Here is a 47,467-nt window from a genome sequence, read left to right on the forward strand (position 1 = left end):
GGCTCACATAGCTTCGATAATACACAAGAAGAAGGAGGACCATATCTTCAAGAGAAAGCTTAAAATCTCGCCCTGGTCTTTTATAGGCTCCCAACACCTCTCTATCCCATAAAGGTGCCACTTCTTTTATTATTTTTTCAAATTGATGAGGGGTTACTCCGAACAATCTTAAAAAAACTGTTGGACTTTTCTTTACTTTCTCGTATCTTAAGGACATGGGAACCTACCTTGCTGGGTTTGTGTTCCCTACCTTTTCTCAAATTTCTCCAAAAATTCAATGTCTTATCTCTTTTCAAGACTTACGCAGCAGATCTAATAATTGGTAAAATAAAGACGGAACCAAAAGTAGCAACATAGTTTCGAGTTAATTGATGACCATTGGAAGGCGTTGATTGGTTTATGGTTTTACCATCAGTATATATTATACCTGCGGCTCCAAACAAACTTACCCAATCTTGGAGTTTATAAGAAGCATAGGGTTGTAAGACGGCAGAATTGCTCACTGTTTGTCCTGGAGGGGTTAAGAAAGATTTTGAATTTGAATGGGCGCCCGAAAAAGTTAGACCGACTGTCCAATCTCCATAAAGGGTGTCAACTCCGATGCTTGGAGAATATGAGCGGCTTGATCCATAACCTTCAGAAGAAGTATCTTTTGTTTTTCCATATCCAAAAGAAGACCATATGTTTGATGTTGGAAGTTCTTCTTTTTTTTGAGTTGGGGCACTTTTGGTGATGTCGTTATGAAGATGATTTCTAAGATTTGATCTATAATCTAGATAAGTAGCGAGATGGTTTTGAAAAGACCTTGAAGCAGTGTCCCCGTTTAAAAGGGAGGTTCCAAGCAAGAATCCTAAAAAAGAAAAGAAATGGAAAAGATTTTTTTTCATGATTTTCCTATGAGATTAAAACAAACTTAAATTTAACTGCATATTACATCAGAGCCACTGGAATAACAATTTTGTGAAGGCGTTGTTGCTTGAATCGGGGTTTGAACGGGGCTTTGATCGGTGCTTTGAACGGCACTTTGAACGGCTGTATTTGAAACAACAGCTACAGCGACGTCGGGTGCTATGTTTGAAATAGACACGGTATCTCTCATAATTTCTGCTGGATCAATTGGTGAAGAGGTTGACTCTCCAGTGGGACCTGTTGGAGCTGTTGGACTATTTGAAATATTGCTTATAGGAGGATTAGAGGTTGAAGTAGTAATAGAAGATATATTAAGGGTTTGGCTGTGGGATAAGGTATTACTCAATTGATTATGGCTTATAAGCCCTCCTCCTACTGAAACAAGAGGGGAACGAATAATTGAAGGTGCAATGGTGCTTTCTAGAATGGGAGAATCTATAGACAGCGAAAGGGCAGGCTCTAGAATTCCGATTGTCCCTAAAAAGAAGGAAGAGGAAATAAGAAGAAGGCGTAAGCTATTTTTTTGGATTACATGAATTTTTTCCCATCTTTGATTATTTTTTAGTGTGTATTTTAATTTTTATGATAACGACCTTTCTTGAGCGACAATGCGTCTTCATATTTTTTTAGAAAGACTTTTTAGACGAATGAATTAACTTAATATATATAAAATTAAAGTCTATTTAACAATAGATTATAGTTTTTAAAATCTCCTATTTTTTCACACCCTTTATTTTCTGACTTTTTTACATATAAAGAATCATTTTTTAAGTTCAAAAATATTTCTTAACCTTTTTGAGAGATCAAGAAAAATCAAATCTTGGTTTTTTCTTAAAGCTCAAGAATTATTGAAGATCTTCAAGAGGCCAACGAGGACGCGGAGAAAAATCTAAAGCATTTTGTTTTCCTTGTTTTAATCTTTCTATTCCAGCCCAAGCAACCATTGCGCCATTATCCGTGCAAAGTTTAAGGGGAGGAACTTTTAAAGGAAGATGATGTTCATATGCAAGCGTTTCAAGTTTCTTTTTAAGATAGAGATTTGATGCAACGCCTCCTGCGACAACAAAAGAAAAAGAAGGCTTAAATGTTTTGCAAAGATTAAAAGCATTTTGGCATCGATCCATTAAAACTTCTCCTACAGCTTTTTGGAAAGAGGCGGCCATATCATTTTTATCTTGAAGTGTTAAAGGATGAGGAAGTGTTTCAACTTTTTTGAGAACGGCTGTTTTAAGCCCTGAAAATGAGAAGTTACAGTGAGATGTTCGTAAAAGAGGCTTGGGAAGCTCGAAACGGTTCGAATCTCCAAGTTCTGCACTTTTTTCAAGGGCTGGTCCCCCAGGATACCCAAGATCTAAAAGCTTTGCAATCTTATCAAAAGCTTCTCCCGCAGCATCATCAAGAGATGTCCCTAGCAGCTTATAACGTCCAACACCTTCTGTCCAAAGAAATTGGGTATGACCTCCCGAGATAAGGAGAAGAAGATAAGGAAAAGAAATTTCTTCGATCATTCTTATTGTAAGAGCATGCGCCTCGAGGTGATTAATGGCGAGGAAAGGCTTGTTGAGTGCAGCAGAAAGGGCTTTTGCATAAAGAACGCCAACCAGGACGCCTCCCATAAGACCAGGCCCCCCTGTCACAGCAATAGCGCTTATGTCCTGAAGTGAAAGATTTGCCTCTTGGAGAGCTTCTTTTAACAAAAGAGGGAGTCTTTCAAGGTGTGCTCTCGCGGCAAGTTCCGGAACAACGCCTCCAAATGACATGTGATCTTTTCGTTGTGTATAGACTTGATTGCTTAAAATTTGTCGATTCTCTGAAACAATGGCAATAGATGTTTCATCACAACTGGTTTCAATTCCGAGTATTCTTAAAGGTAAAGAGATCATGACATGCTTGATTAAAAATAGTTATTGACAGGAAAAAGAGACCTGATTTATATTAGCACTCATACAAGCAAAGTGCTAATACATTTCATATTACACTTAATTTATACAGTTTAACAAGAACAGAAAGGATTTTCATAATGAAGTTCAGACCACTTCATGATCGTGTTATGATCCGTCGCTTAGAAAGTGAAGAGAAAACTAAAGGCGGGATTATTATCCCTGATACTGCAAAAGAAAAGCCAATGGAAGGCGAAGTTGTTGCCGTAGGTCCTGGTGGAAGAGGCGATGATGGAAAATTAATTGCGCTTGACGTTAAAGTTAAGGATCGGGTTGTTTTTGGCAAATGGTCCGGAACTGAGATTAAGGTTGATGGCGAAGATTATCTAATTATGAAAGAAAGTGACATTATGGGCATTTTAACAGCCTAAGTTTTTTTAAGGTGTTAAAATTGTATTAATTTAAAAGGAGAATTAATAAATGGCTGCAAAACGCGTAAAATTTGGTGCGGAAGCGCGCGAGAAAATGTTAAGAGGCGTGGATATTTTGGCTGATGCGGTAAAGGTAACGTTAGGACCAAAGGGACGCAATGTTATTCTAGATAAGTCCTATGGCGCTCCACGCATTACAAAAGACGGTGTCTCTGTTGCAAAAGAAATTGAGCTTTCAGATAAGTTTGAGAACATGGGTGCTCAAATGCTTCGTGAAGTTGCAACCAAGACATCTGATATTGCGGGAGATGGAACAACAACAGCAACTGTTTTAGCTCAAGCCATTGTTCGAGAAGGTATTAAGGCTGTTGCGGCTGGTATGAATCCGATGGACCTTAAGCGTGGTATCGATATGGCGGTGGAAGCTGTTGTCGAAAATGTTAAGAAACGCTCAAAGCCTGTCGCAACCAACTCTGAAATTGAACAAGTTGGAACTATATCTGCAAATGGTGAATCTGACATTGGTCAAATGATTGCACGTGCTATGGAGAAAGTCGGAAATGAAGGTGTTATAACGGTTGAAGAGGCTAAATCTCTTGAAACAGAACTTGAAGTTGTTGAAGGAATGCAGTTTGACCGTGGATATCTTTCACCTTACTTCATTACCAATCCAGAGAAAATGACCTGTGAACTCGATAATCCTTATATTCTTATTTATGAAAAGAAATTAGGAGGTCTTCAACCGCTTCTTCCAGTTCTTGAAGGCATTGTTCAATCTGGACGCCCTTTGCTCATTATTGCAGAAGATGTTGAAGGCGAAGCTTTGGCAACTTTGGTTGTTAACAAGCTTCGAGGCGGCTTAAAAGTTTCAGCTGTTAAAGCGCCTGGATTTGGAGATCGCAGAAAAGCGATGCTTGAAGACATTGCTATTTTAACGGGTGGTCAATTGGTTTCTGAAGATCTTGGAATCAAGCTTGAAAATGTCACGTTAAACATGCTTGGAACTGCAAAGCGCGTATTCATAACAAAGGATGAAACAACCATCATTGATGGCTCTGGATCTGCTCAAGAAATTGAGGCACGTTGCTCTCAAATTCGTCAACAAGTTGAGGATACTTCTTCTGATTATGACCGTGAAAAGCTTCAAGAGCGCCTTGCAAAGCTCGCTGGGGGTGTTGCTATCATTCGTGTAGGTGGTGTGACTGAAATCGAAGTGAAGGAACGCAAGGATCGTGTAGAAGATGCAATGCATGCAACACGTGCCGCTGTAAAGGAAGGTATTGTTGCAGGCGGTGGTGTGGCTCTTCTTTATTCAGAAAGTTCGCTTTCTGCTCTTAAGCCTTTCAATGATGATCAACGTGTTGGAATTGATATTGTCCGTCGGGCACTTCAGTCCCCCATTCGACAAATTGCTATGAATGCGGGTGTTGATGGGTCTATTGTTGTTGGAAAATTGATTGACCAAAAAGATCCTAACTTTGGGTATGATGCTCAAACAAACCAATATGGAGATATGTTGAAGTTTGGTATTATTGATCCAACCAAAGTTGTCAGAACAGCGCTTCAAGACGCAGCATCGGTTGCAGGTCTTTTAATTACAACCGAAGCGATGGTTGGTGAAGAACCTGAGCAAAAATCTGCAATGCCTGGTGGTATGGGCGGCGGTATGGGCGGTATGGGCGGTATGGGGGGTATGGGGGGTATGGATTTTTAATCTAACCCATTATCTATTCAGACTCCATGTCTATCAAAGTAAAAAGGGGCCAATTTGGCCCCTTTTTAATGGTTCAAACTTTAAAAACTTTAACGTGAAATCCAGCCCCCTCCAAGAACCTGACTGTTTTTATAAAAAACACAAGCTTGTCCTGCAGATATGCCAAATTCAGGGGTTTCAAAAGTAATTTGAGCTGTTTTCTCTCCAAGATTCAGAAAAGCGGTGGCAGGCAAGGGCTCTTGAGAAGAACGCACCTTAACATGACATGAAATTGAAGTATCTGCAGGAGACTGACTTAGCCAATTAACATCATTTAAATAAATTTCTTTTTTTGCTAAAGAAGATTGTGGTCCCACAATAACTTGATGTTTTTCAGGGTTTAATCGAATGACATAAAGAGGTTCACCATTATTAGGGTTTGAAGACAGGTTAAGGCCTTTCCTCTGTCCTATTGTAAAATTGATAATTCCTGAATGCTTTCCAAGAACATGCCCAGCCTCATCAAGAATTTCACCACTTTCTAAAGCACCAGGGCGTAGTTTTTCAACAACTTGAGCATAATTTCCATTGGGTACAAAGCAAATATCTTGGCTATCTGGTTTATCAGCTACATTCAGGCCAAGACGATACGCATGAAGCCGAGTTTCTTCTTTCGTCATATGCCCTAAGGGAAATCTTAAATAATCAAGCTGATCGGTGGTTGTTGCAAACAAAAAATAGCTTTGATCTTTTTTTGAATTTTGAGCACGGTGAAGCTCAGGCCCGTGCTGGCCAAGACGTCTTTCTACATAATGACCTGTTGCAAGAGCATGGCCCCCCAAATCTTTGGCAACTTTAAAAAGATCTCTGAATTTGACGCGTTGATTGCATCTTACACAGGGAATGGGGGTTTCGCCCCTAAGATAACTGTCAGCAAAATCTTCAATGACAGATTCTTTAAAAACACTTTCATAATCAAGAACATAATGAGGAAATCCAAATTTTTCTGCAACCAAAGAAGCATCATAAATGTCTTGCCCAGCACAACAGGCGCCTTTTTTTCCAAGGCTCATGCCATAATCATAGAGTTGGAGCGTGATTCCAATAACATTAAACCCAGCTTCATGGAGGAGCGCTGCTGTGACAGAGCTATCAACCCCACCTGACATCGCAACAATAATGCGTGTTTGGGAGGGATTTGAAAAGCCCAAAGAAGTTAAATCAAGGCCTGACATTACGTTTTACTCAGATTAAATATTTTTAAGGAAAATCAATATATCTAAAATTTTTCCAAAAAAGAAGCATTCCTTTATAAGAAGAGTTAATTTGATCATTGACAGTCGCACATCCTCTCGTTAATTTACAAACACATCTGGAGGGGTGGCCGAGTGGCTGAAGGCGGCGGTTTGCTAAACCGTTATACGGTGAATAGCCGTATCGAGGGTTCGAATCCCTTCCCCTCCTCCAGTTTTAAATGGTTGTATATTCATATGACTATAATTAAATACGATGATAATGAATTTTCCTATCATTCCTCCTGAGCATACATAAGAGTAGATACTATTATCGAATATTTCAAAAATCGATGATAACATCATTTCTTATCAGCATTTCTAATAATAACTTGGAGCATTATTCTCGAAGTCTTCTAAACCATTGGTTGGTGACGTTGGTTTTTCCGTCCAGTTTAGAGGAGAGTTATTTTAAGCAATATTAAATCTTTTCATTTTTTTGCTAAAGAGCATAGGATTTTAATTCTTCAAGGAGTTAGAAATAGCCTGGTCCCAAAGATTAAAAATTAAATTAGGATGAAACTGCTCAGAGAGTTGTTTTGCATTTTGAGAAAGTTTCACCCGTTGATTTGTATCTTTTAAAAGTTCAAGAGAAATCTGCGTGAGAGCTTCAATATCCCCAATGGGAAAAAGTCGTCCGTTAATATGATCTTGTATAATATCAATGTTTCCAGAACAATTGGAGGCTATTACAGGTAGACCAATAGCCATGGCTTCACATAAAGCATTTGGGAATCCTTCGTAATGTGAGGGAAAGATGAAAAGATCTGCTTTAAGAAGAGAGGTCTGAATCTCTTTAAGAGCACCTGGGAGAAAGACTTTATTTTCTAAATTCAAGAAAGAAATAAGCTTTTCAAGATTTTTACGTTCTTGACCTTCTCCATAAATGGTAAGTATTAAATTAGAATACTGCTGTAGGAGGTTTGAAAAGGTATAAATAAGTGTATCAAAACCTTTAAAGGGGCAGAGTCTTCCTATAGATACAATATGTTGAGGCATTAAATTAACATCTTGTTTTGTTTTATTTGGAATAAGAACAGCATTTGGAATAACAGAAACATTTTTTAAATTTTTAAAATATTGAGCCGCTGATTCCGTTTGAACGATAACTTGGCTTGCTTTTGAATAGAAAAGTCCTCGTAATTTTTGATAAAGTAAGGGAATTTTATGATATTTTGGATGGGTCCGCTCAGAAACAATAACAGGAATCTTTAAGCCAAGTGAGGATATCAGGGTTGTGATATTCATGATGTCAACAAAAGACACAATGAGATCAGGTTTAAGCTTTTGAATTTTTTTTCTTAACGAGAGAAAACGATCTGAAATGGCTTTAAGACGATTTATACATGAAGTTTCTGGTTTATTTTTATTCAATTGAAAAATATTAATTTTAGAATTTAAAGGATAAAAAGGAGGGGATTCAGGACGATCAAGCGTAATGAGTGAGATTTTATGACCTTGTGAGGCCCAATGGTTTGCAAGAATTGATAAAACGCGTTGAGCGCCACCAGAATTGAGAGAAGAAATAATGAGAGCAAGGTGCATTGGCACGTGTGAATTATCTTTTAAAAAGAATATAAGCTAAATGATTTGATTTTTTAGATTTAATATTTATAAATTTAAATTTATTTCTTAAAAAGAACATTTTATATTGTGACTTTAAATAGTAATGGTCACCCGTTACCGGATCTGGCGGGAAATAAATATTCTGGAATGATCCCTTTAAACGTTTTGAACCGATGTTTTGGAGTTTCTTAAAATGTTTGAAGAAAGAGAGAGGAAAATACTTTGAGGAAACTATAAGGGATGCTAAATAATTTAAATAACATTTAAAATAAAGATTTTTAGATATAAAAAGCTCACCTACCATAATTAAAAATCCTCCCTTTTTAAGGAGCCGATAGGATTCTTGCAAAAGTACATCAGGATTTTCTGCATGATGAAAAGCTTGGGCCATTACAATAAAGTCCAAGCTTTCTGAAGGTAATTTAATGTCATAAAAAGATCCAAGACATAATGTGAGCTTTTCGGGGGAAATTTTATAATGCTCAAGTAATTTACTTCCTAAGTCGAATACATTTTTCCGAGAATAATCAATAGCATAAAATTGAGTTATTAACGGATAGTTTTTTAAGATAAAAGCTGTTAACCACATGGATCCTGCTGCAAAATCAGCGCCTACACCTGAAATTTTTTTTCCTAATTTTTCTAAACAAAGACAAGCTCTTTTAAAATCTTCTAGAAATCCTTCTTCTTCAATATATGTCTCTACTTCATTAAAATTATTAATTAGGTTATTAAAAGTGCCTCCAATATCTTTATTCTCCCAGTAATCTTGATACTTTTCTTTATTTTCCTTCCATATTTGAATATTATAGGTCATTTTTGGTCCTTTGGAACAAATGTAATTTTATTATTCAATAAAGAGCTCATTTTTAAGCTAAGATTTTCTTAAAGTAATCTATTGTTAATTTTAATCCATCTTTAAGTGAAGTAGTTGGAGTCCAATCAAGGTATTTCTTTGCTTTTGATATATCTGGTTGACGTTGTTTAGGGTCATCTTGAGGAAGAGATTTATATTCAATTTCAAGCTTTTTTCCCATAAGCTCCATTATTGTTTCAGCTAAGCAATTCATTGTTATGGGTTGGGGGTTGCCAAGGTTTATAGGTGTTGTGATACTATTTCCAAGTTTCATCAATTTTAAGAGGCCATCTACAAGATCATTAATATAACAAAAACTCCGTGTTTGAGATCCGTCACCATAAATTGTTAATTTATTGTTACGTAATGCTTGTACGATAAAGTTACTGACGACTCTTCCATCATCAGGTCTCATATAAGGACCATAGGTATTGAAAATCCGAGCAACTCTTATTTGAACATTGTATTCTCTATGGTAATCAAAAAATAAAGTTTCAGCAGATCTTTTTCCTTCATCATAACAACTGCGTATTCCTATTGGATTGACACGCCCCCAATATTCTTCATGCTGAACCTCTATTTCAGGATCTCCATAAACTTCACTTGTTGAAGCTTGTAAAATTTTAGAATTATTCATTTTAGCAAGATCAAGCATATTTATAGCACCCATGACATTAGTTATTATAGTTTTTACGGGGTCTGATTGATAATAAACGGGACTTGCAGGACATGCTAAATTATAGATTTCTTCCACTTGTGCTTTAAAGGGCTGAGTTACATCATGCCTTACAAGTTCAAAATAAGGACTCTTAAGAAGATCAGAAATATTTTCTTTTCTTCCTGTAAAGAAATTATCAAGGCAAATCACATCATAATTTAAATCAAGAAGTTTTCTGCATAAATGCGTTCCTATAAATCCTGCACCACCAGTAACGAGCACTCTTTCTTTAAACATTGGCATTCCTTAGAAAAGTTTTGAAGCGTTGTAAGAGAAGATATGAAATTTGTTTGTTAACTTGAATAAAGTGGTAACATGATAAATGAAAAAACTTAATAATAGAAATGTAATCTTCTTTTAATAAGTTATAAAAGCACCTTGTTAAGCGAAAATAATAAATTACTAATTTTTTGATGTTCGTGCGGTTATGACTAATTCCATTCTGATGGACTCGATATTTTATGAGAGGTAGGTTAAGATAATAAATAGGATATTTTGCAACAATTTTTGTTATAAAGAGAAAATCTTCTGAAGCTTTTAAGCTAAGCCGTTCATCAAAATAATGTCCGGCTTGAACAACATCTCGATGAATCATAAGAGAGGAAAATGTTACTTTATTTTGATAAAGTTGATCTTTGAATGTTGTTATTTTATCTTTTGAGGAATTATAAGGAAAAGAAAGAACCAGATCATTTTCATCAATATAACTCGAATTTGTATAGCATAATTTAATAGAAGGATTATCTTGAAATGCTTTTATTTGAAGAGATATTTTATCTGCTTCCCAAATATCGTCATCATCACAAAAAGCGATAAAATTTCCTTTAGATTTTTTAATACCATAATTTCGTGGAACAGCAGGCCTGCCTGAATGTTTTATTGTATGAAACTGCAGTCGATTATCTGAAAATTTTTCAACAACAGAATGTGTATTATCAGAGCTGCCATCATCAATGACAAGTATTTCTAAATTAGAATATGTTTGAGAAAGAATGGAATTTAAAGTTTTTTTAAGAAACTCTTTTCTATTGAAAGTCGTAACAATAACGGAGATGAGAGGATTTTTATGCATTTTATTTATAAGGCTGATAAGTAAAAGATATATTGTACATAATCGAATATATTAAAAACGTCTAATTTTATTTCTGATATTATAGAGCTACCAATCAAAAATCATAAAATAATATCTATTCCACATTTTTTTAGAAAAGTAGTTTTATACTGGACACTGTTTTTTTATTCTAATTAAGATTTGGTTCCCAAAATTATTTTCTTCAATTACTTTTTTATACTCCTGATCAAATCTATAAATTAAATTTGCAAGATAATCTCCAATGAAACTTTTATCTTGTTCTAAAACCATCTTAATATCTTCTGGCAATCGATCTCCCCCCACAAGGCAATTATTATTGATTGGTTTTTGATTAAAATACCAATGCAAATGATTATAGAGGCTATAACCTTGTTTCGTTTGAACAGATGTATGGATGGTTCTGTCCTTTTTAAGATGGTTCAATAAAGAATTTATAGCTTTGAAGGAATAATACCCGATAGCGCATTCATCATAAAAGAAATGTTGATATCCTGGGTTATGCCAAACATCTTTTAAAACATCATTTAGATTAGGGGTTATAAAAATAATTTCTCCTCCTGGCTCAAGAAGGTTTAAGAGATTATTAAAAAATGAAAGGGGGTGTTTTATATACTCCAAACAGTAAAAAGAAAATATTTTTTTAAATTTAGTTTTAGAAGAAATATAATCCTCAAGAGAAGGCTTGCAATTTATACCAAGTTTTTCCTTAACGTATTCTAACCTTACAGGGTTTATTTCAAGGCCATAGGGAACAGCCCCAAATTCTTTTGCTGCCTTTAAAAAATAACCCCATGAACATCCTATCTCTAAGATTTTTGCACCCACATCTTCTTTATTAAGATAATCAGAGACATAAGTTTTAGATTGATTATAACCATTCTCAAAATCTTTTTCTTGTTTAGGAATATCAAGGCCTGCAGATTCTAATCGCGTTTTATCAAGTTGGTTGTTTGACAGTAAAGCGTCATTCTCATGAGAAAAAAACTCAAAATCACACACATGACAATAATGGAGAGTTGCTTCTTTTTTTGATCGTAATTGAACGGTTTTTTTAACGGTTGCCTGATTACAAATCCAACAGTTAATTGTCATTGTGTAACTCCAAAGGTTTGATCAGCCCAATTTTTAAAATTTGTTAATCCCAACTTAAGATCATATTGTGGATTATAATCGAGTTGTTTTTTTGCTTTAGAAATATCAGCATAGCATCCCATAATGTCGCCAGGGCTGGCTTCAACAATTTCAATTGTAATGTTTTTATTATGAAGAACTGCGAGTGCGTCAATTAATTCTTTTATTGTTGTCTTAGATCCAGATCCAACATTAAAGATTTGATTAGGAATATCTTTTTTAAGACAAAGCATCCACGCTGAAACAACATCATCAATATAAACCAAATCTCTAAATCTTTCTGAACTCCCTTGAAGAGGGATATGATTTCCTTCCCGTACATAGCTTAAAAAAATGCTAACCATTCCTTGATCTTTTCTTGAAAGATCTTGGCCGGGCCCATAGACATTAAACATTCTAAGAGCATTCCAACGAATTCCAAGTTTTTCAGCATAAACTTTTAGATATTGTTCTCCTGTTAATTTTCCAACGCCATAGAGAGATTTTGGATCGCAAGGCAAAGTTTCTGTTAGCATTTCATGACTTGAGTTATCACCATAAACGGTAAAAGAAGAGGCAAAGAGAATTCTGGGAATTTTAAGATGATCACAAAGACGAATAATATTTAAAGTTCCAAGGATGTTAATTTTTAAATCAAGCTCTGGATTCTTAAAGGAGGCAGGCCCTGATGACTGGGCTGCTAAATGAAGGACGACATCAAAAGTTCTATTTTGAAGATTGGTTTTGAGAGATTCATAATTCGTGATATCTGCACAAATTAACTCATGCTGATTTTCTGAATTTTTAAGAGAAGTTGTAAGATTGTCTAAAATGGTAATTTCATGATTTTCTGTTTGAAGTTTCTGGATAATATGAGAACCTATATATCCCATTCCACCTGTAATAAGAATTTTCATTGTTCCCTCACAAAGGTTTCCATTGATTTGATGAATCTTTCCATAAGATTTTGAGGAGCTAATGTTATTGTAATACAATTATCCCAAGGTGAAGCCCAAGGACCTTTTACATAAATTTTCTGGTTTCTTAAGAATTCAACACATTTTTTTGTTTGTTCGTTTGATTTTAAAGTAATTAAAAGATAGTTGCCTTTTTCACCTCTTGATGGAATTCCGAGTTTTTGAAGTGCTTCCTTAACGTAAATTCTTGATTGATTAATTTGATGTGTGTAGTTTTTTACAATCTCAAAATGATCTAAAAGATATTCAGCCATAGCGGCACTAAAAGAATTGGCTTCATGGGCGAAACGTGTTTTACATAATAAATCCATATTCTCCGAAGTTGAGACCATATACCCAAGCCGTGCCGATGGAATTCCAAATGCTTTTGAAAATGTGCGCATAACGACAACGTTTTCAAACTCCTTTAAAAGAGGAAGGGCAGAATCTGCTCCAAAATAATGATAGGCTTCATCAACAACAAACAAACATCCAACTTCTAAACATTTTTGAGCAATGGTTCTTAGTTCATCTAAAGAAAAACAAGACTCAATGGGTTGATTGGGATTAGGCAAAAATAGAATCGCTGGCTTTTGATTTAGGAATGATTCGAATGCCGCCCAATCGGGGGTGTAATCTGACTTGTATCCAATATGAATAAGCTTAGCTTGAAATAACTTAGCATATACGTCGTACATTGCATATGTTGGTGCAAAGACACCAATTTTTTCACCAGGCTCAACAAGAATTTCAAATAAGGTTTTAATCACACCATCAATTCCAGATGAAACAAGGATTTGTTCCTCTTCAACATTCAAATGGGTGGCCAGCTTTTTATAAAGTCCAGAAAGATCTGGATAGGTGCTGAAAAAAGAAGCTGGTTTGGATGCTAAGACAGCCTCAATAAAATTTTCAGGCCAATTGTCGGCTTTTTCATTTCTGTCTAATCGAAGTCCATTGCTTAAATCGCGTGTTTCTGGAATTCGAATGCGCTTAATATCTCTTAAATAGCTCTTTTTCTTTAAAAACATTTATTTTCCTTCCGTAAAAAGTTTATGGATTCTAGAATAGTCTGGGGCCTTATAATAGATGTCAAAATAGCTTTTAAATTTTTTTGATTGATCTTGATAATAATGCACATTTTCTATGAGTTTTTCGACCTTTTGAGAAACATCCGAAATATCCTTTCCTTTTATAGATATATCTGGGATTCTATCAAGATCAATTTGTAAATCTGAGTTCATAAAAACAGCAGGAATTCCTCGAGCTGCTGCATTGAAGCAAATGGAGTTTGAATTGTAAAAAACCAAGCAAGCTTTTTCTAAAAGTTCATCGGCGCTTAAAGGAGACCATTCAAGATCGATTCCTGGATTGGAAAAAAAATTCTGAATTTTCTCTTTATTTTCAGGAGAGATTAAAGGATGAAAATTAATAACAAGCGTTACATTTTTTTGAAGAGAAGGCTTTAATTTTTTAATAATCTTTATGGATGTTGAGATAAGTTCTAAAGAGTCATAAAATTGTATAGAACAAGCACATAAAATGACCTTTTTTTTGTAATGTGAATTGACCGGGAATTGTGAATTTTTTAATACCCGTTGAAATCGAAAATTTCCAAAGAGAGAACAGTCTTTTGTCCCCCTTTTTTCTATCCAATTTTTGAAAAAAGTATCACTTAATAAGAGAGAAGGACCCATTTTTTCATGAATATAAGTATCAGAAAAGTAAGCAGTCAAATATTCTTTTGCAAATGGAAAGTGCTGGTAAGCATAAATTTTATGAGTGGGAAGTACTTTTTTAAAGGCTAAACTTAAGACCTTTTCCCAAGGTTGATTTTCAAAAGGGTAAATAAGTTTTACAGAAGGGTTTTTTAAGAATGTAAAAAGAGTGGTGGCGGCTGTATAGACTTCTAAAGCATGCAAAAGACGATACTTTAAGGTATCTTTTAAGCAAAACCATTTCCATAAAGAAGAAAAATCTATTCCTTCCATTTTGAAAGGATGATTATAATATTTTAAAAAATAAAAAGATTTAAAAAAGAGTTTAAAAAGATCTGAAATTTTAAGAAAATCTTGTAAGAGATAAAAATTATTTTTTTGTTTAATTGCTTCTTTTGCAATTTTTTTGAATGAATCAATAAAATTAAGAGGTTTTCCAACGATTGAAACTTTAAATCTCATATCAGCTAACTTTGAGAGTAAATCACCAAAATATCGGTCATTTAAAAAAAGATCATTATTTGTAAAAGAGCTTTCTCCTACCCAATTGATGCAAAGAACATCCGATTTTTCAAGAGCGCGCGTTTGTATTTTAGAGCGACAATAGTATCTCAAGAAATGAAGATACAATATGTTGTATAAACTTTGACAGAAATAGCAAACTTTTTGGAAAAGATGGCCAGTGAGTCTTTTTAGCAATTTCAAATAACTGATATGAGCTATTATCTTAAAACCATTTTTTCTAAGAAGGGATGCGTAAATATAAACTTGCTCGTCATCATCACAGATAAATATAACATCTTCATTATTAAGCAGGTCCATTTTAAGGAGAGCGAAGGTGTTAAGAATATAAAGGGAGAAATTTTCAAGACAAAGGTTATTCTCTGCCAAATCACTTGCTAACCAGAGAGGATCTAAAATATCTAAGACGTGCTTGTCTAAGTTAATAATTTCTTCTTGAAAATTGTCTAAAAGAATTTTTCGTTCTTTTGAGAGAAAATTAACTTGAATTCCTTTTCTTTCAAGATTTAAAAGGTTTTCTGTATTTACTCCGATATAGAAAAAATTTGAAATTCCTTGAGGGCACGACAAAACTTCCTTTATGTGGACAAATTTAATCATTTAATTAAAAACGCACCGCCTGTTGGAAGAGCTAAGAAATAAGATGGCTTATTTATTTTTATAAAATCATCTATAGCCGTACTTGCTCCTGGAAACTGGTTAAACCCATAATCATCTAAAAAAATACTTCCTCCAGATACTAGCCTAGGATAAAAGAATTCTAGGCTATCTTTAATTGGATCGTGCAGATCAACATCTATGTTTACAAAACAAAATTTTTGACCTTCTACCTCATTAAATCGAGATGGAATCCAACCTTTATGATATTGTATGAAATTAAAATCTTTTAGGTTATCTTTAACAAGATCGATACTTGCTGCAAAAACTTTGCGAGTTTCTTGAATTTTTTCTTCTGAAAGATTTGTTATATCATGTTTTGAATAGTCAGAAAGGCCTTCAAAAGAATCAAAAATATGAAAAGTATTATTATGTCCATTTAACATAATTGCTTTAGAAATTATGTAAGAACTTTGCCCTTTAAAACACCCGCATTCAGCTATAGATGATTTTCCTTTATCTTTCTTTATTGCGTTCATTGCTAATTGAAAGACAAATGCATGACGTATGCGTTTAGAAAAATTATCTGAAAGTTTCATTTCTGTTTTTAATGAAGATTCATCAAAAATTAAATGGCAAAGTTTTAATAAATCTGTTTGTAAAATTAAATTCTTTTCATGTAAGAAGTAATTATTTTCTTTTTGAATAATATTAAGAGCAACATGTTTTGGTAGGTTTTTTCCTATAATTTTCAAAATCGCATAATTTATGTTACTAATAAAATTTGCAATGTTGTTAGCAGATGGTTTTTTCATTTGTGGACCTTTATTTAAATTTATGTATATTTTATTTTCCCTAAATTTTGTATTTAAAAAATTCTTAATTTATTAAATTTTTACTTATTAATATTAATTATTAAACAAAAAATTTAATTATATTAAGAATTAATAGAGTTCCTTTCTTTTTAAGGCGGATGATTTTTTATAAATTTAGAAATAATATCGGAAAAATTTTGAGCTACAATATTCATTCCTTTTTCAGTGAAATGAACATCATCCAAAAAGTTTTCTTCTGAGCAGTCTACTTGTATTGCATTGTCTACATATGTTATTTTATTAGATGAACATAGATCACGAATGATAGCGTTTTGTTGTTCAATAATAGTATTAAAAATTTGATATGCTTCTGAATTTTTTCTTTGATTATTTAAATAATGACAATATGTGGAGAAAATGAGAGGTATGTTTTTTCCTTGGCAGACATGAATAAGGGTTGAAATATTTCTTGAAAAGGTTTCTAGGCCTTTTTCAAATGGTTGATTTAAATTAATATGATTTTTCTTATTAATCATCTTAATTAAATCTAATTTCAAATTACTATGACTAAAAAGATCCGAAACTACATTATCTAAAAAATAAGATTTTACTAATGAAATTAAAGAAGCAAAAAATACAAGATGTGAATAATTCGTTTTTATACTTCTTCTAAAATGACTAAAATCTGTCTCAAAACTCTCTGTAAGATAACCCCTAATATCTGAATATCCACCATAAAAAAGTATTAAATCAGGGTCCAAATATTGCAAATCAAATAAAAACTTTATAATAATTTCTTGTGTGGTATAAGCAAAGAACGATGCATTGATAACTTCAATGCGTGTATTTTTAATCATAGCCTGTAGTTTTTTCTCAAGAAGTAAAGGGTAGTTCACTTTGTTTGAAGGGCTTGCAAAATTCAAGGAAACTGAATCTCCTAATATAAGAATCCTATATGTATGCTTTTCTTTTTTTTGAGTAATGAATTTCTTTTCTTCAGAAGCATAAAACAAGCCAAGATTATTGGTAGGAACTCCTCCAAGCATAAAAGCTTTGTCATCGAGTAAAGAGGCTTTATCTTTTTGAGGAGTCCAGTTTTTATAAATGCTCCAAGGTAAATACGGATGATGTACAAAAGGAATGTCTTTCTTGGTAATGAAAAAACGTTTTTCTCTTTTTCTCTTATGAAAAAGAAAATATTGGAATCTGCAATATAATTCTGTGATTAGAAATGCAAATAAAAAGGATAAAAGATTGTTTAAATAACATTTAAAAATAAGAAACGATAAAAATAAAAATACAATTCCACTTAAAGCACTTGGTTTTAGAAAAAAAAGTGAAAATTTATAAAAAAATTTATTCATCGATAGACATAAATATTGAATTGTTATAAATGCGATTTAAACAGGGATAGGAATTTTGTATGTTGTCAAGAAGACATTGTCTTTCTTTTCCTAGGGCTAAAATATAAATTTTATGAGAAAGAAGAAGAGCTTCTTCTGATAAACTGATACGATTTGGAATTTGCTTTTTAGTATGATAAAGCCTCATGCCTACTTGTGTCCATTCTGGTGCTTCTTCAGGAAAAAGAGACGCAAGATGTCCATCTATTCCCATGCTTAAAATTGTAATGGGAGAAAAAGCTTTGATTTTGGTGAGGAATTTTTCATTTAATGGAATATAATTTGGAGCAGGAAGATAGTTTAAAAAAGATTCTTTTAACTGTTTTTCATTGCTCATGTCATGATGTAGAGGAACATCTCTTTCATCACTTAATCCAATTGTGACTTTATTCCAGGGGACATCTAACGTAAGAAGATAGGGAAAAAACAATTTGATGCTGTTTCCGCCAGGTAAAATTAGAAGTCCTTCACCTTTCAAATTAATTTGATGTAAGATATCCTTTTGAATTTCTTGGTTCAGAAATGTTCCAGCTTCTGAAACTGATTGAAAATAATATGCTTGCATTAAAGAAAATCTCTAAAATCCTGAATAATGGGGATAGATAACTCAAAAGGATTCGCTTCTCCTTTAGCTACTCTTCCTATAAAATTAACATCGATTTTAGAGGCGGCATTAAAATCACTGATGCTATCCCCAATAAAAAAAATATCTTTTCTCTTAAAGCCATACTGATGGATGAGCTTGGTTCCAATCTCACTTTTTTCATAAGGAGATCCATATATACCTTTAAAGTAATGAGAGAGATGTTTTTCTTGGCAAATTTTAATTAACTCCTCATGGGGGGTAGCTGAAAGCAAAAAAGTAGGAATATTATGTGCTTTCATTTTTTCTAAAAAGTCAATGACACCTTCAACAAGAGGTGCTTTTAAAATCTTTTCAAAAACAATTTCAGAAAATTGTTGAGAAAGCTGTTCTCTTTCTTCGGATGGACAAGACTTGTTCAAAAAAAGTTGATGTATCGCTTCAAATTTTTTGGAGCGATTTACGCCCTGATGCTTTAAATGGTGTTCTTTTGCTTTTTCGGCAATTTTTTTTCCATAGGGAAGGTATACATCATAGAATGCATCTGTTTTAATATGTGTAGATTCCACAACTACGCCATCAAAATCAAGGAAGAGGACTTTTATATTACTTAACGTGTTTTTCATAGATTTCTTCCATGCAGCTCAAAATTCCTTGACCAAATTCCAGATATTCAGAGCTGACAAGCTTACGTGAAATTTTTGGTTTAAAGACATAAGGGGTTAACTTATAATGCCCATGCACACGATCAATTTCAGGCTGAATTGTTTGAATTTCTATATCTTCCCCCAGCATTTCAGTAATAATATGGAGAAGCTCCCCGCGGCTAATATGTTGATAGCCTGTTAATATGATGTGAACATTTTTATATTCTTCTTTGAGAATATCAACACTCATGCGGGCGGCATCATAGACATGAATAAAATCTCTCTTTTCATCGCTGCCATATCCAACTTCAATTTTCTTTTCTAAGAGCGCTTGTTTAATAACACGGTGAATAAAGTTCTTTTCATCCGCTCGGGGACCATACAGTGACCCATACCTTAAAATTGTATAATCAATACCAAAGTTTTTTTGATATTCTTCAATGATAATTTCACAAGCTTGTTTGCTTGCTCTATAAAAACCGCCTGAGTCAGAGTAAACGTATACGGTTGATGCAAAAACAAGCCGTTCTACAGGATGTTGTCGACAAGCCTCAAGGATGTTAATCGTTCCTTGAATATTTAAATGGAGCGTTTCTTTAGGATTCTCAAATCCAACCTCAATATCTGCTTGTCCCGCAAGGTGATAAACATAATCTTTGTCTTCAATGACCTTACGAACAAGATTTTCGTCAAGAATGCTTCCTTGAATAAAGGTTTGTTTTGAATTTATAAATTCAGAAGGTCGAACATCAAAAATGGTTGTTTCTATACCAGAATTTGTAAGAGCATCAGCTACATGACTACCAACAAACCCGGATCCCCCAAATACAACAGCTTTTTTCATTTTAATCCAACAAAATTAAATCCATTTAATGGCCTTCGTAAAGGCCGTCCTTGTATAAAGTTTAGAACATCTTCAGAAACTTGGTTTTCCATTAATTTTCTAACTTCATGCGTCATTGATCCGAGATGAGAAGTTAAAAGACAGTTTTCCAATTCTGTCAAATTTCCGTTATAAGGTTCAATCTCAAATACATCGAGGGCAGCTCCTGCCAAGTGTTTTGTTTGGAGAATTTGATAGAGTGCATTTTCATCAATAATACCACCTCGTGATGTATTGACCAAGTAACTTCCTTGTTTCATTGTTTTTAAGAGATTAAGATCTACAAGACTTTTCGTCGAAGCATTTAAGGGAAGATGAAGAGAAACAACATCAGATTCTCTAAAGAGTCTCTCAAGAGAACATTTTGTTGCATTTGAAATATGTGTGACATAAGGGTCATAAAAGAAAATGTCTGACAAGGGAGAGATTGCTTTGATCATTTGAATAACTTTAGACCCAATTTTTCCAGCGCCTACAATTCCAAACTTAAAAGAAGATAACATTCTTCCCATAGGGCGATACCAAATTTTTTCGTGAAGTTTGTGATCAGAAATGGAGATTCCTTTTATAAGATTAAGAATAAGAGCAAGTGTGAATTCAGGAACTGATTCCGATGGTGCATCAGGAGTATAGGTAATGGACACAGCATTTTTTTTAGCCTCTTCAAGATCAATGTTATCAACTCCCACCCCTACACGTGCGATAAGTTTCAAGTGAGGAGCCTGTTCGAGAACGGATTTTGTAATTTTTTCCGTTCCTGCAATTAGGATATGAGAATCCTTAATTTTTTCTATAAAATCTTCTTCTGAAAATCTCTTTTTTTCTTTATTTTCAGTAAGTTGAGCATTTTTTTGTAAGGATTTAAGAGCATCCGGTGCTGCTTCCCCAAATCCTATATTTGAAATAAGAATATTAAGCATAGCGTTTTACAAATTCATCTTGATGCAGAATTTTTTCTGCACGTTCTAAATCATATGGGACATCAACAGCCACAGTTTCTTTCTCTGTATAGACAACTCTTAAAGGGAGGCTATGTTCAAGGACACGCAGCATATCAATGGATTCAATTTTTTCAAGAGGCGTTTGTGGTAATTCACTAAATTCCTTGAGGAATTTCCGAGAAAACCCAATAACGCCTGTTTGTTGGTAGCTGGTAACGTTTTTGTCTCTATACGTTGAAGGGATGGGAGACCTTGAAAAATAAAGAGCCCTTTGATCTGGGGCAGAGACAACTTTAACAACGTTCGGATCTTGATGGTCAGATTCTCTATAGAGTTTCGAGAGAAGGTTAATAACGGGGGAATGAGTTTGTTCATAATCACGTATAACCATGTCAATCATATTTGGTGTGACAAGAATTTCATCTCCTTGAACCATTATAATAAGATCTTCTTGTTCTACAGAAAATGAAAGCTTCTCGATGGCCTCACTTACCCTGTCCGTACAACGTTCATGTTTAGGACTGGTTAAAATGACAGGAATATTGTGTTCATGACAGACGTTTTCAATTTCTTTATCACATGTTGCGACAGCAACATAATTTAAATGCTCTGATAATAAACAACGTTTTGCAACATGGATTATAACAGGGATATTCAAGGCTTTTTTGAGGGGTTTTCCTGGAAAGCGTGAGGAGCCCATTCGAGCCGGAATGATACATATTTTGTTCATCGATTTATTCCTTGTAAAGCGTATCTTAAAGCGATCATATCTGTCCCATAAGCAATAAAATCATAGCCTTCTTGAATGCGTGTTTCTAACTTTGATAAGCAGGGCTCGACTTGATGAAACCCAAGCATTTTTTTCTGTCTGATTGCTTCTTCGCGAATGGTTTTACATAGTTCTTTAAAAAAAGGATCATCAAATTTTCCGGGGCTTCCAAGACTTGCTGATAAATCATAAGGACCAATCATAATTCCATCTATAAATTGAGAAGAAAGTATGTTTTGAATACTTTCAGCACCTAATTTTGTTTCAATTTGTGCGATGAGAATGGGTTTAAATTCGTTAAAGTATTCTTCTAAATGAGATCCCCACCTGTTAGCACGAACGAGCCCCAATCCTCTTTTTCCTTGGGGCGGAAAAAAACAATGTTGCGCAAATTCATCAAAAGAATTTTTTGACTCAACAACAGGAAGTATTAATCCGAGAGCGCCGGCATCTAAAAGACGACGCGCGAGATAAGGATCTGCAGATGAGAGCCTTACAAAAGGCTTACAATTCAGGCTCTCTGCTGCAATAAAAATTGTTTCAGCATCTTGGATGCTCATTGAGGTATGTTCTAAATCGACAACGATCCAATCAAATCCCAGACTTGCCATTGAAAAGGTTATCTGAGGTGAGGGGAGTTGTTGCCAAGCAGCAAATATGGGTTGATGTGAAAGTTTATTCTTTAATAGCATTTAGAATCCTCTTATAAGACAGTGTATCATTAAATGGATTAGCATAGTTTTTTAAAAAGGAGGATGATTCATAAGGATTCGTTGGGCTTTGTTTCGTTTTGTCCCAATTAAGAAGATCTTTATGAAGTGTTTTTACCAAAGTATCTGAGTTTTCAAAAAGAACATTATCTTCTTTCAAGGATTTTTTGAAATTTTTTATATAAAAATCTGAATTTATTAAACAATAAGATTTTAATCCACACGACATCGCTTGTATGAGAGAAGTAGAAGGTCTGTCTGTAATAAAATGTGTCGCTTTTATAAGAAAATTTTCTAAGGGCAAGGAACTTACATAATGGACACGTTTATCTTCTTTAAAAAGAAATCTAAGAGCAGAATGATAGCCATCATGAGAGGGATGGGCTTTTAAAATTAAATCAAAATCTGATTTAATATTTAGCAATGACTGAATAAAATCTTTTTGAAGGCTAAAGTCTATAAGTCCTGGTGGGTGATCAAGCGTTACTCTTACGCCATCATTAATAGCTTGAAGCAAGTATACAATGATAGGCTTAGAGGATTTTTTAGAAAAAATTTTCCTTTTTCTGTTCAATATTTGTTCTTTTAGAAAATCAACCTGTGCAGACCCTACAGAATGAATATTTAGATTATTCCAGTCTCCTTCTTTTTTTATTTGTTTGGTAACGCCTTCTCCCCAAACAAAATAATCTGTAATAAAAGGATACTCAAGGTATGCGTTAATTTTATCTTTTATGATACCGTGTGATCCATGATGCAAACAATAAACCTTTTTTTTATAAGACTTAAAAATCTTTGCTATGGCCATGGATCCAAATGTATTGAATCCTGTGGAAAGAATAGATTCCCATGTTTGAGAGGGATTTTTTTTGTAAAAATTGATTGTGTTTAATGTTTCTTTTAAAAAAGCATTGAGCGTCGTTATGATTATTTTCTTATAATATTCTTTAAAGCTCACTCCTAAGATTTCAAAATCATTTGGGGATAAAATACTGTTAACCATGCTTTGAGCAGTTCGAGGAGTTTCTATGTCATTTTGTGGTATCTTAGGTAAAAAGCAAAAATTTTTAAGCTTTCCATAAAAATAATGGACTTGGATATTGATGCATAATAGATTTTTTCTCGAAATAATCCTTTGTAAAAATAATTTATATTTAAGAATGAGATTTAGAGCGGTCGGACTTTTTTTAAATTGACGGAGAATTTCTTTTGATTCGAACTCTGATTTATATCCTGCAAAGCTTCCAATTGGATTATAATAGCCAGCCTTAATTAATTCTTTATCTTTAAAAACTGACGTTATGGCGAAATCTAAGGAATGATTTGTGTGATAAGGAGCGTTAGGATAAGAAAAAGGCGGTTCTTCAAAAGAGACATAATAAACGTTTAAAAAATCTCCCAATGCTTTCTTTAGAGAAGCGAGCTCATAGATTCTTAACTCAATACTATCACACCACAAACGCAAAAAATAAAATGAAAACTGAGAAAATACCATATCATATTTTTTAAATACTGGATAATAAGAATATATTTCTTTATCTAAACGTTTTAATATTTCTCCAAGGGATTCGTAGGATTTCTCGAAAATGTAATGATTAAAAGTAGTATAATTATAAAAGTCAGTAATTTTTGCAACTTGGAGAGTCTCTTTTTCAAGAAAGAGAAGCGCCGTTTCTGTAATTGCTATCCATAAAATTTTATCATTTTTAATCGCTTTATTTAAAAAGTATTCTTTAAAAATGGGAATTTGTTCAGGAAATTGAACAAGAGCAACTCCTTCAAAGTTACTTAAAAGTTTAGTCATTAATAGACCTTATTATAGAAAAAGCTTCTGCTTTTCTAAGGCCTACGGAAGTTCCTCTATGAAGAGAAAGTGCTTCAAGACTTTCTATTGAGCGTGTATGAGGGTAAGCCCTCATTTCTTCGTTATAAGCCATTAAAGCATCTCTTTTTTGGTCCCAATAATCGGCGATATCAATAAAGTAATTTGGGACAAATCTCTTGTTTGCTAATCCCCATTCAGTTGAGGATAAAACTTCATAAGAATAGATGTTTTTAACAGAGCACCCTGGAACAGGGCGACAAGCAGTCATTGTTGCTTTGTGAACAATTGAATGATCTATATTAAGATCTCCATAGTGATGTGTATAGATGGTTTGAGGTTGAAATTTATGAATGGTAGATTCAATTTTTTGAACAATATCTAAAAGCGCGATTGTATCCAAGCGATTATCTGGAAAATCAAGAAAATCTAAAGCTTCAGTATTTAGGATTTTTAAGGCATTTTTAGCAGCTTTTTTTCTTTTTATTAAATTTTCTTGGAAGGTATCATTTCGAGCGCCAACACCGTCTGCTATAAAAAGAACCCCAACTTTGTCTCCCATTGCAGAATGACGTGCCATTGTTCCTCCGCAACCTAAAGCTTCATCATCTGGGTGAGCTGCAATTACAAGTATATTAGCCATCACTTAAAACCTTTAAAGATTGTTTACCGCAGTTTGCCATTAAGTCGATACATGATAGGTAGGGAATAAATTCTTCGGATTTTTGAGGATATTGTGGATGTTTATAGGTATCAAAAATAACTTCAATACCGTGATCATGAAATTTATTAAGTTCTAAATAATCTTTTCCAAATTGACCAGAAATATATTTTGTTGCGCCAAACTTCTTACAGATTTCTAAAATGAGATCTGATTTTTTTTCTTGAAAAGTATAATCTGATGAAAATAATATTTTTTTTTCGATTCCAAAATAGTCTAAGAAGTAAACTAAGAAAGTCTTTAAAATTTCAAAAAAATTATAAGAATTTAAGCTGTATAATTCTCTTAAATCATCTCTAAATGTCATCCAATTTTCCTGCTTGGAGTAGGCTTGTTCAAGTGTAAGCCAATGTTTTTTCTTCCAATTTATTTTAGGATCTATTGTCAGAGAATTGATTGCTAGATTTTGAAAGTTTCCCTTTGTTAGAAGAGGTATTGTTAACCAGAGTGGTTTTTCGTTTAAGAGAATTTTATTACGATTTGTAAAACTATTTTTTTCAAACTGAACATGATTTAAAACAATATGAAGATCACTTTTAAGAATACGATTAAAGTAGCCCAACCAAGGAAGATAAGCAGGCTGATTAATAGAAATGATCATTTATTTATACATATATATTGTAAAATCGTGAGGTAAATAATGATGTTTTAAAACAACTTTCGGGGTTAAATTAAAACAAAATTCAAGCGTCTTTAGGGGATTTGCATAAAACTCTCCTTTTTCTTGCTGAGATGCAAATGAACTAAGACAATTAAAAGCGACGCCTTTTTGAGAAATTTGGTACATTTTTTGAATTTCTTCATGCATCATTTTTGAATCTGCAATTGTGAAAATTCCACTTGCAATAACAAAATCAAAAGATTTTCTATGAATTGAAGATGTAAATAAGTGATCTTTATACTTTTTTTGTGCGATTTCTAACATGGAAGGAAGAATATCATATCCTGTATAGGAACCTGAATAATGATGTTGGATTAAAAATTCTAAAAATGTACCGATACCACATCCATAATCTAAGATGCTGCTTTCAAAAAACAAATTTGAAATCTCAGAAAGAATTTTGAATCTTAAAAATTGAGATTCTTGACTCCCCCATTTAACTTTTTTGTGGTCCATGGAAGCATTATAAGAATCGGAATAATATTCGTTGAGTTTAGAAGTATAATTTTTTTGGTGCTCTAAATTTTCTTTATAGCTCATTTTATTTTCCTAATATTAAAAACCATTCTGCATGTATAATATTTTCAGGAGTATAAAATTTTTCCTCAATATGTTTCATTTCATAGATTTTGAAACCAGCGGCAAGAATTAATTTGTATAATTCTTCTTCGTTATAAAACTTTAAGTTATCTACCTTAAGAAAAGAGTCTGATTTAAATTGCGTTAAGCCGGAATCCAATAAATCACCTTCAAGATATGAAGTGTGCTTAGTTGAAAAAGGATTAAAACAAAAATATCCCTCAGGTTTTAATACGCGATGCACTTCCTTAAGGGATGCAAGGCATTCGTTAGTATTCACACACGTTAAAGAACTTCTATCAATGACAAGATCAAAAAAATTTGATTGAAAGTCTAAAGGATAAAAAAGACTTTGTTGAAGATAAACAGGGAAAAGGTTTTCCCTTAAAAACCATTCTTTTGCGTGATTGACAGCAAATGAAGATCCTTCTATTCCATAACAATTAAATCCCTCTTTTGCGCAAAACCAAAGATTACATCCTGACCCAAAGCCTAATTCTAAAATTTTAGTTTCATTTTTAGGCTTATGCCGTGGGTAATAATTAAAGATGAAGCTAACAACTTTATCCCAAGGGTATTTATTTTATTAAGTGAATTTTTAGCTTTATATCTAGCATCCCATAAAATATTAAACATCGAAACTCTCTTCTGTTATAGTATAATCAGTGATTTTTAAAGAATGATCAGTACACTGAAGATAAATTTCATTATTAAGGCTATGTAACCCACAAGTTTCAAATTTCTTTTCAGATATATTAGCTTTCCAAATGGTCGTTTTCATTCTATCTTTAATTAAAAACGCTCCAGGATATGGTCTTGAAAGAGCTCTAATAAAATTTAAGATTTCGTAAGCATTTTTATTTAAGTTAATGACGCCATCGGCTGGTTTTCTCGCTGGATAAATGGATCCCAATGCCGAATTTTGTGGTTTTCTTTGAATATTGTTATTTAGAAACATAGTGATGACGTCGTTGGTAATCGTCCTATATAGAGGATAAATTTTTTCGAGTACATCTCCAATATATTCATGTTTGTGGATTGGCAATTCAACTTGTTTAATAATATCTCCTGTATCAACGTCAGCATCTATAAAATGTGCTGTTAATCCAACTTTATTTTCTCCATGAATCATTGCCCAATTAAGAGAGGCACGCCCTTTAAATTTTGGAAGAAGACTTGGGTGTAAATTTATAGCTCCTAATCTAGGGAGTAGGAAAATTTCAGAAGGGAGTAAATATTTATAATCTGTAACCCAAATAAGGTCAGGCTTGATTTTATTTATAAAATCTAAAAGAAGAGGCATTTTGGGGCTTGCTCTTATAACCGGAACATTCAGTTCATTAGCATAGTCATGAACAGATAAATATTTATTACCATCTTCAGGATCTTCAGGATGTGCAACAACTCCAGATAAACATCCATAGGGATATAAAGCTTTTAGTACTTGAACACCTACAGTATGATTACCAAGAAAAACAATCTTTAATTTCATTATGTAAGATCCTCAATCTGAATAGGATCTCCTTGTTTTAAAGGTTTATTTATTGTTCTTCCTAATAAAAGCACTTCATTTTTAGGTAGAAATCCACAGCCCGGACGAGCGAATATAATATCGCTTTTTGAAAGTACATCTCCAATCTTAAGATCTCTTTTAGCACAACAAGAAAGTCTAAAATCACGTCGAGAATCTTTTTCACTTTCCGTAGGCCCTAGATATGGGATGCCAGTTGCTTTTTCAACATATCTTACACCTTCTACAAGTATAGAAAATTCTTTTGGGTCACAGGAAAATCTATGGTCAGGACCAGGTAGATTTTTATCAAGCGTAAAATGTTTTTCAATCCATGCCGTTTTATAAGTAATTGATCCTATGGCAGCCCAGGGCCCTTCTGAATGATCACTAAACCCACTGATAACACCAAACGTATCTCTTAATGTCTTAATTTTCATTAAATGGATATCTTCTGCAGGGGTAGGATAAGAAGATGTACAATGAAGTAAGATAAGGTTTTCGTTTCCTGTGCCACGAAATGTCGTGACGGCATCATCAATTTCACTAATAGTTGCCATTCCTGTGGATAAAACGGTTGGAATTTGAGATTTTCCCATATAGTCAATAAGCTCGAGATTTGTTAAAAAATCAGAGCCATTTTTTAAGACATTAACACCTATTTTCTTAAGTAAATCCACGCCTTCAAAATTTGTAGGTGTCGAATGGAAGTCAATCTTGTTTTGATCACAAAAATCTTTCAACTCCATGACATGCTTATGATTTAATTCGTAGCGTTTAAACATATCATACTGAAATTCTTTAACTAATTTTCCTTGGGAAAGATATTCGTAGGTTATGTTTTTTAGAGGAACAAAATCTTCAGTTTTGTAGTTTTGAAACTTGACAGCATCGGCTCCAGCTGTCTTTGCTGCAAGAATTGTTTTTTTTGCAAGCTCCATATCTCCATTATGATTAATTCCAATTTCGGCAACAATATAGGCAGGATAATCCTTTCCTATCTTTTTAGAACCTAAATCAATGTATGTCATGTATAACCTCTAAGACTGAATTAATCCCCATCCCATCACAAGTTTCAGATGCGTTTTTTTGGAATGTTCTCAAGAATTCTTTATCCATCATTAAATTATTTATGAAATCTGATGCAGTTTTTGTATTTTTAAGATCTTCTACCAAAAAGGCAGCTCCACTTTTATGAAGATTTTTAGCAATTAATTCTTGATTAGAGCTTACAGTAAACATAAGGGTAGGAAGTCCAAGTGTGCATCTTTCCCACATGCTACTTCCAGAAGCACCTATTGCTAAGTCTGCCTGATAAGTTAATTTTGGCATGTCTGCATTAATATGGATAAAACATTCATTAGGGATATTTTTAATGTATTCTTCTACAGAGCTTAGATTCTGTCCCTCAAATCCTAGAACAATATCCACATTTCCTCTGAATTGAGACCGCTTAATTATGTCAAGGGCTTTTAACGTATAGTTTTGAGGATCACTTCCTCCCATTGAAATAAGGATACGATTTATTTGGGTTGTTTGTTTTCTTTTTTTGAGGGCTTTTGGCCTTAATTCTCTAAATTCTGTTCGAAGTAATGCATACTTAATACCTGTTAATATTTTGCATCTTTGAGGGACGAGGTTTTTGTAAGTTTCTATTAATTGACCATAGGTTTGGTCTAATAAAATATCACACTCATGTTGTCTATTTGCAAGATCATCAATAACCATTATTTTTTTGGCAAAGGGACGAAAATGAGCTTCGTAAGATTTTTCTATATTATAATTATCAATAACAAGAAGGTCACAGTGAAAAGGATGATAATAAAATGAGCGTGGATCTACGCGCTCAAAAGATTTCAATTGAGAGATAAATTCATAAGTCGTTGGGAGCGTTATAATTTTACACATCCAATGATGTTCTTTTAAAGCCTCTGCAAGGACACAAGAACGTATGGCATGTCCCGCTCCTATTTTTGAAGAGGCCTCAAATAAGAAAAGAGCGGTTTTCATATTTTTGATGAGTTTTTAGTGAGAGTGTCAACGTCTTTTAAAAGAAGTTTTAAAGAGGTAGAAGAAGGATTTATTTTTTTAATAAAAGCATAGTCTTCCGGGGTGTCTAAGGTTATTCGAATGTGTCTGTGATTCCCTTCTGGGTTTTCAAAATTATGGACCTTAAGAGTGCGCCGCATCCATTCTGTAACATGTTCAAAGTCTTCAGGATGGGTGGCATATTGTAGGGAATTTTTGAGCTCTTCTATCCCAAACACCTCACAATCATAACCGTGTGGCCAGGTAGGGGGGAGATTATTGCAGGTATATTCGGCTTTATTTTGAATATGCATTTGTAAAACATCTGAGCATACCTCAGGATTAATAAGGGGGCAGTCGCTTGTAACGCGCATAATAATATCTGCTTTTAAGTGCTTGGCTGCTTCATAATATCTTTCTAAAACATTTAATTCTGAGCCTCTAAAGATAACGGCATTATATTTTTCAGCTTCAGCAATAAGAACATCATGATCTTTTCCAAGAGGAATAGCACAACAAACAACATCTATATTCTTAATTTGCTGACATCTTGATAAAACTTGGCCAAGAACTGTTTTATCCCATAAAGGAAGCATGACTTTCCCAGGTAATCTTGAGGACGTCATTCTCGCTTGAATTATTACTGCGGTGCGCATATGGATAAAATCTCTCGTATAATATTTTGTTGATCCCTTAGAGAAAGTCCCACAAATAAAGGTATCGTTAAACAACTCTCATAATATTGTTCTGCGCCTTTTAAAGTTTGAGGACCATATAGCTTTTTGTAATAAGGTTGCTTATAAAGAGGAATATAATGAACTTGTGTTCCAATGCCTTTTTCTTTTAATCCTCTCATAATATCAGATCTTGATTTTCCGATTTTATTATAATCGATGAAGATTATGTATAAGTGCCAAGCTGTTTCTGAAAATTTTAATTTTTTCAAAGGCTTTAAATAATTTATATTTATGAATGCGTCATCATAAATTTTAACGATTTTAGAACGCTCAGATATAAATTCTGGGAGTCTTTTTAATTGGCTAAGCCCAAGAGCGCAATTGATATCGCTGATACGATAATTATATCCAAGCTCTTGCATTTCGTAATACCATGGATGTGATGATTCAATTTCTACCCATTTATGAGGGTCTCGTATCATTCCATGGCTCCGGTATAATTTTAACTTTTCTGCAATTTTATGATCATTTGTGGTAATTGCTCCTCCTTCTCCCATAGCAATGGTTTTAACGGGATGAAAAGAAAAAGTCGTAATGTCCGAAAATCTATTTGAGCCAATAGGATGTCTGGTCCCCTCGTTGGTTAAATAAGAGGTTCCAATTGCATGAGCTGCATCTTCTATAATAAATAAATTATATTTCTGTGCTATTTTATAGATTTCTTCTAAATTTTCACAGTGCCCTGTGAGATGGACATTCACAACAGCTTTTATGTTTTTGGAATGATTTTTTAAAATTGCAGCTTCTAAAGTTTCTGAAGTCATTAAGCCTGTTGTGGGATCAACATCTACAAAAGCAACGTGAGCTCCAACATATCGAGCAGCATTGGCGGAAGCTAGAAAGGTGATAGCCGGGACTAAAACGATATCTCCAACACCTATCCCTAAAGAGAGCATTGCAAGGTGTAATGCGGTTGTGCCATTCGAGCATGAAATAGCATGTTTTGCATTAACTGTTTTTTCCAGCATTTGTTCAAATTTTTCGACAACAGGACCACAGGTAAGCCAATCGCTTTGTAATACTTCAGTAAGGGCCTTTATATCATCAGGAGAGATGGAATGTCTTCCATAAGAAATCATGTTAATCTTCCAGCATTAATCTTAGTTGTTGTGAGTTAAGCCATTCTGTATTGGTATCACTGGAATATACCATCCTTTTTTCAAAAGGCTTATTCTCAATTCGATTTTCCCATAAGTTTGGATTGATGAAGGAAGAAAGAATAGCATATCGATCTTCCATTTCACGAGTTTGTAATGACTCGTCAGAAGTGAGCATACATTCATGTAATTTTTCTCCAGGACGGATACCTATCTCGTGTGTTGGGATTCCTGGTTGAATGGCATTTGCTAAGTCAATAATTTTCATGCTGGGAATTTTGGGGATAAAAATTTCTCCTCCTTGCATTAAAAACAAATTAGATAAAACAAAATCAACACCTTGTTGTAACGTAATCCAAAACCGTGTCATGTCATTATCGGTTATTGGTAGGGAAGTAGCTCCTTCTTTTAATAATTTTTTGAAGAATGGAACGACGCTACCTCTTGATCCTACGACATTTCCATATCTTACAACAGAGAAGAGTGTTGGGTCTGATCCTCGTATATTATTGGCAGCTACAAAAATTTTCTCTGCAGCGAGTTTGCTTGCTCCATATAAGTTAATAGGACTAACAGCTTTATCGGTTGAAAGAGCTAATACTTTTTGTACGGAGTTTCTTAAGGCAGCTCTTACAATATTTTCTGCTCCAATAACGTTTGTATGAATACATTCATATGGATTGTATTCTGCAATAGGAACATGTTTTAAAGCTGCTGCATGAATGACAATGTCAACCCCTCGGAAAGCCATTTCTAGGCGGTTATAATCACGTACATCTCCTATAAAATAGCGCAAAAAAGGATATTTAGATTCTGGGAATTTTTGAGCCATTTCATATTGTTTGAGTTCATCTCGTGAAAAAATGATAAGTTTTTTTGGAGAATAGAGATTAATGATTGTTTGAACAAGTTGATTCCCAAAGGACCCTGTTCCTCCTGTTATAAGAATCGTTTTATTATTTAAATCAGGAGTTTTTATAAGAAAATTCTTAAGCATAAATTTTTCCTTTGTAAGAGATGTCTACATTTATAAACATAATTCATAGATTTTTCTTTATCAATTTTATAGGAACTCAAAGAGCTGTGATTTTTATATTTTATAATCATTACATAAACCCATAAGCATGCAAAAAAAATTAACAAATTTTTTGAGAGGTAATATTCTGAATGATTCCATTATTTATGGAAATGATCCTATTGCATTTTTTGAGGGTGGTCAATCGATGAGCTATCATAATCACAGTGTGATTTTTACAAATCTCATGAATTGTTTTCATCAGATTTTGTTCCGTTTCATTGTCTAGTGCAGAGGTTGCCTCATCAAAAATTAAGACGTCTGGATTTCTATAGAGTGCACGTGCGATCGCGATACGTTGACGCTCTCCTCCAGAAAGACGCATGCCGCGTTCTCCGACAACGGTTTTTGTGCCATTGGGTAGATGGTTGATAAATTTGGTAAGTTGAGCAGCATTAAGAGCATTTTTTAAACGATTTTGATCAATAGTTTCGGCTTTTTCTCCAAAGGCAATATTTGATTCGATTGTATCATCAATTAAATAAACGGATTGAGGAACATAACCTATGTGTTGGTGCCATTGATAACAGTTTATAGGATATTTTTGATCGATAAGAACAGTTCCATGCTTTGGTCTTAAAAGGCCTAAAATAATATCCACAAGGGTTGACTTTCCAGAACCTGTTTCACCAATAATACCAATACATTCGCCTTTATGAATGGTCAAAGTTAAGTTTTTTAAAACATCTTTCGTTGTATTTGGGTACTGAAAAGTTAAATCTTTAAAATCAATAGATTTTTTAAATTCAAAATTTGGTATATTTTGATAATTGTTTTTAAGAAAATTAGAATTATATTCTTCGTAAACACGATTAATATTTGGAATTGTAAGTTTAAAGGTATTTAGCTGACCAATAATACGATTCAGTCCCGGCATTAAACGGAATCCAATATATAGATACCCTCCAAGTATTCCTAACATTTGAGATGGCGAATCATGCTCAAGACAAAAATAAGTAATTGCGGTAATAAAAAGGCATACAAATAGAATTTCAATAATTAAACGGGGAAGAGCATTTGAGGATATTTGAAGCGCTCGAATTCTAGATCTTTTTAAAGAGTATATTTGATAAGTGTTTATAAAAGAATCTTTTTTATTGCATAAAATAATTTCTTTAAATGCATGAAAAAATTGCAATAGACTTTTTTCGCTTTGAAGGGAAGCTTCTTGAAAGGTATGTCCCCATGTATAAAAAAGTGGAAAAACAAATTTGTTTATAATAAGTCCTACGATTAATCCGATGCTAAAAAGAATTAGAGCAAGAGAAGAATTCAAACCAATAATCATTAAAATCAAACAAAAGAAAACAATACTTTCAGATAATATGGAAGCAATAGGTGTTACACCACTTGAAAACATAAGTTCAGTATCACCGTTTACAACGGTTAGTCCTAAAGAAGAATTGCGTGTTAAATAAATACTATAATCAAGCTCAGCATATCGATGAAGTAATTTATTTTTAAAAGTATAATTCATTTTTTGGATGGAAAAATTTTGATAAAAAACTTCAATGGCAGCTACAAGGTTCTTAAGTAAAAAAGTAGCTCCAAATACAAGAGCAATATAAAAAATCATTTGAGTGGGCGTAAAATTTTTGCCCAGTCCTACTTTAGTAAAATATTTATACCCAAGTTCAGGTTGAGTAAGAACTTGTGCAAAAATAACGATTAGAGAAGCTGTTGCAATTTCTAAAAGAGAAGTACAAATAGCAAAGCTTAGAATACCAAGCCATTTTATTTTTTCTTTTCGAGTCAGAAAAGAAAAAAGCTTTTTAATAGCTGAAAAAAGAGAAGAATCGTTCATTAATATTTATCAGTTTATATAGAGAAAGCCAGTAAGTTAGAAACCTAAAAATGATATCTCAATCCGGGTGAAAACGATCGGGATTTATAAGGTCTTTTTTTATAACAATGTCATTTCGTTTTATTAGATCCAAATTTTATAAGATATGCTTAAACGTAAAATATATTTAGGCTGCTTCTATTATATCTTGAAACAAGACAACATTCATTTCTTTTCCTATGTAATTAATGCTTTTTCAGTGCTTTCAAAAATAAGATTTAAATCATAGCTATTGTTAACACGTTTTTGAAAAACAACAATTTTATCTTTTTCTATTTCAGCACGAAGTGGGCTATTGGGGCTTAATTCATCAAATCGAACACAATCAATTTTGATTAATGTTGGAGCATTTTCAATAATTCCACAAATATCATTCCAGCGATAACTATTTACTGTAGGACAATTGATCGCTAAATCAATATCTGATTTTGTTTGTGCATTACCTCTTGCACGTGAACCAAATAAATAAATTGCATCAAAATCTTCTATGGAGCTTACTTTGTCTACTATTGGCCTTATAATATTTAAGGTTTCAAAAAAAATATTCACACCAAAAGCACCCCTTCATCTTTTGCAATTTTATAAATCAAAAGATCTTGATTGGGGTCACGAACAACTATATCGATTTTTTGCTCACCCAATCGATCTTGCAACAAAATCCAAAACTGACTCTTTTGATCATAAACTTTATTAAAGTCAAAATGTTTCACTTCAATATACAAATCAATATCACCGCCACGCTTTTCAGGATAAACACGAGATCCAAACAACCATAAATGATCATATTCATCAAAACATTCTTTGAATGATTCAATGATGGATGCTAAATCTTTAGGCTCTAAGCGAATATTCATGAATAATTTTTTCTAAGGTTTGCTCTAAGTATTGATAATTTTGAAAAATTTTGTTTAATGTCGTTACTAAGGCGCTGTATGAATTGGGATATTCATGGGATAAATCATTTCTCAGTTCCCGTAAATACTTCCATTTGGCTGTGCTTTCTAGGATTTTATATTTTTCAAGTTTATTTAAACGATCAATCATGGATAGATTAACAACGTTTTCTCCAAGAAATTTTAGAAATTCAAGAAACAGCCCTTCCCCCATGGTGTCCTGGAGTTTCGCAAATCGGCCAGTAAACATGTCGAGTGAAGTTAAATCCTCATATTTTTCAAGAGGAAAGTTTTTTTCCTGAAAAGGATATAAATGCCGTATGTGCTCAGCCGCTTGTTTCATTCTTTCTAAATGCAACTGACATTGTTCAATTTTTTGTTTTAAAACCATTTCCTATTCCATCATAGCTGCCGCAGTCCGGGTGAAAATCACCGAGACTGATAAGGTTTCCTTTTTATAACAATGTCATTTCGTTTTGTCAGCTCGAAATGTTTACAGGATGGGTTTAAACGTTAAAAATAGGTTAGGCTGCTTCTATAATATCTTGAGACAGAATAACATTCATTTCTCTTCCTAAAAAATTAAGGAATACTTTAACACGTTGTTTATCATCCAGTTTTTCAAAAATAGCTGTATGTCCTTCAAAGGGGCCGTTGAGAATAACCAATTTGTCACCTTTTGTGAAATGTACAAGACAATTTAATGGCAGAATACCGTCACTATTTTCTTGCTGTTTAAGATCTTCAATAATTTGGGAAGGCAACGAGAGGGGGCAATTATCTTGGGTCAGCAAATATGAAACGCCACGTGTTCCATTGATGCTGCGCCAGGAGTGTATTTCAAGATCAATTCCAATAAAAAGATATCGCGGAAAAAGAGGAGAAAGAACTTCGCGTGTTTTGCGAGCATGACGACATATCTTTTTGAAACGCGGAAGATAGACATCATATTTTTGCTCTAATAAATGACGTTGAGCGACAAGTTCTTTTGAGGGTTGCGTATGGACCACAAACCATTGTTTCATTTGTTTTTTCCGTTTTCTACATCACGTTTTGAAATATGAAGAAGTCTAAGCGTTAATATTTTTTGAGGATTAATTTTATTTTTAAGAAAATCATATGTCTCTTGAGGATGTATAATATCTGTAACTAGAATAGCATCATATTTTTTTAAATTTTCATTTATAGAAATGATGCCAGTTTTTATATTTGTACCTTGAGCAACAAGCATTGCAATATCTGCTAAATCACCTGATCCTAGAAGACCGATCAATGTCCAACCTTGTTGTGAGCACTCTGAAAACACTTCTTCACATTGTGTTCGAGCGTCTCTAAAAAAGGTAAGAGATCGGGCTAAGTAATCTTTAACCATCTGGCTTTTTTCTTTAAAACCTTCTGGTGTTAAAAAATAAGTAATTCGACGTGGAGAAATTTGAGAAGCTCTGATCCACCCTTTGGTGACAGAGCTTTTCAAATACTGATTCATAAGTCCTAAAGCTATGCCAAGCTCCGATGCAAGGCCACGCTGCGTAAACGAAGGATTCCGTTCAATCTCGCTGAGAAGATGAACCATGACGCGTTGCTCCGTTTGTTCTCGTGTATCTTGGAAAGCTGCCATTCTAAAAGAATACCCATAAATCATTTTATCGAGAGGTTATGTTCATGAACAGAACTTACTTTAAAGAAGAATATTTGTCAAGTAGATTGCAAAACTTTTTTTATAAGAGCATGCCAAAGAGTAAGAATTTTTTGTTCACTATAGGTTTGAGATATGTTTTTTGCTTTTTTTCCAATTCGTTGAGCTTCAAAAGGATCAAAGAGAAGTCTTTCAATTTGCTGAGTTAAAATCTTATAATTTCCAATCGGAAAAAGGAGCCCATTGATTTCATTTTGAATAATATCTCGATTTCCTGAGCAGTTTGAAGCGACAACGGGAAGACCAAGACTCATGGCTTCACAAAGTGCATTAGGGAATCCTTCAAATTTAGACGGAAAGACAAAAAGATCTGCTTTTAAAAGAGCCTGTTCAATGTTTGAAATTATTCCTGGAAGATGAACAGAAGTATTCAGATCCAAAGTTTGGATATAGCGCTCAAGAGCGAAACGTTCTTTACCTTCCCCATAAATGGTAAGCTTTAAGAAAGGATACTTAATTGTTAAAACCTTAAAAGCCTTAAGGAGCGTTGGATAATCTTTTTGCGGAGAAAGACGCCCAACGGAGACAATGTGTTGAATTTTTTGATATGTAAGGGCTTTTTTAGGCGTAAAAACAGAATTAGGAATAATTGAAATTTTTTTTTGGAGTTTTTTTGAAAAATAATTGGCTGCTGATTGCGTCTGAACAACAATTTGAGAAGCCCAAGGATAAGTGAGACGTCTTAAGATTTTATAAATACGCGAAAGAGGATGAAAAGCAGGATCAATACGTTCCGACACAATAACAGGAATTTTAAGTCCTCGTGTGAGAAGGAGAGTCAGAACGTTTATTTGATCAATAAAAGAAAGAATAAGATCAGGTTTTTCTTTTTTAAGAGTGCGTCTTAACAACAACAAGCGTGTGGTAATATTTTTTAAGTATTCAAACCAAGAAGTTGGTTTTGTAAAGATTGGGTTAAGTTGAATAAGATGAATGTTTGGATTTAAGGGATAAAAAGGTTTTTGAGAAGGATGCTCAAGGGTAATAAGGGTTATGTGATGTCCTTCTTCTTGCCAAGCATTCGCGAGCTGAGAAAGAACACGTTCAGCTCCTCCGGGACCAAGAGTAAGAATAACAAGGGCAATGTGCATGGTTTTTTAAAATTGAAGAGAAGAAGTTAAAGGAGGTTCTACTTTAATGCATCTTTTGATACTGTTCAACCAATCGATCTAAGATTAGAAAAAGTTTTTCATGAATGGAGGTGTAATCATTCATCAGAAGCTCTTTGCAAGATTGGGTAAAGAGAGAAGGTATTAAATCTTGAGGACCTGCCTCAATAAGTTCTCTAATTCCCTCTTTTGTAATTTCTAGGTGACACTGAAAGCCATAAACAGAATGAGCATATTGAATAATTTGTATAGGGCAACCTGGGCTTGTTGCTAAAATTTGAGATGTTGATGTTTCTCCAGGCATATCATTATGCCAATGGATAACAGGAAAAGAAGATGGAAATCCATTAAAGAGAGAATTTTCCAGGCCTTTTGTCGTGAGTGTAATGGGAAAAACGCCAACTTCTTTCTGAGGACTTTTCGTGGCCTTTGCTCCAAGAGCTTCTCCAATGAGTTGGGCGCCAAGACAAAATCCAAGAATAAGCTTAGATTTTGAAATTGAATCTTTAAGCAGGGAAATTTCATCCTTTAAGTAAGGATAAGGGGATAAGTCACACGCACTTTGAGGGCCTCCCATGAGAATTAAGAAATCAAATTCTTTTTCTGAAATACAAGACTCCCCTTTGTAAGGTTTGCAAATTTCATAGGAATAAGAATGTCTCTGAGCCCATTCTATAATAACACCAGGCGTTTCAAAGTCGGCATGCGTGATAAATTTTATTTTCATCAAAGATCTTTCAAATCTCTTAGGATTAAAGACTATATTTTTTATTAATTAAGCTCATACCCAATTACTTCCAGTATAGCATTTTGTACTTTGTGCATGAATTTCTCAGAACATTTTGTAAAAGGACCTTTTATAAGGCGATTGTTGTCAATTGCACGTATCTGATCGATTAATAGATCTGAATCTTTTTCTAATAAATCTTGAGCTTTAACTCTAATTCTTAAAGGTTCAGAATTAGAAATCAGATTTGTTGTAAGAGGAACAATTAAAGTAGATGGATGATTTATATCTAAAAGAGCTTGATGTTGAACGATCAAAACAGGTCTTATTTTACCAAGCTCTGTTCCTGTTCTAGGCGTTAAATTAGCAAGCCAAATTTCTCCAAAATTAAGCTTCTGGGTCATCTTCTATCTCAGCAAACTCAGAGTTTATAATCATGCTATTTTGGCGTACTAGTTGGCTTGCCCTTGCAAGCCTTGATATTTTTTCTTTCTTACATAATGTTTTATTCATTTCTTCGATTGCATTTCGAATATATTCTCCACGTGAAATATGGAGATTATGAGCTCTCATCTTGATGGTATTTAAAACCTGTTCTGATAATCTAATTGTAATTGTCGACATCGAGCACCTATTTGAAATACATTTTGTAATACATATATGAAATAAAACATGAATTTCATATGCATGTCAATAAAAATTGGTATAAAAATACCAAAATAAACAGAATGAAAAAGAAATTATTATAGACTTGTAGAAAAAATTCTTTCAATCTCTATTATTTTTTATAATAAATATACTGATGTTAGGGTATTTTCTCATTATTTATTGATTTTGATAAAAGCCCAACGAGGCGTATGGGAGCTTCTGTTCCCCCTTGGATTTTTATGGGAAGTGCAAGAGAGTATCCTCCAATAGGAGGCATCTTTGAAGCATTTTTGATATTTTCAACAATGTATTTTCCACTTCCCAAAAGCAAGCGATGGACAGGAAACCCGCTTTGAGGGCAATCAGGACTCAGGGTATCAATTCCCAAGCCTCGAACATTTCTATCAAAGAGAAGACTGGCAGCTTCCATTGAAACACTTGGAAAAAGAAGATTATTTCGATATGCCTCGGGATCTTTCCAAAATCGACCCCATCCCGTGTAAATCATAACGAAAGCATGAGGGGGAAGAACTCCATATTTATTTTCAAAAGAAAGAATATCTAAAGACGTGACTTGATAAGTCTCATGAGCTTTAGAGGAGACATCAATCACAACGCAGGGAGAGGCAAGTTCGGTAAGAGGAAGTTCATCAACTGTAAGGCCTTCTTTCACACAGTGGGCAGGAGCATCTATATGGGTTCCAATACCAGCGTGGAGTTTAAATTGTTGAACTCGAAATTTTACATCTGTAGAGCAATCCTCATAGTCAAGTTTTATGTCTGAATGAAAACCACACGTTCCATTCCAGGACGGAATTTCAGGTGTAAGTGTATGGGTTAAGTCAATGAGCGTAAAAGGAAGAGGAGGGTTCAGTATATTTTGGAGGGCCATTAATGATCTTTCTTTTTTCTAAGAATAACATAAAAGGCGCCTTCTCCGCCATGATGCGAAAGCGCTTGCTCAACACTTGCAATAAGGGGTCTAAGATGGGGGCTTTGAAGCCAAAGAAGGAGCGCTTTTTTTAAAATTCCTTGGCCTTTCCCAGTGATGATTAGAAGAGAACGTTTATTTTTTAGATGGTTCATTTCGATAAAAGAGATTAATTTCTCATGCGCACGTTCTTGTGTGAGCCCATGAAGATCAAGCGTTGCCGAAAATGAATAGTCTTTTGATTTAATTTTGCGTAAGGTATGTTTTTCAAGAGGCGGGACAGGCGTTTCAAGAGAAGATTGTTTTTTGGGTAAAGAAATATTCGAAGAGGCAATAAAAGGAGGAGGGGAAGAAGAAATGAATCGAGAGAAATATTTTTTTTCCAAGGAAAGAACTTCATTTAATGCAGAAAGGTCAATTGTGTTTTTCTTAAGAGGTGTAATCGTTTTTTGAAGTTTTTTTAAAAGTTCTTTTTCATCTTCCGTAAGAAGAGAAGAAGCAGAATCAGAAAAGGACGTCTTTTTCGAAACCATAAATATTAAAAAACCTTAATAAAGAGTTTGAGGGAGATTTTTTTTAGTATAAATTAAAATGAGACAAAAAATTAAAGGATGCAATGCAAAAAAAATCGCACAAAGATTCTAATGATCAAAAGCACACCTGGGATTTTTTAAAATCGGGAGATTCTCTTGAGATTATTTTTCCTGGGAAAGCTCCTTGTTCTCAAGCGCATGTGTTAAAGGCAAAAGAAATTGTTGAAGCTTCTGGATTAAAAGTTATATATGACCCAAAAGCTCTCCAACCTCAAAATTCAGCTTTTGAGTATTATTCTAATGATGTCAATGCGCGCGTGAAGAATCTGATTTCTGCTTTAGAAGGTCCGTCTTCTGTTTTGTGGGCTTTTCGAGGAGGTTTTGGGTGTGTTGAGGTCATAGAACGACTTGAATCTATGGGGTATATTCCTCCACAAAAGAGTCCAAAACTTCTCATCGGTTCTAGTGATATCACTCATTTGCATGCTCTTGTTGCAAAGTGGGGATGGATGTCTTTTCATGCTCCCGTCATGGGGGTTACCTCTGATACTTATGAGATGACGAGCATAAAGGCAAATCGTTTGGCAAGATTGCAAGATGTTGTGGATGTTTTTTTAGGAAAGAAAAAAGCCTTAGAATATGAATTTGATCTTATTTATGCGCCGCCTTCTTTTAAGAAAGAAAAAACTCTTTTTGGAAGTGTCGTTGGAGGAAATGCAACACTCGTAAAGGAAACGCTTGGGACACCAACATCATTGGATACATCCAATCGATTTGTCTTTTTGGAAGATGCACGGGAAGATCCTAAACGTCTAAACCGCGTTCTTGTTTCCCTTCTCAGGGGCGGGATTTTTGATTCGGCAAAAGCCATTTTATTTGGGTCTCTTCCAATTGAAAATGCGGAAGATGAAAGGGAAGCTTCTTTGGCAAGTACTCGCCTTTTTGTAACGGATCACTTAATTCCCCATGGCCTTTCGGTTCCTGTTTTATATTCTCCTCGATTTGGTCATGGAGAATATAATGATGTCATGCCCTTTGGAACAAAGGCTTCCTTAAAACTTGAAGGGGAAAAAGGCTTTTTAACAGTCACTGTAAATCAACCTTTTTAACAGAAAAAAAGCAAAAAAAAATTAAGGAAGGGGAGATGCGAGGATTTAAAATGACACATTTTAAAATTGCAAGAGATTCTTTATCTATAATTCGGATTTCTCTTTACAGAAACTTATATTGGACTATAAATAAAAGAAAAGCTTTAATGGGGAATTATGAAATTTTTCCAAATTTGGTGAGTTGAAATCGGAAAAAAGGGGACGTATTTTGAAGAAATCTACGGCAAGAGTATTTATCGGAGTGGCTCTGTTTGTATTACTCGGAAGTATTGCCTATAAACATCTTGATTTTTTAGGAACTTTCTTAGGATTTTCAAAAAAAGATTCTAAAAAAGAAATGGAGCCTGTTGCTGTAGAGGCACAAGCGGTTGTGGTTCGCCCATTCGTGACAGAACTTGTGGCTGTTGGAAATCTTATTGCGCATGATAGCGTGATTTTAAGACCAGAAATTGAAGGAATTATATCAAATATTTTGTTTGATAGTGGGTCTCAAGTTAAGAAGGGTCAAACGCTTTATACGCTTGATGATGCGTTGGCCCAAGCTCAGCTTTCCGATGCTAAAGCAGAACTTCTATTGAGTCAAAAAAATTACTCTCGCGCACAAACCCTTTCAAAACAAAAATTTATTTCAGGAAAAGATGTTGATGAACTTTTTGCAAAGCTCGAAAAGGCAAAAGCACAAGTAGAGCTTGCGCAAGTCAGACTTTCTAAAACTGTTCTACAAGCTCCTTTTGAGGGATATGCAGGAATTATACAGCATAGTCGGGGGGCATTTGTTAAGGCGGGTGAAGACCTTATTACAATTGTGGCTTTGGACCCTATAAAAGTAGATTTTCATGTGGGAGAAGAATATCTCCAAAGACTTCAAGAAGGTCAAAAGATTTCAATTAAGGTGGATGGATTTGATCAAATCTTTGAAGGTGAAGTCGAGGCTATTCAGCCAGAGGTCGATGTGTCAGGTCATAGCATTCTTGTGCGTGGACGCATTGAGAATCACGAGGCTAAGCTTCATCCGGGTCTTTTTGCAACTGTTACATTGACACTCAATGTTGTGGAAGATGCTATTTTAATTCCTGAAGATGCCCTGGAAACGCAAGGAAATGAACAATTTGTTTATCGTATTGTGGATGGTGTTGCAACTCAAACACCTGTCACGGTGGGCGGTTTTGAAGATGGGATGGTCCATATTCTTGATGGCTTGTGGAGTTATGATACAGTTGTAACAGCAGGTGCTATTAAAATAAGTGATGGCGTTCCTGTCCGTGTTGTTAAAGGACCTAAGAATCTTGAAAAATCTCCCCTTTCTCCACAACAAATTGAAAACGCGAAAGCTCTTTTTAAAGGAGAAGGAAAGCTCCCCAAAGATGCTGAACAAGATGTCCTCGAGGGTGAGCCTCTTTTAGAGGAAAAAGCGCCTGAACCTTCCCAGGCAGATACAGCTTCGGCTGATGCTGATTTAAAAGAAGCGCTTCCAGGAACAACATCAGATGAGAAAAATGAGACCTCGCGCTCTTCTTCCTCTGAAGACGCAGATCCACAGACTCAAAAATCAGGAGAATAAGTGTGAGCCTTCCTGAATTTTGTATCCGCCGCCCTGTTTTTTCAACTGTGATGATGATCATTATCATATTGGTTGGAATGGTCTCTTATTCGTATTTAACAGTGCGCCAATACCCTCAAGTGGAAAAACCAGTTGTGAGCGTACGGACAACCTATGAAGGCGCAAGTCCTGAGATTATAGAAGCTCAGGTTACAAAAATCTTAGAAGGCGCACTTGCAGGGGTTGAGGGGTTGGATACCATGACTTCTGTGAGTGAGCAAGAGTCAAGCCGTATCGATCTTCATTTTAAGCCAGATCGGACGCTTGATAGTGCAGCAAGTGATGTGCGGGATCGTATTGGGCGTGTAGCGGCACGTCTTCCCAAAGAAGCCGATAATCCCATTGTTAAGAAAACGGACTCTGACGCAGAGCCTATCATCTATTTGGCCCTAACAAGTGATGTGATGTCGCCTGCAGAGATGTATGATTTTGCAGACCGTGATACAAAAGATAAAATTGAAGCTTTAACAGGTGTTGCAAGTGTTGAGCTCTATGGAGCTTCAGCCTATGTGATGCATATTTGGCTTAATCCAGAAAAATTAGCCGCTTATCAATTAACCGCTAATGATGTGACAGAAGCCCTTGTTCAACAGAACGTTGAAATTCCTGCAGGACGTATGATCAGTAAGGATCGGGAATTTCAAGTGACGACATCCGCAAATTTAAAGACAGAAGAAGATTTTAATAATCTGGTTTTAACTGAGGCAAAAGGATATCTTGTCCGCCTTAAGGATGTAGGGCATGCGGAATTTTCTCCTTATGATGATCGATCTTATGTTTCTTTAAATGGAAAACAAGCGGTTGCGATTGAAATTGTTAAAAAATCAACGGCAAATCCTCTGGATCTTGCGAAAGATCTTCTAAAAAGATTGCCTGAAATCCAGAAATCTCTTCCAAAAGACCTTAAAATTGAAGTGGCTTATGATAAAACGCTTTATATCCAAAGTTCAATCGATGCGGTTTATCGAACAATTTGGGAAGCAACGGCATTTGTGATCGTCGTGGTTTTCTTATTTTTGTGGTCGGGCCGGGGGGCTCTTATTCCCCTCATTACAATTCCTGTCTCTCTCATTGGAACCTTCTCTTTAATGTATGTTTTTGGGTTTAGTATTAACGTATTGACGCTTCTTGCCTTGGTTCTTGCCATTGGTCTTGTTGTGGATGATGCCATTGTGATGCTCGAGAATATTTATCGACATATTGAAGAAGGAGCATCTCCATTTGAAGCAGCTGTTAAAGGAAGTAAAGAAATTACTTTTGCCATTGTTGCAATGACATTAACGCTTGCAGCTGTGTATGCCCCAATTGCGCTTTCTCAAGGCATGATTGGAAAAATCTTTACAGAGTTTGCGCTGACTTTGGCGGGATCTGTTTTAATTTCGGGATTTGTCGCTTTGACGCTTTCTCCAATGATGTGTGCTCGTTTCTTGCGACGTTCAGGGGAAAATAAGGGAGGAGCAAGAGTTCTGACTAAAAAAACTTATAATTCTTCCCTTTTAAATTGGTTTTTAGGAGAGGTTCCTCCAAATGTACGTGTTTTAAATTGGATTGATGAGGCTTATGCAAAGACTTTAAAACATGTTTTGAAATTAAAAATTTGGACTGTAAGCATTGCGATTCTAATTGGAATTTTAGGAGGTCTTCTTGGTCTTTATGGATTAAAAAGCGAGCTTGTTCCTGTGGATGATAAGGGAATTGTTTACGGTAAAGGGGAAGGGCCTCAAAGCTCAACTTTGAAATATGTTCTTCCCTATGTCAATGAAATGGATAAAATCTTTAATAATCTACCGGAGGTGGAGAAACAGTTAACGGTTGTGACGATTCCGACAATTGTATCTTATAACTTATTGAAGCCTTGGGAAAAAAGGAAACGTACAGTTCCAGAAATTATGGCATCTATTAAACCTCTCCTGATGAATATTACAGGAATTTATGCTTGGCCAAGCGCAGGGGCTTCTTTTTTTGGAGGCGGTGGTGCAAATTCAGAGGCTTTAAACTTTGTGATTCAAACAACGCGTTCTTATGATGATCTCATTGAAGTTGCAAAATTAATACAATCTCTTATTCAGCGTAATCCTGGGATTGGACGTGTTCAAGCAGATATTGGGAATGATGCGATTGAGTATTTTATTGATGTGGATCGTAATAAAGCTGCAGCGCTTGGCATTACAGAAGATGTGATTGCAAAAACATTAGACTCCTTGGTCTCAGGACGTGTTGTGACAAAGCTCAAGAAAGAAGGACAACAATATGATGTTCGGGCTCAGCTTGTTGAGCATTCGCGCAAGAATCCTTATGATTTAAATGGTGTTTATCTTAAATCAAAGGTTGGACAAGCCTCCCAAATGGTCCCACTTTCTACATTTGTAGATGTTAAAACACGGTCTGTTCCTGTTGAAATCAACCATTTTAATCAGCTAAAATCGATTACCATTAGTGCTGAACTCAATAATGGTTTTAGCTTAGGAGAAGCCATTTCCTTTTTAGAAACCGTGAAAGAAAGAGTTTTGCCTGAAGGTTTTCAAACTGACTTTTCAGGAGAAACACGGCGATTTATTGAATCTAAAAATACGATCTATCTTATTTTTGGGCTCGCCCTTGCTTTTATCTTTTTGGTTATGGCTGCTCAATTTGAAAGCTTTGTTGATCCTTTTGTGATTATGTTTAGCGTTCCTCTTTCCCTTGCAGGAGCCATATTAGCCCTTTGGTTTGCGGGCGGAACTTTAAATATATTCAGCCAAATTGGGCTTGTGACACTTATTGGACTTATTACCAAACATGGGATTCTCATTGTCGATTTTGCGAATAAGTTAAGGGCACGAGGACGTTCGATTTCAGAAGCTATTTTAGAGGCCTCTCGTCTTAGATTGCGTCCTATTCTTATGACAACAGCTGCAATGGTGCTCGGAGCCGTTCCTCTAACATTTGCGTCTGGAGCAGGAGCATTAGGACGTCAGCAGATTGGATGGGTTATTGTCGGTGGGATGGTTTTTGGAACACTTTTAACACTTTTCGTGGTGCCTGTTATATATACTTTATTTACGCCAAAAGTTTATAAAAACGTGGATGATTCCTTTTAAATTCAGTATGGAGTTTTAAGGGTTGAAATATGAAAATACTCCTTATTGGATGTGGAAATTTAGGGCGTGCTCTTCTCACTGCGTGGATGCCTGATCAAAAAAAATATAAGATTCTTGTTATTCAACCCAGTCTTTCGGCTCAAGCACTCTTTCCCTCTTTTCATTTTGTAAGAAATGCTTCTGAGATACCAATAGATTTTAATCCAGACAGCGTTATCATCGCCATTAAACCCCAACAATTTCAAGAAGCTTTCCCTCTATATTCTTTGTATCTAAGGACATCTCTTGTTATTTCTTTTGCTGCAGGCATTTCTATTGCATGTTTAAAAACATATTTTGAAAATAATAATAGATGTATACGAGTCATGCCAAACGTTGCCATGAAGGTTGGAAAAAGTGTGAATTTAGTTTATGCAGATCCTTCCCTCCCTCAGAAAGATCGAGCTTTAGCAGAGGACATCTTAAATGTGACAGGTTCTTTTTTTTGGCTCAAAGCAGAATCTTTAATTGAAGCTTTAACACCAATTTCTGCATCAGGCCCTGCTTATTTTTATATGCTTTCAAATATTTTGGTTCAATTGGCAACGGAAAATGGGCTCGAAGAGAGTTTTGCTCGGGAACTTGTCCAAAAAACTTTTTTAGGAAGTGCTCTTTTAACCTCTCCTCCTTACAACTTTACAGAAATGATTTCTTCTGTTGCAAGTAAAGGGGGTGTAACTGAAGCGGCCCTTAAGGCGCTTACTCCAGACTTTTCGGATCTTATGGAAAAAGCCTATGAAGCAGCAGCGACTAAATTGAAGACTTTAGGAAAATAAAGAAAGGACTGTGCCGATAAACAGAGATAGAGAGTAGCTTGAAAGAATAAGAAAGTTGAGACACTTAAATGGACATCTTTCTAGTTTGTGTGGACAAAAAATTAACGAAGCCAGATGAAGGTACCAACAAAATATAAAAAGCCTAAGAAAGTGACGGCGCA

General features: G+C 34.5%; 50 protein-coding genes and 1 tRNA gene. 7 read left to right on the forward strand and 44 right to left on the reverse strand.

What is annotated here, in order from left to right:
• The 4 genes from JSS34_01645 to tsaD form a co-directional block, all read right to left on the reverse strand.
• The coding region (locus tag JSS34_01645; GenBank protein ID MBS0185050.1) for a hypothetical protein at nucleotides 1-217 on the reverse strand (217 nt) is incomplete at its 3' end.
• A gap of 82 nt (nucleotides 218-299) precedes the next feature.
• Nucleotides 300-887 carry an autotransporter domain-containing protein gene (locus JSS34_01650; GenBank protein MBS0185051.1) on the reverse strand — a complete coding sequence of 196 codons (588 nt, stop codon included), beginning with the start codon at nucleotides 885-887 and terminating at the stop codon, nucleotides 300-302.
• Between the two features lie 32 nt (nucleotides 888-919).
• Nucleotides 920-1,255 carry a hypothetical protein gene (locus JSS34_01655; protein ID MBS0185052.1) on the reverse strand — a complete coding sequence of 112 codons (336 nt, stop codon included), beginning with the start codon at nucleotides 1,253-1,255 and terminating at the stop codon, nucleotides 920-922.
• 499 nt (nucleotides 1,256-1,754) lie between these two features.
• Nucleotides 1,755-2,792 (reverse strand): tRNA (adenosine(37)-N6)-threonylcarbamoyltransferase complex transferase subunit TsaD, encoded by a 1,038-nt coding sequence (gene tsaD, locus JSS34_01660; protein ID MBS0185053.1) that lies wholly within the window; start codon nucleotides 2,790-2,792, stop codon nucleotides 1,755-1,757.
• Between the two features lie 137 nt (nucleotides 2,793-2,929).
• On the opposite strand from tsaD, the gene groES reads away from it, so the two are divergent.
• Complete coding sequence (gene groES / locus JSS34_01665; GenBank protein ID MBS0185054.1) at nucleotides 2,930-3,220, forward strand: co-chaperone GroES; 291 nt, start codon at nucleotides 2,930-2,932, stop codon at nucleotides 3,218-3,220.
• Nucleotides 3,221-3,269: 49 nt separating this feature from the next.
• Nucleotides 3,270-4,934: a chaperonin GroEL gene (gene groL / locus JSS34_01670; GenBank protein MBS0185055.1), complete on the forward strand. Its 1,665-nt coding sequence runs from the start codon at nucleotides 3,270-3,272 to the stop codon at nucleotides 4,932-4,934.
• Nucleotides 4,935-5,023: 89 nt separating this feature from the next.
• Here the strand turns inward: groL and mnmA are convergent, their stop codons facing one another.
• On the reverse strand, nucleotides 5,024-6,148 hold the full coding sequence (gene mnmA, locus JSS34_01675) for a tRNA 2-thiouridine(34) synthase MnmA (GenBank protein ID MBS0185056.1): 1,125 nt from the start codon (nucleotides 6,146-6,148) through the stop codon (nucleotides 5,024-5,026).
• 139 nt (nucleotides 6,149-6,287) lie between these two features.
• Between mnmA and JSS34_01680 the strand changes: the two genes are divergently transcribed.
• Nucleotides 6,288-6,380: transfer RNA gene (locus JSS34_01680), tRNA-Ser, on the forward strand.
• 284 nt (nucleotides 6,381-6,664) lie between these two features.
• Here JSS34_01680 and JSS34_01685 read toward each other — a convergent pair.
• From JSS34_01685 to JSS34_01875, 39 genes are all read right to left on the reverse strand, one after another.
• Complete coding sequence (locus JSS34_01685; GenBank protein MBS0185057.1) at nucleotides 6,665-7,756, reverse strand: glycosyltransferase family 4 protein; 1,092 nt, start codon at nucleotides 7,754-7,756, stop codon at nucleotides 6,665-6,667.
• 7 nt (nucleotides 7,757-7,763) lie between these two features.
• The gene (locus tag JSS34_01690; protein ID MBS0185058.1) at nucleotides 7,764-8,588 is read right to left on the reverse strand and encodes a methyltransferase domain-containing protein; all 825 of its coding nucleotides are present in this window, start codon (nucleotides 8,586-8,588) and stop codon (nucleotides 7,764-7,766) included.
• Nucleotides 8,589-8,640: 52 nt separating this feature from the next.
• Entirely contained in the window at nucleotides 8,641-9,582 is a 942-nt protein-coding gene (locus tag JSS34_01695; GenBank protein ID MBS0185059.1) for an SDR family oxidoreductase, read from the reverse strand.
• A complete protein-coding gene (locus tag JSS34_01700; protein MBS0185060.1) occupies nucleotides 9,575-10,417 on the reverse strand; it encodes a glycosyltransferase in 843 nt (280 codons plus the stop codon). Before JSS34_01700 ends, JSS34_01695 begins: the two co-directional genes overlap by 8 nt.
• Nucleotides 10,418-10,561: 144 nt before the next feature.
• On the reverse strand, nucleotides 10,562-11,530 hold the full coding sequence (locus JSS34_01705) for a class I SAM-dependent methyltransferase (protein ID MBS0185061.1): 969 nt from the start codon (nucleotides 11,528-11,530) through the stop codon (nucleotides 10,562-10,564).
• Complete coding sequence (locus JSS34_01710; GenBank protein MBS0185062.1) at nucleotides 11,527-12,465, reverse strand: NAD-dependent epimerase/dehydratase family protein; 939 nt, start codon at nucleotides 12,463-12,465, stop codon at nucleotides 11,527-11,529. The genes JSS34_01705 and JSS34_01710 overlap by 4 nt, the downstream gene beginning before the upstream one ends.
• Nucleotides 12,462-13,535, reverse strand: a complete 1,074-nt coding sequence (locus JSS34_01715; GenBank protein ID MBS0185063.1) for a histidinol-phosphate aminotransferase family protein — start codon at nucleotides 13,533-13,535, stop codon at nucleotides 12,462-12,464. Before JSS34_01715 ends, JSS34_01710 begins: the two co-directional genes overlap by 4 nt.
• Nucleotides 13,536-15,344 carry a hypothetical protein gene (locus JSS34_01720; GenBank protein ID MBS0185064.1) on the reverse strand — a complete coding sequence of 603 codons (1,809 nt, stop codon included), beginning with the start codon at nucleotides 15,342-15,344 and terminating at the stop codon, nucleotides 13,536-13,538. It lies immediately after the preceding gene.
• Nucleotides 15,341-16,156, reverse strand: coding sequence for a class I SAM-dependent methyltransferase (locus JSS34_01725; GenBank protein MBS0185065.1), 816 nt, complete (start codon nucleotides 16,154-16,156; stop codon nucleotides 15,341-15,343). Before JSS34_01725 ends, JSS34_01720 begins: the two co-directional genes overlap by 4 nt.
• Before the next feature lie 149 nt (nucleotides 16,157-16,305).
• A complete protein-coding gene (locus JSS34_01730) occupies nucleotides 16,306-17,520 on the reverse strand; it encodes an SGNH/GDSL hydrolase family protein (GenBank protein MBS0185066.1) in 1,215 nt (404 codons plus the stop codon).
• Nucleotides 17,513-18,124, reverse strand: a complete 612-nt coding sequence (locus JSS34_01735; protein MBS0185067.1) for a 6-phosphogluconolactonase — start codon at nucleotides 18,122-18,124, stop codon at nucleotides 17,513-17,515. The genes JSS34_01730 and JSS34_01735 overlap by 8 nt, the downstream gene beginning before the upstream one ends.
• Nucleotides 18,124-18,768: an HAD family hydrolase gene (locus JSS34_01740; protein ID MBS0185068.1), complete on the reverse strand. Its 645-nt coding sequence runs from the start codon at nucleotides 18,766-18,768 to the stop codon at nucleotides 18,124-18,126. The genes JSS34_01735 and JSS34_01740 overlap by 1 nt, the downstream gene beginning before the upstream one ends.
• A complete protein-coding gene (locus tag JSS34_01745) occupies nucleotides 18,749-19,633 on the reverse strand; it encodes an NAD(P)-dependent oxidoreductase (protein MBS0185069.1) in 885 nt (294 codons plus the stop codon). The genes JSS34_01740 and JSS34_01745 overlap by 20 nt, the downstream gene beginning before the upstream one ends.
• A complete protein-coding gene (locus JSS34_01750; GenBank protein ID MBS0185070.1) occupies nucleotides 19,630-20,592 on the reverse strand; it encodes a lactate dehydrogenase in 963 nt (320 codons plus the stop codon). Before JSS34_01750 ends, JSS34_01745 begins: the two co-directional genes overlap by 4 nt.
• Nucleotides 20,585-21,343: a 3-deoxy-manno-octulosonate cytidylyltransferase gene (locus JSS34_01755; GenBank protein MBS0185071.1), complete on the reverse strand. Its 759-nt coding sequence runs from the start codon at nucleotides 21,341-21,343 to the stop codon at nucleotides 20,585-20,587. Before JSS34_01755 ends, JSS34_01750 begins: the two co-directional genes overlap by 8 nt.
• The gene (locus JSS34_01760; protein MBS0185072.1) at nucleotides 21,340-22,074 is read right to left on the reverse strand and encodes a 2,4-dihydroxyhept-2-ene-1,7-dioic acid aldolase; all 735 of its coding nucleotides are present in this window, start codon (nucleotides 22,072-22,074) and stop codon (nucleotides 21,340-21,342) included. Before JSS34_01760 ends, JSS34_01755 begins: the two co-directional genes overlap by 4 nt.
• Nucleotides 22,058-23,896, reverse strand: a complete 1,839-nt coding sequence (locus tag JSS34_01765; protein ID MBS0185073.1) for a hypothetical protein — start codon at nucleotides 23,894-23,896, stop codon at nucleotides 22,058-22,060. The genes JSS34_01760 and JSS34_01765 overlap by 17 nt, the downstream gene beginning before the upstream one ends.
• Complete coding sequence (locus tag JSS34_01770) at nucleotides 23,889-24,560, reverse strand: PIG-L family deacetylase (protein MBS0185074.1); 672 nt, start codon at nucleotides 24,558-24,560, stop codon at nucleotides 23,889-23,891. The genes JSS34_01765 and JSS34_01770 overlap by 8 nt, the downstream gene beginning before the upstream one ends.
• Entirely contained in the window at nucleotides 24,550-25,236 is a 687-nt protein-coding gene (locus JSS34_01775; protein MBS0185075.1) for a WbqC family protein, read from the reverse strand. Before JSS34_01775 ends, JSS34_01770 begins: the two co-directional genes overlap by 11 nt.
• Nucleotides 25,237-25,836: a class I SAM-dependent methyltransferase gene (locus JSS34_01780; GenBank protein MBS0185076.1), complete on the reverse strand. Its 600-nt coding sequence runs from the start codon at nucleotides 25,834-25,836 to the stop codon at nucleotides 25,237-25,239. It lies immediately after the preceding gene.
• 1 nt (nucleotide 25,837) lies between these two features.
• Entirely contained in the window at nucleotides 25,838-26,425 is a 588-nt protein-coding gene (locus JSS34_01785; protein ID MBS0185077.1) for a class I SAM-dependent methyltransferase, read from the reverse strand.
• 78 nt (nucleotides 26,426-26,503) lie between these two features.
• The gene (locus tag JSS34_01790) at nucleotides 26,504-27,367 is read right to left on the reverse strand and encodes a hypothetical protein (protein MBS0185078.1); all 864 of its coding nucleotides are present in this window, start codon (nucleotides 27,365-27,367) and stop codon (nucleotides 26,504-26,506) included.
• Nucleotides 27,367-28,416, reverse strand: a complete 1,050-nt coding sequence (locus JSS34_01795) for an N-acetylneuraminate synthase family protein (GenBank protein MBS0185079.1) — start codon at nucleotides 28,414-28,416, stop codon at nucleotides 27,367-27,369. The genes JSS34_01790 and JSS34_01795 overlap by 1 nt, the downstream gene beginning before the upstream one ends.
• Nucleotides 28,403-29,395 (reverse strand): UDP-2,4-diacetamido-2,4,6-trideoxy-beta-L-altropyranose hydrolase, encoded by a 993-nt coding sequence (pseG, locus tag JSS34_01800; GenBank protein ID MBS0185080.1) that lies wholly within the window; start codon nucleotides 29,393-29,395, stop codon nucleotides 28,403-28,405. The genes JSS34_01795 and pseG overlap by 14 nt, the downstream gene beginning before the upstream one ends.
• Nucleotides 29,392-30,069 carry a glycosyltransferase family protein gene (locus tag JSS34_01805; GenBank protein ID MBS0185081.1) on the reverse strand — a complete coding sequence of 226 codons (678 nt, stop codon included), beginning with the start codon at nucleotides 30,067-30,069 and terminating at the stop codon, nucleotides 29,392-29,394. The genes pseG and JSS34_01805 overlap by 4 nt, the downstream gene beginning before the upstream one ends.
• Nucleotides 30,054-31,229 (reverse strand): UDP-4-amino-4,6-dideoxy-N-acetyl-beta-L-altrosamine transaminase, encoded by a 1,176-nt coding sequence (pseC, locus tag JSS34_01810; protein MBS0185082.1) that lies wholly within the window; start codon nucleotides 31,227-31,229, stop codon nucleotides 30,054-30,056. The genes JSS34_01805 and pseC overlap by 16 nt, the downstream gene beginning before the upstream one ends.
• Before the next feature lies 1 nt (nucleotide 31,230).
• Nucleotides 31,231-32,244, reverse strand: a complete 1,014-nt coding sequence (gene pseB, locus JSS34_01815; protein MBS0185083.1) for a UDP-N-acetylglucosamine 4,6-dehydratase (inverting) — start codon at nucleotides 32,242-32,244, stop codon at nucleotides 31,231-31,233.
• A 139-nt stretch (nucleotides 32,245-32,383) separates the two neighbouring features.
• Nucleotides 32,384-34,126 carry an ABC transporter ATP-binding protein gene (locus JSS34_01820; protein ID MBS0185084.1) on the reverse strand — a complete coding sequence of 581 codons (1,743 nt, stop codon included), beginning with the start codon at nucleotides 34,124-34,126 and terminating at the stop codon, nucleotides 32,384-32,386.
• Between the two features lie 216 nt (nucleotides 34,127-34,342).
• Nucleotides 34,343-34,714: a nucleotidyltransferase domain-containing protein gene (locus tag JSS34_01825; protein MBS0185085.1), complete on the reverse strand. Its 372-nt coding sequence runs from the start codon at nucleotides 34,712-34,714 to the stop codon at nucleotides 34,343-34,345.
• The gene (locus JSS34_01830) at nucleotides 34,711-35,019 is read right to left on the reverse strand and encodes a nucleotidyltransferase domain-containing protein (protein MBS0185086.1); all 309 of its coding nucleotides are present in this window, start codon (nucleotides 35,017-35,019) and stop codon (nucleotides 34,711-34,713) included. The genes JSS34_01825 and JSS34_01830 overlap by 4 nt, the downstream gene beginning before the upstream one ends.
• A complete protein-coding gene (locus tag JSS34_01835; protein ID MBS0185087.1) occupies nucleotides 34,997-35,449 on the reverse strand; it encodes a hypothetical protein in 453 nt (150 codons plus the stop codon). The genes JSS34_01830 and JSS34_01835 overlap by 23 nt, the downstream gene beginning before the upstream one ends.
• Before the next feature lie 133 nt (nucleotides 35,450-35,582).
• Nucleotides 35,583-36,083, reverse strand: a complete 501-nt coding sequence (locus JSS34_01840) for a transcriptional activator RfaH (protein MBS0185088.1) — start codon at nucleotides 36,081-36,083, stop codon at nucleotides 35,583-35,585.
• On the reverse strand, nucleotides 36,080-36,676 hold the full coding sequence (locus JSS34_01845; protein MBS0185089.1) for a winged helix-turn-helix transcriptional regulator: 597 nt from the start codon (nucleotides 36,674-36,676) through the stop codon (nucleotides 36,080-36,082). Before JSS34_01845 ends, JSS34_01840 begins: the two co-directional genes overlap by 4 nt.
• Before the next feature lie 77 nt (nucleotides 36,677-36,753).
• Nucleotides 36,754-37,845 (reverse strand): glycosyltransferase family 4 protein, encoded by a 1,092-nt coding sequence (locus JSS34_01850; GenBank protein ID MBS0185090.1) that lies wholly within the window; start codon nucleotides 37,843-37,845, stop codon nucleotides 36,754-36,756.
• A 43-nt stretch (nucleotides 37,846-37,888) separates the two neighbouring features.
• On the reverse strand, nucleotides 37,889-38,590 hold the full coding sequence (locus JSS34_01855; protein ID MBS0185091.1) for a homoserine O-succinyltransferase: 702 nt from the start codon (nucleotides 38,588-38,590) through the stop codon (nucleotides 37,889-37,891).
• Between the two features lie 44 nt (nucleotides 38,591-38,634).
• Nucleotides 38,635-38,994, reverse strand: coding sequence for a type II toxin-antitoxin system PemK/MazF family toxin (locus tag JSS34_01860; GenBank protein MBS0185092.1), 360 nt, complete (start codon nucleotides 38,992-38,994; stop codon nucleotides 38,635-38,637).
• Entirely contained in the window at nucleotides 38,978-39,214 is a 237-nt protein-coding gene (locus JSS34_01865) for a CopG family transcriptional regulator (protein ID MBS0185093.1), read from the reverse strand. The genes JSS34_01860 and JSS34_01865 overlap by 17 nt, the downstream gene beginning before the upstream one ends.
• Nucleotides 39,215-39,395: 181 nt before the next feature.
• Nucleotides 39,396-40,130: a cyclase family protein gene (locus JSS34_01870; GenBank protein MBS0185094.1), complete on the reverse strand. Its 735-nt coding sequence runs from the start codon at nucleotides 40,128-40,130 to the stop codon at nucleotides 39,396-39,398.
• Nucleotides 40,130-40,702, reverse strand: coding sequence for a Smr/MutS family protein (locus JSS34_01875; GenBank protein ID MBS0185095.1), 573 nt, complete (start codon nucleotides 40,700-40,702; stop codon nucleotides 40,130-40,132). The genes JSS34_01870 and JSS34_01875 overlap by 1 nt, the downstream gene beginning before the upstream one ends.
• Before the next feature lie 83 nt (nucleotides 40,703-40,785).
• Here JSS34_01875 and JSS34_01880 point away from each other — a divergent pair, with 83 nt between their 5' ends.
• The 4 genes from JSS34_01880 to JSS34_01895 all read left to right on the forward strand — a co-directional run bounded on the left by JSS34_01880 (nucleotide 40,786) and on the right by JSS34_01895 (nucleotide 47,306).
• Nucleotides 40,786-41,811, forward strand: a complete 1,026-nt coding sequence (locus JSS34_01880) for an LD-carboxypeptidase (GenBank protein MBS0185096.1) — start codon at nucleotides 40,786-40,788, stop codon at nucleotides 41,809-41,811.
• A 208-nt stretch (nucleotides 41,812-42,019) separates the two neighbouring features.
• Complete coding sequence (locus JSS34_01885; GenBank protein ID MBS0185097.1) at nucleotides 42,020-43,372, forward strand: efflux RND transporter periplasmic adaptor subunit; 1,353 nt, start codon at nucleotides 42,020-42,022, stop codon at nucleotides 43,370-43,372.
• A gap of 2 nt (nucleotides 43,373-43,374) precedes the next feature.
• A complete protein-coding gene (locus JSS34_01890) occupies nucleotides 43,375-46,491 on the forward strand; it encodes an efflux RND transporter permease subunit (protein ID MBS0185098.1) in 3,117 nt (1,038 codons plus the stop codon).
• 29 nt (nucleotides 46,492-46,520) lie between these two features.
• Nucleotides 46,521-47,306: a pyrroline-5-carboxylate reductase gene (locus JSS34_01895; GenBank protein MBS0185099.1), complete on the forward strand. Its 786-nt coding sequence runs from the start codon at nucleotides 46,521-46,523 to the stop codon at nucleotides 47,304-47,306.
• The last annotated feature ends 161 nt before the right edge of the window (nucleotides 47,307-47,467 follow it).

This window comes from Pseudomonadota bacterium, assembly GCA_018242545.1.
GTDB lineage: Bacteria > Pseudomonadota > Alphaproteobacteria > 16-39-46 > 16-39-46 > 16-39-46.

Coding starts and splice junctions, on each gene's coding strand:
- JSS34_01650 (MBS0185051.1), bottom strand. CDS start 887: ATGAAAAAAAATCTTTTCCATTTCTTTTCTTTTTTAGGATTCTTGCTT.
- tsaD (MBS0185053.1), bottom strand. CDS start 2,792: ATGATCTCTTTACCTTTAAGAATACTCGGAATTGAAACCAGTTGTGAT.
- groES (MBS0185054.1), top strand. CDS start 2,930: ATGAAGTTCAGACCACTTCATGATCGTGTTATGATCCGTCGCTTAGAA.
- groL (MBS0185055.1), top strand. CDS start 3,270: ATGGCTGCAAAACGCGTAAAATTTGGTGCGGAAGCGCGCGAGAAAATG.
- mnmA (MBS0185056.1), bottom strand. CDS start 6,148: ATGTCAGGCCTTGATTTAACTTCTTTGGGCTTTTCAAATCCCTCCCAA.
- JSS34_01690 (MBS0185058.1), bottom strand. CDS start 8,588: ATGACCTATAATATTCAAATATGGAAGGAAAATAAAGAAAAGTATCAA.
- JSS34_01695 (MBS0185059.1), bottom strand. CDS start 9,582: ATGTTTAAAGAAAGAGTGCTCGTTACTGGTGGTGCAGGATTTATAGGA.
- JSS34_01700 (MBS0185060.1), bottom strand. CDS start 10,417: ATGCATAAAAATCCTCTCATCTCCGTTATTGTTACGACTTTCAATAGA.
- JSS34_01705 (MBS0185061.1), bottom strand. CDS start 11,530: ATGACAATTAACTGTTGGATTTGTAATCAGGCAACCGTTAAAAAAACC.
- JSS34_01710 (MBS0185062.1), bottom strand. CDS start 12,465: ATGAAAATTCTTATTACAGGTGGAATGGGATATATAGGTTCTCATATT.
- JSS34_01715 (MBS0185063.1), bottom strand. CDS start 13,535: ATGTTTTTAAAGAAAAAGAGCTATTTAAGAGATATTAAGCGCATTCGA.
- JSS34_01720 (MBS0185064.1), bottom strand. CDS start 15,344: ATGATTAAATTTGTCCACATAAAGGAAGTTTTGTCGTGCCCTCAAGGA.
- JSS34_01725 (MBS0185065.1), bottom strand. CDS start 16,156: ATGAAAAAACCATCTGCTAACAACATTGCAAATTTTATTAGTAACATA.
- JSS34_01730 (MBS0185066.1), bottom strand. CDS start 17,520: ATGAATAAATTTTTTTATAAATTTTCACTTTTTTTTCTAAAACCAAGT.
- JSS34_01735 (MBS0185067.1), bottom strand. CDS start 18,124: ATGCAAGCATATTATTTTCAATCAGTTTCAGAAGCTGGAACATTTCTG.
- JSS34_01740 (MBS0185068.1), bottom strand. CDS start 18,768: ATGAAAAACACGTTAAGTAATATAAAAGTCCTCTTCCTTGATTTTGAT.
- JSS34_01745 (MBS0185069.1), bottom strand. CDS start 19,633: ATGAAAAAAGCTGTTGTATTTGGGGGATCCGGGTTTGTTGGTAGTCAT.
- JSS34_01750 (MBS0185070.1), bottom strand. CDS start 20,592: ATGCTTAATATTCTTATTTCAAATATAGGATTTGGGGAAGCAGCACCG.
- JSS34_01755 (MBS0185071.1), bottom strand. CDS start 21,343: ATGAACAAAATATGTATCATTCCGGCTCGAATGGGCTCCTCACGCTTT.
- JSS34_01760 (MBS0185072.1), bottom strand. CDS start 22,074: ATGCTATTAAAGAATAAACTTTCACATCAACCCATATTTGCTGCTTGG.
- JSS34_01765 (MBS0185073.1), bottom strand. CDS start 23,896: ATGACTAAACTTTTAAGTAACTTTGAAGGAGTTGCTCTTGTTCAATTT.
- JSS34_01775 (MBS0185075.1), bottom strand. CDS start 25,236: ATGATCATTTCTATTAATCAGCCTGCTTATCTTCCTTGGTTGGGCTAC.
- JSS34_01780 (MBS0185076.1), bottom strand. CDS start 25,836: ATGAGCTATAAAGAAAATTTAGAGCACCAAAAAAATTATACTTCTAAA.
- JSS34_01790 (MBS0185078.1), bottom strand. CDS start 27,367: ATGAAATTAAAGATTGTTTTTCTTGGTAATCATACTGTAGGTGTTCAA.
- JSS34_01795 (MBS0185079.1), bottom strand. CDS start 28,416: ATGACATACATTGATTTAGGTTCTAAAAAGATAGGAAAGGATTATCCT.
- pseG (MBS0185080.1), bottom strand. CDS start 29,395: ATGAAAACCGCTCTTTTCTTATTTGAGGCCTCTTCAAAAATAGGAGCG.
- JSS34_01805 (MBS0185081.1), bottom strand. CDS start 30,069: ATGCGCACCGCAGTAATAATTCAAGCGAGAATGACGTCCTCAAGATTA.
- pseC (MBS0185082.1), bottom strand. CDS start 31,229: ATGATTTCTTATGGAAGACATTCCATCTCTCCTGATGATATAAAGGCC.
- pseB (MBS0185083.1), bottom strand. CDS start 32,244: ATGCTTAAGAATTTTCTTATAAAAACTCCTGATTTAAATAATAAAACG.
- JSS34_01820 (MBS0185084.1), bottom strand. CDS start 34,126: ATGAACGATTCTTCTCTTTTTTCAGCTATTAAAAAGCTTTTTTCTTTT.
- JSS34_01830 (MBS0185086.1), bottom strand. CDS start 35,019: ATGAATATTCGCTTAGAGCCTAAAGATTTAGCATCCATCATTGAATCA.
- JSS34_01835 (MBS0185087.1), bottom strand. CDS start 35,449: ATGGTTTTAAAACAAAAAATTGAACAATGTCAGTTGCATTTAGAAAGA.
- JSS34_01840 (MBS0185088.1), bottom strand. CDS start 36,083: ATGAAACAATGGTTTGTGGTCCATACGCAACCCTCAAAAGAACTTGTC.
- JSS34_01845 (MBS0185089.1), bottom strand. CDS start 36,676: ATGGCAGCTTTCCAAGATACACGAGAACAAACGGAGCAACGCGTCATG.
- JSS34_01850 (MBS0185090.1), bottom strand. CDS start 37,845: ATGCACATTGCCCTTGTTATTCTTACTCTTGGTCCCGGAGGAGCTGAA.
- JSS34_01855 (MBS0185091.1), bottom strand. CDS start 38,590: ATGAAAATAAAATTTATCACGCATGCCGACTTTGAAACGCCTGGTGTT.
- JSS34_01860 (MBS0185092.1), bottom strand. CDS start 38,994: ATGACCCAGAAGCTTAATTTTGGAGAAATTTGGCTTGCTAATTTAACG.
- JSS34_01865 (MBS0185093.1), bottom strand. CDS start 39,214: ATGTCGACAATTACAATTAGATTATCAGAACAGGTTTTAAATACCATC.
- JSS34_01870 (MBS0185094.1), bottom strand. CDS start 40,130: ATGGCCCTCCAAAATATACTGAACCCTCCTCTTCCTTTTACGCTCATT.
- JSS34_01875 (MBS0185095.1), bottom strand. CDS start 40,702: ATGGTTTCGAAAAAGACGTCCTTTTCTGATTCTGCTTCTTCTCTTCTT.
- JSS34_01880 (MBS0185096.1), top strand. CDS start 40,786: ATGCAAAAAAAATCGCACAAAGATTCTAATGATCAAAAGCACACCTGG.
- JSS34_01895 (MBS0185099.1), top strand. CDS start 46,521: ATGAAAATACTCCTTATTGGATGTGGAAATTTAGGGCGTGCTCTTCTC.